The sequence below is a fragment of the Edaphobacter sp. genome, assembly GCF_035532915.1.
In the GTDB taxonomy this organism is placed as follows: domain Bacteria; phylum Acidobacteriota; class Terriglobia; order Terriglobales; family Acidobacteriaceae; genus Edaphobacter.
The window spans coordinates 1-40977 of sequence record NZ_DATKQC010000453.1 but is presented as its reverse complement, the minus strand read 5'-3'; the positions used below and the strand labels follow the sequence as shown (position 1 = coordinate 40977).

The following is a 40977-nucleotide window of genomic DNA, read 5'->3' as shown; positions in this document are numbered from 1 at the left end:
CTGCCAGCAGGGGGAGCCAGTCGCTACGCTCCCGGCTCCCCCTGCTGCCATACCCCGCATCGATCTGAACTCAGAGGTCAATGCGCTACACTAACTCTTCACTGGTACAAAACATCGGGCAATCCACTGCCAACTCGAGTCCTATATTTTCTGTGTTTGGACGTCGCCCTGTCGCCACAAGCAGGTGAGTGCCCACGAGAGTCTTTTCTCTTCCCCCTTGGTCAACAACAACTGTCACCGCAGTGCCCGATCTACCAGAGATATTCTTCACTCTTGCATTCAGAACTGTGTCAATGCCTTCGTGAATGAACAAACTGGCAAGACCACTGGTCACATCATCATCTTCCAGGTGGAGCAAGCGGTCATTTTGATCAATAACGGTAACCTTGCTACCGAACCGGCTCATCGCCTGCGACAGTTCCAGTCCTACATAGCCTCCACCAATCACAATGAGGTGCCTCGGGACCACATCCAGTTCGAGTGCCTCGATGTGTGTCAGTGGTTGTGCATCAGATAGGCCCGGAATTGGTTCCGAAGCAGCCCGCGTACCCGTGCTGACAATCACATTGGCCCCGCGGACTCGGCGAGTTACCCCGTCTGCAAGCGTGACTTCCAGAGTCTTGGACCCTACGAAGCGTCCTGATCCAAGAATGAACTCTGCCCCGGTCTGCCTGAAGTTCTCGAGATACATATCATTCAATCCCGATACCATCGTGCGCTTCCGGTCCCGCACCGCCAGCATGTCGATATGGGAGGTATCTGTCATGGCACCGAACTCTTTACCTCGGCGGAAGTAGGACGCAACTCTCGAACTCTGAACAATGTTCTTGCTTGGGGAGACAGGCGATGTTCGGGCATGAGCCGCCTATGTACTTTCGCTCAATTACAGCAACGCGCTGTCCTTGACCAGCGAATGTCCATGGGGCAAGCGTCGCTCCGGTCCCGTCGCCCAGGATGACAAGGTCATAATCTTAGGCTGCGTGGGGCGAGGGGTGCTGACGAGGGTGCTGGAGCGATCCGTACCTTTTTTATTGCCCATTTTTCCCCCACGAGGGTGCTGAAGGGGGTGCTGAAAATCTCTTCTTTCCCGCTTCAAACTCCATCTCCTTGACTCGATTGTTGGCCTCGCGCTTCGTCGCGGAGATCGCTCGCGTGTATACATCGAGGATGATCCGTGAGTTCGCGTGGCGCAGAAGTTCCTGTGCCGTTTTGAGGTCCACCCTTCGGACCGAACGCTTCCGTCATTGTTTGGCAACGAACCCTTGCTCAAAAAGATCATCTGCCCCGCACTCGAGAAAGTGGGGATCGAAGGTAAGACAATTGGCTGGCACAGCCTACATCCACGTACGAATCTCTGACAAATCAAGAGGCCCAATGTGATTTCTCGGATACCTCCAGCTATGCGCGAACTACCTGGCGGAACCATTCAATTAGAGCCAAATGAGATCGCTGTAATCACTGAATAGTAGACACGCGGGGGCGCGTAAGATGACCGAAGGAGATAGTTATCAATGGCGGATCGCCAATTACACGTGGGCTTATGCGGGATCGGATTGGAAGCATACTGGCCCCAGTTTGAAGGATTGCGTTCGCGCCTGGAGGGCTATGTCCGCCAAGTGGCTGAGCGGCTGGGAAAGATGGATGTGCAAGTCGAGGAGTTAGGGATGGTGGATTCGGCACAGCGCGGGCGGGAGGCAGGGAAGGCTTGTCGCCGTGCTGACGTCGACCTGCTGGTCATCTACGTCACCACCTATGCTCTCTCCAGCACTGTATTGCCAATGGTGCAGCGTGCCAAAACGCCTGTGTTAGTGCTGAACCTGCAACCGGAGGAGGCGATCGATTATGAGCGGTTCAACCGGCTGCCCAATCGAACCGCCATGACAGGCGAGTGGCTGGCCTTCTGTTCTGCCTGTCCGGTGCCGGAGATCGCCAACGTAATGCTGCGTGCCGGCTTGCCCTTTTACCAGGTAACTGGCGTACTTGGCGACGAGGCGACTTGGGCGGAGATCGGCGAGTGGATCGAGGCCGCCCGCGTCAAGAAGGCACTTGCCGAGAATCGGCTGGGACTGATGGGGCAATACTACAGCGGCATGCTCGATATCATGACCGATCTAACTCAGGTGTCGATTACTTTCGGTAGTCACATGGAACATCTGGAGGTGGACGAACTGACCGCGCTGTGTGCAGAGGTCGGCGAACGTGAAATTGCCTCGCGCATCGAGGATTTTCGAAACCACTTCGAAATACAATCCGATTGTGCCCAAACGGAACTGGCGCGTGCGGCACGCACCTCGGTTGGACTGGACCGCCTCGTTGAGACGCATGATCTACAATCGCTGGCCTACTATGCCTCTGGCAGAGGGGTACCGCAAAATGAAGACACCATGAGTTCGATCATCCTCGGTACGTCGCTGTTGACTGCTCGCGGCATTCCGGTGGCAGGCGAGTATGAGGTGAAGAACGTACTCGCGATGAAGATTTTGGATTGTCTGGGAGCAGGTGGATCGTTCTCCGAGTATTACGCCCTTGACCTCGAATTGGATCATGTCCTCATGGGCCATGATGGACCTGGTCACCTGGCGATTGCGGAGAATAAGACCAAAGTACGGCCCCTCGAGCAGTTTCACGGCAAAGCCGGCAGCGGACTATCGGTGGAGATGAGTGTGAAACTCGGTCCAGTAACTTTACTTTCCGTTGTGGAAGATGCAAAGTACGGCTTCAAGATGCTGGTTGCCGAGGGGGAGAGTGTTCCCGGCGAAGTGCTACGCATAGGCAACACAAACAGCCACTACCGCTTTCCGATCGGCGCACTTGGATTTGTGAAAGCGTGGAACGAGCAAGGCCCCGCGCACCACTGCGCCATTGGCCTTGGGCATCTCTCAACAAAACTTAGTAAACTAGCAAAGCTTCTTGCGATCCCGATGGAACGCGTGTGCTAAACCCCACTCGGTCTGTATCAAAGCTCGCTGGAAACGATGCTTAAGGTGGCCAGATCCGTTCATGCCAGAAACGATGAGTCAACAGGTTATGTCAACGAGGGCGTGATGCAAACATCTAATTGCGATTCCAAGGTTGTTAAATAAAACGTGACGCCGCAAAGCTGTGGTCAGATTTGGAAACCGTTCCGACGATGAAGTTTTACCGTATGGGGTATTTGATGAGTAGGGAATTCGATTCAATCATTATCGGAGCAGGACAAGCGGGGCCGCCACTCGCTGCGCGACTCACCCAGGCAGGCCAGCGAGTAGCGTTGTTAGAACGCAAGCTCTTCGGCGGTACCTGCGTCAATACAGGATGCATCCCCACCAAAACCATGATTGCCAGTGCTCAGGCCGCCCGCGTGGTACGAAGAGCCGCGGACTTCGGAGTTCGAGTAGGTAGTACGATCACGGTGGACATGCCTGCTGTGATGGCACGCAAGAACCTGATCTCCGGAAAATCACGATCTAGTGTAGAAGCGAATCTGAGAGGGATGGAACGATGTACGGTCTTTCACGAGCAGGCGCGATTTCTCTCTGCACGGGAGGTACAGGCGGGATCAGAGACCTTGACGGCTGAGCGCATTTTCATCAACGTAGGCGGGCGCGCTCGCATACCGCCGATGCCTGGCGTGGAAAATGTATCGTGTCTCACGAACTCCACTCTGCTTGAATTGGAGACACTGCCGCGTCATCTGGTCGTCGTGGGCGGAAGCTATATCGGTCTTGAATTTGCCCAGATGTACCGCCGCTTCGGCAGCGAGGTCACAGTAATTGAGAAAGGAGCCAGGTTGGTTGCGCACGAGGACGAAGACGTCTCAGATGCGATCAAGGGTGTTCTCGAGGCTGAAGGAATAGATTTTAGGCTTGATGCCGAATGTATTGCCTTTCGCAGATCCGGTGAAGACATTGCTGTCCATGTGAACTGCGAGTCTGGAGAGCCGGAGATTATTGGAACACATGTACTGCTCGCCGTTGGCCGAGAACCGAATACAGACGACCTTGGACTTGAGCAGGCGGGAGTATTGCTCGATAGGAACGGTTACATTGTCGTAGACGATCAGCTTCGGACGAATGTGCAGGGAATCTATGCACTCGGCGACTGCAATGGCAGAGGTGCATTCACGCATACGTCTTATAACGATTTTGAGATCGTTGCCGCTAATCTTTTAGATGGTGCGTCTCGACGGGTAACGGATCGCATCCAGGCGCACGCGCTTTATATTGATCCGCCGCTGGGCCAGATTGGCATGACCGAGAGGGAAGTGCGCCAGTCAGGCCGACCTGCGCTGATGGGAACTCGTCCGATGACGCAGGTGGGAAGGGCCATCGAGAAAGGCGAGACGTTCGGATTCATGAAAATTCTAGTCGATGCTGAAAGCAAAAAAATTGTAGGAGCTTCCATTCTCGGGACCGGCGGCGACGAAGCCATTCATTGCATTCTGGACACGATGTACGCGAACCAGGACTACACGACGCTGCAACACGCCATGCATATCCATCCGACAGTGTCTGAGTTGATTCCTACGGTTCTGGGCAACCTAAAGCCGCTGGCAAACTCTTAAGCGAGATAGCGGAGGAACGTTTCTCTCACGAGTGGTTGTTCGGTGAGAAGAACGGAATCAAAACCTGGCCTCCTGCTTCGGGCCGTGTGGGAATCGTGCTGTCAGACCCATAGGACGAAGAACGCAAAGCGCAAAAAAAATTATCCAGGTGGTTGACAAATCGGAATGTGGGTCCTATATTTCACCTATCGGTTATATAACCAATAGGTGAAATGTATCGAACATGGGCCGAACAATGAACGAAGCAAATTTAGACATGACATTTGCAGCACTGGCCGATCCGACGAGACGCGCCATTCTGGCGAGGCTCTCACTTGGCGAAACCTCGGTAACGGAGTTGGCCAGGCCGTTCGAGATGTCGATGCCCGCGATCTCCAAGCATCTCAAGGTGCTCGAAAAAGCCGGACTTATCGATCGTGGACGAGATGCCCAGACCAGACCGGCCCGTCTTAATCCGGCGGCGCTCAAGACAGCGGCTGCATGGATCGACGAGTACAGGAAATTCTGGGAAGAGAGCTTCGACCGCCTCGATGCGTATCTGCAACAGTTGCAAGCTGACGAGGCAGGCCGCAAACAGTCCAGGCGAAAAACTTCAGCGAAAAATGGAAAATCATAATGCATAACCTACTGGAAGTATTGCCGGAGCTACAGGAAGATGAGCGCACCATTGTGTCGACGCGAGTGTTCGACGCACCTCGCCCCTTGGTCTACCAGGCCTTCGCCGACCCGAAGCAGGTGGTTGAGTGGTGGGGCCCGCATGGCTTCAGCACCACCGTCCTCGAAATGGATCTGCGGCCGGGAGGTAAGTGGCGCATTGTGATGCATGGCCCGGATGGCAGCAACTATCCCAACGAGATGACGTTCACCGTCATCGTTCCCAACGAACGCGTCGAGCTTGATTTGGTCGGCAGCAAAGAAGGTGCCGAGCCGGTATACATGCACAAGACGATGACATGGCAGGACGAGGGCGACGGCACTCGTCTGACTCTCCGCAATCAGTTTGGCAGCCGCGAGCTGCGTGACGAGAACGTGCGCACCTATGGATCGGTTCAGGGTGCTCGCGACCTGTTTGAACGTCTAACGAAATTTCTTGCAACGAAAGGAGTAACAGCATGAGCACAGCAGCGATGACGCAGGGACAGAATGGATTGGAGCCTTTCAAGGACTACGAGTTGAAGATTACACGCGTCTTCGACGCACCCCGTGAGCTGGTATGGAAGGCATGGACTGATCCTGCGATGCAGATGCAATGGATGGGGCCTCGTGGCTTCACGACAACCGAGCTCGATATGCCGAAGACGCCCGGCGCAACATGGCGACGAACCATGGAGGGCTTTGTACCGGCAACGGGCGCTCCAGTTCAGTTGAAGCAGCATGGCATCATTCGCGAAGTGAAACCGCCAGAGCTGTTGGTGTTCTCCTTCGCGTGGGATGTACCTGCCGATCTGGGTTTGAGCAACATGGACTTTGAGGAAAACACGATTACGGTGCTGCTCGAAGAAAAAGGCGGCAAGACCGTGATGACATTCACACAAGGTCCATTCCTGAGCGCCAGCGCATGCGACGGACACACCGGCGGCTGGAATAGCGCATTTGATAAGTTCGCGGAGTTTCTGGCAGCTGAGCAGCCGGGGCGCGTACCCGATGCGAACGACGTGCCAACGGAGCTGCATCTGCGCCGGTTCTTTAAAGCGCCGCGCGATCTTGTATTCGCTGCGTGGACAAAGCCTGAGATGCTCTCTGAGTGGTGGGCACCCAAGGGTTTTACCATTCCACGCTGCGAGTTCGAAGGCAAAGGCGGCGGAAAAATCTACATCGAGATGAAGGCGCCCGACGGAACGGTCTATCCAATGTCAGGCCGGGTGGTCGAGTTTTATGCGCCATATCGCATGCACTTTACGGTAACGCCGCTCGACAAAGATGGCAACGCGATCTTTGAAAATTGGAACTCAGTGTTCCTCGAAGAGAAGGATGGAGGAACTGAGCTCACTCTGGACGTACATGTGATGAGCATGACGGATGTAGCTCCGATGTTCCTGAGGGGAATGAAGGAAGGTTGGAGCCAGAGCCTGGAGAAGCTTGCACAGTTGCTGAAGACACAGTAAGCCGTCCGACAGTTCACCCCAGTATGAGTTAGCACAAAAGGAGAAGAGCCATGAAGATGAACGTGCACTTGAATTTTCAAGGAAATTGCGCCGAAGCGTTTGATTTCTACAAGAAGGTCTTCGGTGCAAAGAATGCTTTCACGATGAAGTACAGCGAGGCACCCGTAGGAATGCCTGTTGATCCGGATTGGAAAGACAAAGTGATGCACACGTCGATTCCGCTGGGTGATGGATTGCTGATGGGCTGCGATGCACCAAAAGGACGCTCGACACCGATGGGTGGCTTTCAGGTTTCAGTAGAGTCGAAAGACGAAGCCGAAGTAAAGCACATCTATCACGCGCTCCAGGAGGGCGGCAGCGTTCAAATGCCTATGTCGCCGACGTTCTGGTCACCGCTGTTCGGCATGTGTACTGACAAGTTCGGCGTAGCGTGGATGGTCGGAATGCCGGGAGCTGAACGGGAATAACTCTGCCTGCATCAATTTCACCGATAAGGGAAGGGATGAAAGTCATGAAGCTCTACGCGCATCTGAATGTTGGCGGAAACTGCGAAGAGGCATTTCTGTTTTACGAGAAGCATCTTGGCGGAAAGATCACGGCGATGATGAAGCAGAATCAGCTGCCCCCACAATAGAAGGCACCGCCGGGCATGGAAGATGCAGTGATCCATGCCCGCATGGATATCGCAGGCGTGGAACTGATCGGCAACGATGTTCCGCCAAATTACTTCCAGCCCATCCGTAGCTCGTACTTGTATCTCACGCTCGACTCAACAGAGAGTGCAGACAAGACCTGGAAGATTCTTGCAGAGGGCGGCGAAGTTACGATGCCGATCTCAGAAACATTCTTCGCAGCGCGTTTCGGGCAGCTACGCGATAAGTTCGGTGTGCTGTGGTCGATCATTTATCCAAAACCAATGTAGGGGGAGGGAAGCGATGGCAGTAAATCATGCAGAAAAAAAAGACAATTCGCGGCCTGATCGACGCTTGGTATGCCGCGTTTGGCCGCGGCGACGCCGCGGGGCTGGCAGTTGCCTATGCGGACGACGTGGCTGTTGCAAGCCTTGCGCCTCCTCTATGGAACCATGGCAAGCAAGCTTATATCGCAGCCATGGCAGGATGGTTCACCACATTTAGTGGGCCACTGAAAAGCGAGCCGGAGAAGCTGTCGATCGTAGCAGGCGATTCGGTCGCGTTTGTAAATGGCTTCAGCCACATCGTCGGCAAGAAGAAAGACGGCACACCGGTGGATATGCGCATTCGGCTAACGATGTGTTTTGAAAAGCGCAACGAGAAATGGCTGACCGTGGCAGACCATACCTCCGTGCCGTTTGATATGCAGAACTTCATGCCGTTGATCAATCTGAAGGAATAATCGCCTGCTGCTGAGGCACTTGGTCAGGAAGACAGGTGCCTCAGCGGTAGACTGAATACATGGCCACTGGACGAGTTATGGCGCTCGATGTTGGGAAGGTTCGCGTTGGCGTAGCTCTCACGGATGAATTGGGCTACACCGCGCAGCCGTTGCTGACACTTTGGCGCAAGACCCGTGGCGAAGACTTTCGAAGCCTGTTGCGTCTGATCCGCAAGCATGAGGTCGTAGAGATCGTGGTTGGAAATCCTCTGCACATGTCGGGCGATGTCAGTCCTTGGGCGGCGAAGGTGCACGAGTTCGCCGACGAGTTGCGCAAACGCTCCGCGCTTCCGGTTCAACTTTGGGATGAGCGACTAAGTTCAGTTGCCGCGCATGAGATTCTCAACGAGGCGGAATATGGCCAGCGGGATCGTAAATATGTGATCGATCAAGTTGCGGCCGTCGTCATTCTACGAGGCTGGATGGATGCCAAAGAGCAAGCCGCGGCGCGGACGAAACCGGAATAGAACGTGATTGCTGCGCTATCCCGGTGCCAGCATTCGCAGTAAATAGAATCCCACCACGCCCGCAAAAAAGACCAGCGCCATCTTGATTCCCGGTTCGCGATTGACTTCTGGCACCAGATCGGTGGCCGCCACATAAATGGTTACTCCAGCCGAAAGCGGTAATCCGGCGCGCACCAGCGCGGGTTCCAGATTAATAACCAGAACGCCTAGCACGGTGGTTGCTCCCAGAAACAAAGCAGAGTTCAGCGCTGCCCGCCGCCCTTGTCCCCCCGCCATCATCACGCTGGCTACGGTGAACCCTTCAGGCAGCTTATGCAGAAACACCGCGAAGAAGAGCATCCAGCCCAGCCAATCCGACACGACGAAGCCCGATCCAATTGCCACCCCATCGAAGAACGTGTGCGTCGCAAGCCCCAACAGTACAGAGTAGCTGGTCTTCGCCGAAAGAAACTCGTGATGATGTGTCTCTTCACCAAAATGAAAATGTGGAACGAGCGAATGTTCCAGCAGGTGCACGCCACAGTAGCCGATCAAAATTAACGCAGGGGCCCACTTCGCGTTGACCGCCATTCCTTCCGGCACCATCTCCAGCAGCGCCGCGGCCAGCATAAAGCCCGCACCCAGCGCGACGAAATAGCGCAACGCTTTGGAAGAAGGGGAGCGCTGAACCAGCAGGATTCCGCCGAGATAGTCCGCTAACCCCGCCACCAACCCGAGCCCAAGGCTCAACCATAGCTTCGGCATCATGAGCGAGTAAGGCGAAGCTGCATCGCGTCGCCGTCCTTTGCCGAGTCGAAGGGGGTAATTTCAATTTTCATATCAGCTTGATTTTACCCGTCTCAGGCCACTGAGACTCTCGCGTGAGAAACAGCACCACGCCGAGCCCGCAAAGAAGCACAAAACCTTCAAGTCGTTCCGACAAACTATGGAGCCGCTCGAAGTCCTGTCGTGCTGGATCCGTCATCGCCGCAACTTCAATCTGACCGCCTGCCTGCACGCGGTCTACCTCCATCGCAGGAAGAATGCTGAACTGCGAGTAAGCCGTAATTGCGAGCATCACGATGGTCAGTGCCATCTCCACGGCAAATCCTGCTCGCGCCGGAACCTCGGCCCGCAGCCATAAAATCCCCGTCGACAGGCAGAAGACGACGCCGCCAATTATCCCAATCCAATGCAGGATGCGCAGCGTCCCCCCAACCACCAGGCCAGCCTCGTGCGCGCTCGCCAATCGCTCGAACGCTACCGGTGCAACCACGAAGGCGAAGAAAATAAGGCCGCCTACCCAGGCGACCATCGCCAACATTCGCAAAGCTCTTAGAATCTTCTCAATCATTAAACGTGGTCCCGTCCGATCAATCGGCGAATCCTCTCGGGGATAGGCGGATGCGTTGAAAAGAGTTGTCCGAATCCGCCACCACCCAGTAGCGGTGCCACGATAAACAGGTGCGCCGTCGAAGGCGAAGCCTGCATGGGAATCCGCTTCGAATAATCATCCAGCTTTTGCAGCGCTCGTGCCAGCGCATAAGGATTTCCCGTTACCTTGGCACCGGTAGCGTCAGCCTCGTACTCACGCGAGCGCGAGATCGCCAGTTGAATCAACGTAGCTGCAATCGGCGCGAGAATCAGCATAAACAGGCTGCTCAACCCACCGCTGCGTTCCCGGCTATCGCGGCCGCCACCGTAGCCGCCGAAGAGGGAAGCCCAATAGCCCATGCGCGCGATCATCGTAATCGCTCCCGCCAGCGTCGCTGCGATCGAGCTGGTGAGGATGTCGCGATTCTTCACATGGCCAAGCTCGTGCGCCAACACGCCTTCCAACTCTTCATCGTCCAGCAGCTCCAGAATGCCGTGCGTCACCGCCACTGATGCATGTTGCGGGTTCCGCCCGGTCGCAAACGCATTGGGCGATTCCGTGGGCAGCATATAGATCTTCGGCATAGGCAATCCCTGCTTCGCCGTCAACCGCTCTACCACTTCGTAAGCGCGGGGCAATTCGGCGCGCGTCACGGGCTGCGCTCGGTACATGGCCAGCGCCAGCTTGTCCGAGTAGAAATAGGTTCCAAAGTTAAAAGCGACCGATAGTACAAACGCCAGCACCATGCCATTGCGTCCGCCGATCCGCTCTCCCACAAACAGTAGAAACAGTGTAAGGACCACGAGCAGAAGCGTCGATTTGAACGTATTCATTGGTCAGCCCCCTACAAAACAGGCCCGTCAATCTTAGACGCAACGACAGCGGGTTCGCTTCGCTGCAGCGCACGGCGCAGCACGACCTCCAGAGCCGACTTCTGCTCAACATATTCAGCATCGGTGAGCCGCCCTTGCAACTTCTCCGTCTCGATCGCAAACAACTCTTCCTTCAATGCGGCAAGAGAGCCATTCGTCCCCGTAGGAGCAGCCGGAGCAGACCCTGCATAAGCAGGCTTTGCCGGCGTTCCCTTCAGCATGATGCCGGCACCAGCGGCCATCGCAAGTCCCAGGCCGCCGAGTACCCACCACTTGTACTTCGCCCAGGGATCGTCGTTTCCAGTGGGATCGAGCGGATTTCCCAAACCGCCGCCGGGCCGCGTGTCTGCCGCTGCGGCGGATTCGGTGCCGGAAGCCGGTTGGCCCGAGTCGCCGGATGTAGCCGCGGTGCCCGAATCTCTCGGAAGCTGGCCGCTGCCCGAGAGCGTAAAGTCGAGCACCTGCGAGGGAGCCACATTGCGCGCCACATACGTCTGCGCCGTCGTCTCCTCGGTCACAGGCGAGTACGCCGTCGACGGCCCCGCCGCGAAGGTCATGTTCTTCGGCATGATGATCGCGACGGTATCCGTCGGCATCGTCACTCGCGGCACGAACTTGAAGCTCCCGCTATACGGCAGGCTGTAGGTAATCTGAAACCGCGTCTCGCCCGGCCGCAGGGGAAAGATAAAGGCATAGTGGTTGGGGTCGCCCAGCGGCATGGGGGCCGCCTTGACCGGCATGCTTCCCGGAGCCAGCGCAGCCGAACTTTCCACCACTGCTCCCGCAGGCAGATAGAACTCGAACGATCGCGCACTGAACTGCGTCTTCGGCGGGTTCGATCCATTCTTGATGAAGAAGTTCTCGACCACGTCCAGCTTCTTTCCGCTGGCGTCGGTCTGCACGCGCATCACGTCGGCCTCGCCGGTCACTCCGGCCACCTTTGCCGCAGCGTTGTAGACCTCGACCTCGACCGACTGCGTGCCCGGAGGCGCAGGGCGAAAGTACGCCGCCTTGTCGTGCGTCACGCGGACGAGGTGCATTCCCGAGTCAGGAACATTCAGGGTAAATCGGCCATGCGCGTCGGACTTCGTCCGGGCCGCCTCCTGCATTCCCTGGGCGAGCTGGATCAGCACAACATCGTCGCCGACGGCAGGCTTGTTCGTCGTCTTGTTAATGACAGTCCCGGTGATGGACTCAGCGAAGGCAAAACCGGTAAACGCCACAAGCAGCGTAGCAATTCCCGCAACACGTCGTAAGTTTAATGAGGAAAGGATCACGCAACAAGTTTACGTCAAAGTGACCACAAGTGGCCGAGACCGCGTCGTTCCTTTCTATGCCCGGCTGCGGCGGCCAACTTCGCCTCGGGCGTTCAAGCGGTCGATCTCGGCGATCACGCGTGCCGCCTCGTCCTCAAGCCCCGTCCGTTGCTCGGTATAGTCCTGCTCCGGATACTTTCCGGCAAGATACTCGAAGTTCAAATCGCGAAGATTGTCATAGATCGCGTCCTTGCGCTCGCGCAGATAGTCGACCCGGGTCTTGTCGGCCTGAAAGAACGGGTTCCGTTCCGGCCAGAAGATAAACAAAAAGATTGCGACCGTCAGTACGAGACCAGCTATAGCGCCCATCAGTATTCCGTCTCCCGGCGAATGCGCTCGCGCATCGCCTCTTTGTCCTCATCGAAGCTGCCAGTGGCGCTCGCTGGTGGCGCATTGAGCAGCGACCGCCGCTTCCAAAAATAGATCAGAATTCCCGTACCCAGTATGGCGAGAATGAAGACGGCGTAGGGCATGATCCATGCCACATCGTCAAAACCTCCACGTAGAGGAGCAGCCAGTATGGTCGCGCCATACTTCGCCGCAAACCAGCTCATGATGGACTTGTCGTCGCCGCCACCCGCCAACTGCGCGTGCAGCTCTGTGATCATCGGACCCGAACTCGGGCAACTGACGTGGTTGCACTCAAGCAAAATTTGTCCACAGCTACAGGCGCACATCATGTTGTGGCCCAGCCGGTTGAAGCGCGCACCGCCATCGGCTGCCCCCAGCATAACCACTGCCAGAAAACATACCGCCAGACTCTGCATCCACCGCTTAAGCGACATGATGAACCTCAGCTTCGGCTACCGCCGCTTCCAAAGCCGCCTGTGACCGCGCACTCTTCTTCAAACTTGGCACCAGCGCGAGCAACGTACCGAAGACGACAATCGCCACGCCGATCCAGATCCAGTTCATCAGAGGATTGAGGAACACCTTGATAATGGGCCGGTCCGTATCGGGATTCTTTCCCTCGTAGATCACATAGAGATCGCTCTCAAGCGTCGAGTGCAGCGCGACCATCGTGGAAGAGGTCTGGCTCGCAAGATAAAAACGCTTCTCCGGTGCAAGCTGCGTGATCTTTTTGCCATGCTCATAAACATCGAGCAGGGCATACTCCGTGTCGTAGTTCGGCTTGCTCTCCTGAGTAAAGCTCTGGCACACCAGCTTGTACGGCCCCATCGTCACCGAGTCGCCAAAGCTCATCTCCTGCTCGTGATATTGGTTGAAGGCCCCGCCGGCAATTCCAATAAACAACACCACAATGCCGAAGTGAACCAGGTAGCCGCCATAACGGCGAGTATTCCGCCGCACCAGCAGAACGGTCGAAGCGGCCAAGTTTTTGCCCGTCTGCGTGCGCACCACGAAGGCCCCGCGCAGAAACTCGGAGGTGATCGCTGTGACCACGCCAGCCGCAAGCGAGAACGTGATCAGCGAGAAGATGGTCGCCTGCATCGCATCGCCCGCGTTCCAGGGACGCACACCGGCGGCCATCAGAACAACCAGCGCAACCACAAAGGCGACGCACGGCAGAATAAAATTACGCCGGATGGACCGCAGCGAAGTGGATCGCCAAGCCAGCAACGGACCGATCCCAGTAAGGAATAAGAGAAAGAGACCCACGGGAATGTTGACGCGGTTGTAGAACGGCGCGCTCACCGTGACCTTCGAGCCCGTCACATACTCCGACAGGATCGGGAAGAGCGTTCCCCACAGAACGGTAAAGCAGGCCGCCAGCAGCACCAGATTATTGAAGAGGAAGCTCGACTCGCGCGACACCAGCGATTCCAGCTTGTTCTCCGACTTGAGGTGGTCCTTCTGCTTGAAGAACGTAAACAGGCAGACGGCAAAGACAATCACGATGAAGCCGTAAAACCAGTTGCCGATATCCGACTGCGCGAACGCGTGTACCGAACTGACAATTCCTGACCGCGTCAGCAGTGTCCCCAGAATCGTCAGCATAAACGTCGAGAAGATGAGCCACACATTCCAGCTCTTCATCATGCCGCGCTTCTCCTGCATCATCACAGAATGCAAAAATGCGGTGCCGGTCAACCACGGCATCAGCGAAGCATTCTCGACCGGGTCCCATCCCCAGTAGCCGCCCCAGCCGAGCACGCTATAGGCCCAGTGCGCGCCCATAAAGATGCCGCAGGTCAGAAACAGCCACGTCACCATCGTCCATCGCCGCGTAATGTGAATCCACTTTTCACCCGGATACCGCATCATCAGCGCGCCCAAGGCAAACGCAAACGGAACCGAGAACCCGACGTACCCGAGATAGAGCAGCGGTGGATGCATCACCATCTCGGGATATTGCAGCAGCGGATTGAGTCCAAACCCATCCAGCGCCGTCGGTCCCGGCTGAATCGCAAACGGCGGCGCGGCAAAGTTCAACAGCAGCAGAAAGAAGACCTGGATCGCAGAAAGAATCGTCGAAGCAAACGCCGACAGCCGCACATCGACGCGATGCCGAATGCGCAGCACAAACCCATATGCCGAAAGCAGCCACGCCCATAGCAGCAGCGAGCCTTCCTGTCCCGACCACAGCGCTGAAAACTTATAAGCCGGATTCAGCGACCGGTTGGTGTGGTGCAGGATGTACGAGACAGAGTAGTCGTTGGTGAACGATGCCCAGACCAACGCAAATGCAGCGCAACTCAACGCAATAAAGCTGGCGATTCCGGCGCGGCGTGCTGTCTCGCCCAGTCGTCCGGAGCCGTCTTCTGCCTTGGTCGTCTTAAACCGCCAAAGGGCGAATGCGCCTGCCAGCAGCGTGTAGACGCTCAACGCCAGAGCCAGCAGCAACGTGAAACTACCAAACTGAGGCATTGGGTGCGGATGCATGAACCATTCTCTCAGGGAGAAGGACGCAACGGCAATCGCCGTCGTTTATCGCACTGTTTTTTAGCGGATCTCAGGCAGCCGGTAGAAGCCGGGCTACGCTGGCCAGAAGATGGTCCGGGGCCAGTGGTTTCAAACGAAATTGCACGTCCAACCCTTCGTACTCCGCCTCCGCGTCTTCCAGCCCGCTGATGACCATGACCGGCAGCGTGGGGTGCGTCCGGCGAAGCTGCCTGACAAACTCCGAGCCGTTCATGCCCGGCATGATGTGGTCGGTGATGACCAGATCAATCGTCCCGGCGAATCCGGTCCCTTGAAACTGTTCCAGCACCTGCTTGGGGTTCAGTGCCGCAATCGCAAAGTATCCTGCGCGCCGCAAAATCGCCTGCCGGGTAGCTGCCTGCACCGCATTGTCATCGATAAGAAGAATGGTTACCGTCATTCGGGGTCTGCTGCTCCAAGGAGAATAAGTCCAACAAAAGTCGATCAGGTCTTGCTCCGTTTTGCCGGGGCAAGAGAAAAGAAAGGTTCCGGATATCTGGCCGGTCTACTAACTCGCGGTGCATCCGCAAGATAGTCCTTCGATGCGAGGCAAAACCTAAAAGTTATCCGTGGCCTCCATATTATTAGAGCCGTTTTGTAGATGCGATGGAGCCCTCAAGAATCGTTGTCATTCTGAGCGCAGCGAGGAACCCCCGTATTTTGCCTTTGCTTTTGCTGTTGCCTGTTCTTTGATCCTCCACCCCTACTCCAAGACCGCGCTAACTCCACTCTTTGAACCAAAGCCGGTCAACCAAATCGTTTTACCTGCGCCCGCGCTGGACGCACCATGCCGCAACAATTTAGAGTTGGCCTGAACCTCCAATTCATTAAACAAGGGGCACCGTGTCCTTATCCATCATTGACTGGCTCATCATGCTGGTCTATTTCGTCTTCGTTCTGGGGATCGGCTTTGCCCTCAAGCGCTACATGCGCACCAGCAACGACTTTTTCCTCGCCGGACGCTCGATCCCGGCCTGGGTCTGCGGTCTCGCCTTCATCTCGGCGAACCTCGGAGCCCAGGAAGTCATCGGCATGGGCGCCTCGGGTGCCAAATACGGCATCATCACCAGCCAGTTCTATTGGATCGGCGCCATCCCCGCCATGGTCTTCGTCGGCGTCTTTATGATGCCGTTCTACTATGGCTCCAAGGCGCGGTCGGTGCCGGAGTACCTGCGCATGCGCTTCGACGAGAAGACCCGCGCCGTCAACGCCTTCTCCTTCGCCGTCATGACCATCTTCAGCTCCGGCATCTCGATGTACGCCATGGCGCTGCTCATCCAGACCCTCGGCCTCTTTCACGGCATCATCCCCGACCAATACGTCTTCCACGTCTCCGTCATTCTGTCCGCGATCATCGTTCTCGGCTATATCTTCCTCGGTGGCCTCACCAGCGCTATCTATAACGAAGTGCTGCAATTCTTCCTCATCGTCGCAGGCTTCGCGCCCCTGGTATGGATCGGCCTGCGCAACGTCGGCGGATGGGAGGGCATCAAGCGCACCCTGCCGTCCAACATGACCCACTCCTGGCAGGGCATGGCCCACGCCTCCACCAACACCCTCGGCGTCGAGTGGGTCGGCCTCGCCATGGGCCTCGGCTTTGTGCTCAGCTTCGGCTATTGGTGCACCGACTTCCTCGTCATCCAGCGCGCCATGGCCGCCGACTCCGAGGTCTCAGCCCGCCGCGTCCCGCTCATCGCATCCATCCCCAAGATGTTCTTCCCGTTCCTCGTCATCCTGCCCGGCCTCATCGCCATCACGGTGACCTCGCACATGGCCACACCTGCGGCCATCGTCACCCACGCACCCAACGGCCACGCCCTCCCGCTCGACGAGCAGCATCCCCACGGCATCATTCCCGAGAAGATGGACGCCATCACCGGCAAGCCCGTGCTCGACACCAACGGCAACCCGGTCTATAACTACGACCTCGCCATCCCGGTCATGCTGCTGCACTTCTTTCCCACCGGAATCCTTGGCCTCGGCCTCACCGCGCTGCTGGCCAGCTTCATGTCCGGCATGGCGGGTAACGTCACCGCCTTCAACACCGTCTGGACCTACGATATCTATCAGGCCTACATCAATAAGAAGGGAACAGACGCGCACTACCTCTGGATGGGTCGCATGGCAACCATAGGCGGGGTCGTCTTATCCATCGGTGCGGCCTACGCCGTCACCAACTTCAACAACATCATGGACGCGCTGCAGCTCGTCTTCTCCATCGTCAACGCGCCCCTCTTCGCCACCTTCCTGCTCGGCATGTTCTGGAAGCGCACCACCGGCCACGGAGCCTTCACCGGCCTGCTCGCAGGCACCGGCGCCGCGCTGCTGCATCATGGCCTCACCATCCCCACCGATGCTGTTCCCGGCATGCACGGCGGATGGATCGCCATCGTCCATCACTATCCCAGCGACATGGCGCAGAACTTCTGGACCGCCATCTTCGCCTTCTCCGTCAACCTCATCGTGACCATCGCCGTCAGTCTCGCCACGCGCCCGCGCGAAGAGGCGGAACTCGTCGGCCTGGTCTACTCTCTGACGCCCAAGCCCGAGGAGGGGCATCTCAGCTGGTATGAAAAACCCGCAACGCTGGCCGTCGGCGTCCTCGCTCTCCTCGTCGTCCTCAACCTCGTCTTCGCCTGATCTGAACGAGGGGAATTGTTGACGAGAAACAGCCAGCAGGTTTTGCAGTAGCTCGTTTTTGTTGTCCGTAGTTCGTTTTGTTGTCATCCTTCGCGAAGCGGAGGATCTGCATTTGCACTGCTTAAGGGCACGGCTTCAGCCGTGCCGCCACAACGTTTCACCATCGAAGGGGCTTAGCCCCTGAGGTACCCCCCAAGGAGCACACATGGGACTCGACATCCGCATCCCCCTCGGCCTCATCTTCCTGATCACAGGCGGCCTGATGAGCGTCTACGGATTCATCACCCGCGGCAACGCCGCCATCTACGAAAAGTCGATGGGCATCAACCTCAACCTCACCTGGGGCCTCATCATGTTCGTCTTCGGCCTCATCATGTTCCTCATCGGCCGCCGCAAAAAATGGCAGGATGACCCCGTCACCCCTCGTCCCTGGGAGCGCAGCTCTGGCCCGCAGCACTAATCCAGTACCAAATTGAATGCGGAAGATAAACTATCCGCTGGTATATCCGCACCGTAACGTTTCCCACGCCTGAGCTTGCGATAATAGAGGAATGAAGCGACGCGTCATCGAGCAATACGAATTCGTTCGCAAGATCGGTGCGGGCGGCAGTGGCGTCGTGTACCTGGCGAACGACACCCTCCTCCAGCGCCCTGTAGTCCTTAAACTACTGAAACGCGGCAACTTGACCGTCCAGCAGATGCGGACCACACAGCTTCGCGAAGCCCGCCTCGCCTCGGCCATCGACCACCCTAACGTCTGCGCTATCTATGAGGTAGGCGTCGCCCAGGAAGACTCCGGCGGTGGCGAAGAAGCCTACATCGTCATGCAGTACATCCCCGGCAAGTCGCTCGACAAGGTCATCGGCGAAGGCCCGGCCAGCCTCCAGCTTGCCCTCTCGGCAGGCATTCAGATCTCCGACGGTCTCTCCGCCGCGCACAATCTCGGCATCTTTCATCGCGACCTCAAGCCCGCCAACGTCATGCTCACCGATGGCGGCCTCATCAAGATCCTCGACTTCGGTCTCGCCCGTCGCCTCACGCCCGACAAAGCCGAGTTCGACCCCGCCGGTCCCGACAGCAAGCGCAACCCGCCCAACGCCGGAGCCACCTACACCGCTCGCGGCGGCACCATCGCCTACATGGCGCCCGAGCAGTTCGTCACCGGCCAGTCCAGCGTCCAGTCCGACATCTTCGCCCTCGGCCTCATCCTCTACGAGCTCGCCACCGGACGCCACCCCTTCCACCGCCCCGATGCGCCCGACTTCCAAAGCATCCGCGCCATCCAGTTCGCCGAGCCGCCATCGATCCGCGAGATCGCCCCGCATCTCCCCGTCGAGCTCGAGAGCGTCATCTTCCGCTGCCTCGAAAAGCAGCCCTCCGCCCGCTTCGCTTCATCCGCCGACGTGCGCGAGGCGCTCAAGACCATCATGATGGCCATGCAGCTCGACTCCGTCCTGCTCCACGGCGAGTCGGTCTCGCTGCTGCCCTCGCAGGGCGGAAAGAACCACAGCCAAAAGGAGACACCAGAAGAGGAGAAGCGCACCACCGGCCTCCTCTCCATGCTCGCCGAGCGCTTCCGCGAGTCCACCCCCGCCGAGGTCAGCACCCAGAACACCATCGTCGTTCTGCCCTTCATCAACTACGGCCCAGCCGATGTCGCGCCGCTCTACGGCTACGCTCTGGCCGACGCCATCGCCGCTCGCCTCGCGCGCATGCCCTCGCTCGTCGTTCGCCCGTCTAGTTCGCTGATGAACGTCTCGACCCAGCAGCTCGATCCGCTCAGCGTCGGCAAAAAGCTGCTCGTGCACTTTGTGCTGGCAGGCAACTTCCTCCGTTCCGACAAGGGCTTCGACCTCAACTGGCAGCTCCTCGACGTCCCCAGCCAGAGCGTCCGCGCCGGTGGCTCCATCAACGTGGGCTCCTTCGATCTTGTCTCCGTACAGTCGGAGATCTGCAACGAAGTCTTCAGCACCTTGCAGGGCTTCGGCGACCTTCAGCAGCAGGCGCACGAAAGCCATCGCGCCACCTCGCTCTCCGAAGACGTCTCGGAAGAATACCTGCAGGCCCGCGCCGTCCTCTCCTCCTTCATGACCCGCACCGGCAGCCGCGACGATCTCGACCGCTCCCGCACACTCTTCGAGTCGGTCGTAAAGCAGAACGAAAAGTACGCTCCCGGCTGGTCCGGCCTCGGCATCACCCATCTCCAATACGCCCGCAACGGACTCGGCGGCCAGATGCACGTCCTCGAGGCTCGCCGCGCCTTCGACAAGGCGCTCTCGCTCGACTCCGGCTCGGTCGAAGCCAACCTCTATCGCGTCTACATGCTGCTCTCCCGCGGAGAAAAAGAGTCGGCACGCCACGGCATCGAGCATCTCCTCCAGACTGCGGGCAACGACTGGAACGTCCGCCTCGTGGCCGGAATGACCTTGCGCATCGACGGCATGTACGAGGAGGCGCTCGACCAGTTCAACGCCTCGCTGCGGATGAATCCCTCCAACGCCGCCATGGTCTACAACCACCGCGCCCGCGTCTACCAGTACCAGAACCAGATGGAACTCGCAGCCGACGAAATCCAAAAAGGCCTCACGCTGGAGCCGAAACAGCCACTGCTGCGCATCTCCCTCGGCTACCAGCAGATGCGTACCGGCGACCTCCCGCGCGCCATCGAGACGCTTGAAAACGTCATCCGCGACGAGCAATCGCTGCGCATCGTCTTTCCCACCATCGCACTCTGCTACGTGCAACTAGGCGAACGCGAAAAGGCCGCCACTTTCATCGTCGACGAGACCCTCTCCGCCGCCGAGGCCGACAGCGAGATGGCCTACCGCCTCGCCACCTACTTCGCCGTCGAAGGCGACGAGTCCGAAGCGCTCCACTGGCTGCGCCGAGCCATCTATCTCGGCAACGAAAACTATCCCTGGTTCAGCATCAACCCCGCATGGCGCAAGCTAAGCGGCCATGCCGACTTCGAGCGCATCCTCGAAGACCTCAAGAAAAGCTACCGCCGCAACCAGAAAAACTGGAAGCGTCTCCTCGCCCAGGTTCGCAACTAGGGAAACTCAGCCTAGACCGAGCTATTGGCTTGCCATCATCTTGATTTGTCATTCTTCGCCGAAGGCGGGGGGATCTGCTGTTTTTTGCCGCCCTATAGCTTGCCCTCCCGAGCTATAGCTATTTCCTCTCAGGCGTGGCTTCCTTTTGTTTGTCATTCCCGAAGGGAATCTGCGTTTCTTCCGGGCATACATGACTACACCCGGAGGAGAACCGCTCTAATGGGCGCACCAGCCCCGATTACTGAACAGGAACGGTAGCCACCGCGGAATAAGGAACCACCTGCGGAGCGGCCACGCTGCTCGCAGGCTTCATGTTCATCGCGCTATTGCTCAGCTGCTTCAAAATCATCGGCGTCGTCAGGCTGAACACCAGTAGCGAGTCCTTGGGCAGCGCCTCCTGCCGGTCCTGCTTCAGCCACAGAATCGTGCTCGCGCTGGCGCCAATCCCCGCACCCACCAGAGCACCTACGCCTCCGCCCACCATCGCGCCCGCAGCCGCAGCGCCACCGGTAGCCACCGACATCGCTGCCAGAGTCTCCTTCGGATGGTCCCTGCGCAGCAGCGTACCCTCGTTGTTCACGGTGCTGTGGTCGGTCTGGTCGGTATCGATCAGTTGTGCGTGAATCACATAGTGCGAGCCATCCGGCAGCGTCACATCATGCGCCTCAAGGTGCAGCGCCGCCCGGCCCGAGATGCGCCGTCCGCTGCGTACCTCGGTCACGCGCCCCTCAACCATCGAGCCGATCGGCAAAATCACGCGCCCATCCTTCTCGACCGGCTGCGTCAGCGAAGCCGAAAACGGTGAACCCTCGAGCGTGTTGGTCGTCGAAAGCCCTTGGGTAATGCGCGCCTTCAGCAGGGTCCCTTCGCGAATCTCGCCCTCACGCTCCGGCACACTGGTCACAATCCCCGCATCGAGAGCGGGAGAGTCCGCCACTGTATCCGAATCAGGAACAGTCGTCGTCACGATATTTGCATCCGGATCGAAGGCAGCTGTGGTAGCAGATGTGTCAGCCGGTGCCGTCGTTGGCGCAGCCGTTCCAGCCGCACGATAAGGCACATACGGCCCATAGGTAATGGTGTTGGTGTTGGAGGAGGCCGCAGGCACAGCCGCCGAGGGCTTGGCCTCGGGCACGCGCGGCGTCAGCGCGGGGCTGTCGTCGGTCGTTGTAATCGCCGCTGGCGGAGGTGTCGAAACTCCGGTACGAGCATCCTGGGCAACGACGGGAATGCTGATTAATACAAGAGCGGCGGTCGCAATCGAAAGCTTCATGGCTGGTCCTCTTAACAATCAAGCAATTTCAAGGCCTGATTTTTAGACAGGCCATTAAAGAGAAGGTTAGAGCGAATCGCCGCCCCAGAGGAACAAATCTGGCGAAAGGGAATCGAACCTGCTACTCCCGTCTTCACCCGGTAAACAGCTCATTTCCCACGATTCACCCCACATTGAGCCCGCTTCTGAAATGCTTTGCTAAAATCCAGTGAGTGAGCTCTCCCGACGCAGGATTGGTGCAGACAATCGCCGCAACTGGCGGTGCTCCCGTTCGCGTCGATCGCCGCCCCAAATTGAATGAGCGCCTCATCCACCGCGTCGTCGCCCAGCACCACCAAACTTCAAACCATAGGAGCAACATGACCGAGATCGTCTCTATCCACGCCCGCGAAATCCTCGACTCCCGAGGAAACCCCACCGTCGAAGCCGACGTCATCCTCGACGGCGGAGCCAAGGGGCGCGCCGCAGTTCCCAGCGGAGCCTCCACCGGCGAGCACGAAGCCGTAGAGCTTCGCGACGGCGACAAGGACCACTATCTCGGCAAGGGCGTCCTCAACGCAGTCGAAAACGTAGAGTCGATCATCGCTCCCGAACTCACCGGCATGGACGCCAGCAACCAGCGCCTCATCGATGCCACCATGATCTCCATCGATGGCACCGAGAACAAGTCGAAGCTCGGTGCCAACGCCATCCTCGCCGTCTCCATGGCTTGCGCCCGCGCCTCCGCCGAAGCCCTCAAGCTGCCGCTCTATCGCTACCTCGGCGGCGTCAACGCCTGTCTTCTCCCTACCCCGATGATGAACATCCTCAACGGCGGCTCCCACGCCGACTCCAACGTCGACTTCCAGGAGTTCATGGTCATGCCCGTCGGCGCCGAGACCTTCTCCGACGCCCTCCGCTGGGGCACCGAGGTCTTCCACACCCTCAAGGGCGTGCTCAAGAAGAAGGGCTACAACACCGCCGTCGGTGACGAAGGCGGCTTCGCTCCCAACCTCAAGTCCAACGCCGAGGCCATCGAGCTCATCCTCGAAGCCATCCAACTCGCAGGCTACAAGCCCGGCGAAGAGATCGCCATCGCGCTCGACCCCGCCGCCAGCGAGTTCTACAACAAGGAGACGGGCAAGTACGTCTTCAAGAAGTCCGACAAGTCCGAGAAGACCTCCGCCGAGATGGCCGCCTTCTGGGAGTCCTGGGTGCGCCAGTACCCCATCGTCTCGCTCGAAGACGGCCTCGCCGAAGACGACTGGGACGGCTGGAAGCTGCTCACCGATCAGATTGGCGGCATCGTGCAGCTTGTAGGCGACGACCTCTTCGTCACCAACACGACGCGTCTGCAGCAGGGCATCGAGCAGAAGGTCGCCAACTCCATTCTCATTAAGGTCAACCAGATCGGCACCGTGACCGAGACCCTCGAGGCCATCGAGCTGGCCCGTCGCTTCGGCTACACCAGCATCATCAGCCACCGCTCCGGCGAGACCGAAGACACCTTCATCGCCGACCTCGCCGTAGGCACCGGCGCCGGACAGATCAAGACCGGCTCCGCCAGCCGCACCGACCGCATCGCCAAGTACAACCAGCTCCTCCGCATCGAAGAAGAGCTCGGCCAGTCCGCCGAATTCCTCGGCATCGAGTCCGTCAACTTCGGCCAGTAATCAACTCAACAAGATGAAAGGCCGTGCCCGCAGCAAAAGGGGGCACGGCTTTTTCAGCTCCTGGCAACCATTACCGCTCCTGCCAAATCGTCTTATCCGCATTCGCTTCGTTCAACTCCTCAGAAACCGTCATTCTGAGCGAAGCGAAGAACCCCCGCATTTGTCGTTGCCGTTGCACTTGCCGTTGCACTTGCCGTTGTCCTCTTTTGTTGTCATTCCCGCAGGGAATCTGTGTTCCTCCTCGGCTCGCACATCTACACCCGTAGGGAACCCTCTCCCGCGCTGCGGTATGACTTTTTATCCCCGCCCAGGCCGCCACAAAATCCCCCTGTGGAAAACTTGTCAAGTCTTAAATCGTATAAGTCGCTCAAAATCAACAACATAAATTTGCAAAAGAGTTATGCTCCATTCGTTATAATTAAAGACAGCAAGCAATCAGCCCGGCAAACCGCCGGGCTTTCGCATTTAACCGGGTCTGCCTCGAACTCCGAAGGCAGGCCCTTTCTTTTGAAGACTTTAGTACTTAAGTACAGGGGGTACCACCATGCCAGACCACATCACCGAGCCAACTGAGCAGTCATCCCGGCGCTACCGCTGCCGCCACATCTTCACCGACGGCCACCGTTGCGGCAGCCCCTGCCTGCGCCAGGAAGAGTTCTGCTACTACCACCACACCACTCGTCTCTCCGCCGAGCCCATGCGCGTCTATCGCGACGAGACCAACCACTTTTCGCTGCCTCCCCTCGAAGACCGAAGCGCCGTCCAAAGCGCCCTCACCGAGGTTCTGCAGCGGCTCGCCGGCGGCAACATCGACAACAAGTGTGCCGGCCTGCTCCTCTATGGCCTTCAGATCGCCATGAGCAACCTGCCCAGGGCCGCATCGGCCGAAGCCGCCGCCGCCCCGGTCGAGAAGGTGATGTCCCACCCCCAGTTCGGCTATCTTGCTCCGCGCACCCTCATCGACGACTCCGGACAGGTCCTCGAAGAGGCAGAAGATGAGGAGGCGGTTGAGACGACGGTAAAGATCGAAATAGAGAAAAAGCCGAGCTTTACCCAAGAAGAGATCGCGGAGATGTATCGCCGCGCCGAGGCCGGTCTCCCCCCTGTGCCTCCCAGGCCGAAACCAGACCCAAATGCACCGAGGGTTACCAAAGCCGACCCCAGGACGATAGGGAATCTCCAGGCCTGCGCCACGCTGGCTCCGTCGCCCGCGGAGATCAGCCAGACCCAGCCTTGCCGGAACGTTCTCTCGGCCGAAGCAGCACCCGGCGTCGTGTGCGCGGAGCAGCAAAGAGACCTCGCTCTCTTGCCTTTGTCCCCGCCCTCACCCCTCTCGAAGTCATCAAACAAACCCGCATCGCGCACGCCTCAGCGCACGGCGGCAGACTCTTGTTATCCTGACTTAAACCATGTCAAACAAACCGATCGTTCTTACCATCCTCGACGGCTGGGGCTACCGCGCCGAGACCAACGGCAACGCCATCGCCCTTGCCCGCAAGCCCGTCTACGACAAGCTGCTGGCCGAATTTCCCAACACCCTCATCCGCGCCAGCGAACACTTCGTCGGCCTTCCCGACGGCCAGATGGGCAACTCCGAGGTCGGCCATCTTAACCTCGGCGCAGGCCGCATCGTCCGCATGGACATGACCCGCATCGACACCGCCATCGCCGACGAGAGCCTCTTTCGCGACCCCGTGCTTACGCATGCTTTTAACCTCGCAGCCTCACGCGAAGCTGGCCTCCACTTCTTCGGCCTGCTCTCCGACGGCGGCGTCCACTCGCACCAGCGCCACCTCTACGCTCTGCTGCGCATGGCCGCCAGCCACGGCCTCACCCGCGTCTTCGTCCACGCCTTCATGGATGGCCGCGACACCATGCCCAATAGCGGCGTCGGTCATCTGGAGTCCTTGCAGCAGCAACTCCGCGAGATCGGCGTAGGCCAACTCGCCTCCGTCTCCGGCCGCTACTACGCGATGGACCGCGACCTGCGCTGGGAAAAAGAGTTGCAGGCCTTTGACGCCATGGTCACCGGCACCGCGCAGGGCGGCAGCTATCACGACGCCGTCGCACGAGTGCGCGAGCTTTATAACAACGACATCACCGACGAGTTCATCCCGCCGTTCACGGTTGTGAATGCAAGCGGCGACGCCGTCGGCCTCATCCGCGACAACGACGTCTGCATCAACTTCAACTACCGCGCCGACCGCGCCCGTCAGATCACCCGTGTCCTCGCCCGCAACAGCGACGTTCCCGGCGGTCTCACCGCGAGCGACGCCAACGATCTGCCCAAGGCAGTCGAACTCGACGCGGAAATTCCGCGCGCCCGCGCACCGAAGAACATTCACTATGTCTGCATGACGCAGTACGACAAGAACTTCAAGCTGCCCATCGTCATCCAGCCTGAGTCGATGGATAACCTGCTCGCCAACCTCATGGCCCAGGCCAACCTCCGCAACCTCCGCGTAGCCGAGACGGAGAAGTACGCGCACGTCACCTACTTCTTCAACGGCGGAATCGAAAAGCCATTTCCCGGCGAAGACCGCGCTCTCATCCCGTCGCAAAAGGTCGCGACCTACGACCTCGCTCCCGAGATGTCGGCATCAGGCATCGCCGACGCTGTGGTCAAAGCCGTCAACGACACCGCCTTCGACGTCATCATCGTCAACTTCGCCAACGCCGACATGGTCGGTCACTCCGGCAAGCTCGAACCCACCATTCGCGCCGTCGAGACGGTCGACACGCAACTCGGCCGCATCTATCAGGCCATCAAGCAACGCGGCGGATCGCTCCTCGTCACCGCCGACCACGGCAACGCCGAGATGCTCATCGACCCTGCGAGCGGCGGTCCGCACACCGCGCACACGACGAATCCGGTGCCGTTTATCCTCGTCAACGACGAGTTGAACACCAGCCATCACCGCATCCTTCGCCCAGGCGGAAGCCTGCGCGACATCTCGCCGACGATCCTGACACTACTCGGTCTCGAAAAACCGAAAGAGATGACAGGTGTGAACCTTAGCGACAAAGGCTAAACAACAGCGTGAAGATCGCTAGACGATCTTCACGCTGCCATCCTGCATCTTGTCGAAGGCATGAATCAGCTTTCCCGTCTCGTCGAGATGGCGCAGCGTCATCTTCTCCGGCGTAACTTCCAGATGACTGAAGCCGTAGACCTTCGCAGCATAAGGTCCACGTTGCGCCTCCTCAATCTTCAGCGGATACAGATCAGCGCCGCCTCCGCCTGACAGCACGAACGAAGTCGGATGACCGTCGAACTCCAGGTGCTGCATATCGTGATCGTGTCCGGCGAGATACAGATGCGCTTTATGCTTGCGCAGCAGAGGCTCCCAGTCACGTATCAGCACGGCGTTGTCTCCATGCGGCCCGTTGGAAAAGATTGGATGATGTCCCATCACAACGAGAAATGGCGTTGTGCGAGGCTTCAGCAGCTCAGCCTCAAGCCACGTTAGCTGCTCCGCCTGCTGTTCAGGCGTCAAGGTAAAATTTGCGGGCTTTGTCTTCTGTCCCTGAGGATGAGGCATATTGCTGTCAAGCGCGATTACGGTCATCAAAGGATTGACCGCAGGAAAATCGAAGCGATACCAGAGCGACGGCATCGTCCAGCGCGTTCCGCCCTTGCGCGCATACTCCAGTTCGGCTGCTACTTTACTCTCAGGCATCTTCTGATAGTCATGGTTGCCCGCAATCGCATACGCCGCACAGTTGAAGACGCTCTTCGGATACATGTCCTCGAACTGCGTCTTCCAGCGTTCCGATGCAGCGCCGTCTGGCAGTTTGCCGTACCAGTTGTCGCCAAGCATCAGCAGCGCATCTGTCGTCAGGCCATGCTCACGAACATATTGCTGCATCGCTCCAGCGACTCGGCTCTGCGCCGCAAAATTCTCATAGCCCCAATCGCCGACCATCAGAAGTTGAGTCGCCCCAGCATTGGGCTTATGACTTGGCCGCTTGGCAAAGGAAGGAAGGGAACTAAAGCCCGCAAGTGCACTAAACGCAAAACTCTGACGAAGAAATCCGCGACGACTCAGCATGATGATTGGCTCCAGATACTGGATTCGCTTATATCACCGTTATGCAAAACGTCAGTAAAAAGTCCGCGACTAAAACTCGCGGCGGCCTTCCATCGCCCGCGTCATCGTTACCTCGTCGGCATACTCGATGTCGCTGCCCGCTGGAACACCGGTTGCAATTCGAGTCACCCTTACCTCAGGTCGCGCACGGTGTATCTCTCCGGCAAGATAACCTGCGGTAGCTTCACCCTCGGTTGTCGGCGAAGTCGCAAGAATCACCTCATCGACCTCGGGCAATCGAACCAGCAGATTCGCAATCCGCAACTGCTCCGGCCCAACGCCGCCAATCGGCGAGAGCGTGCCGTGCAGAACGTGATAAACGCCGCTATAGCTGCGTGTCTTCTCGACGGTCGCGATATTGGTCGGCTCTTCCACGACGCAGATCAGCCGCTGGTCTCGCGAAGTGCTCGTGCAATAAACGCACGGGTCGACATCGGTAATGTTGTTGCAGATCGAGCAAAGCCGCAGATGCTGCTTCAACTCGCGAATCGCCGCCGACAGCTTGTCAGCATCTTCAGCCGAAGAGCGCAGCACATGAAACGCCAGCCGCTGCGCGCTCTTTGTGCCGATTCCCGGCAGCTTGCGCAGCTCCTCGATCAGACGCGTCATCGGCTCTGCGAACTGAGCCACTTAGGTCAACCCCGGCAGATTCAGGCCGCCCATCATTCCGGCCACGCTGGCCTTGATCGCTTCGTCGGCGCGTCTTCCGGCCTCGTTCACCGCAGCCGTAATCAGGTCTTCCAGCAGTTCAAGATCGCTGCCCGCGCTGCCGATGGCGGACTGCTCGATCTTCAGCCGCAGCACTTGTTTCTTGCCGTTCATGCGTACCGTCACCACGCCGCCGCCGGTCGAGGCCTCGACCACAGTCTCAGAGAGCTTGCGCTCCATCTGCTCCTGCATCTGCTTGGCCTGCCCCATCATCTCTTTCATCTTGCCCAGATCGGAAAAATCCATTAATCCCCCTCACGCAGATCGATCACATTGCGAATCTCGGCATCGAACAGCTTCTGCGCCTGCTGCACGATCGGATGTTCCATCGCCTTGGCCTGTGCGCTGCCGGACTTCGCCGCACGTGGTTTTTTCGCTGCGGCGACCTTTGCAGCTCCCGGCAAAAGCACAAGCTTCAGCGCGCCTGAACCAGCCTCGCGTAGCGCGGCACGAACAATCTTCTCCGCCTCGGCATTGATCACCATCGGCAGCATCGTCTTCGACAGCTCCGTCTGAACTCGCAGCTCACTGCCTTCGATCGTCCATTCCGCATCGGCCAGCGCATCGGCGGCCGAACCCTGACTCTTCGCGCTCGTCAGCGCCTCGGTCGCCACGCGCTGCAACTCAGAAGCCTCCTGCGAACTCCGCTCGGGCACTGCAGCAGAAGCCGCAATATCAACCGGCGCTGCTTCAACCTCAGGCTGCTCTGGCATAGCTTCGACGACAGCAGAAGGCGCAACTTCCTTCACGGGAAGCGGAACTTCTTTCATCGCAGGTGCAGCTACGGGAACCGCAGCAACCTCCAGCGGCTTGACCACAGCTGGCGCCGGTTCCGCTGGCTTAGGTGCAGCAGGCACAGAAGCGGCAGCAGCCAGAGCGGGTTTCTCCGTCTCGCCGCCTTCGAACCGCTTGCGGCCTTTGTCAATCTCGAACGGCGAGAACGCAGGCTTCGTGCTCACGGGAGCAGCGGGCGCGCTCATCACACGATTTGCAACCGGGCTCGGAGCCGCGACTCTCGCCTGTGCTGACGTACTTTGCACTCGCGGCTGGCCGGCATTTCCGCCAACAGGGAACTGGCTCAACACTTCTTCCACCGGCAGCAATCGCCGCAGATGTACCAGCTTCAACAGTCCTAACTCAAAATGAAAACGCTGCTCCTGCCGATAGCCCAGCTCGTCAAAAGTACGCAGCATTACCTGTAGAAACCGCGTCAGCTCCTCTTCGCCAAACAGTGCAGCCGACCTTCCTGCGCGTCGCTGTTCGTCTGCGGAGATCTGCAATAGCTCGCCAGAAACACCATTGGCATCGGCCCCATCCGAGCCGATCCCGGCTATCTTCGCAATCACGCAATTCCGCAGATAGCGTACAAACTGTCGTGCCAGTTGCGCCGGGCTATTTCCGGCATCGAGCAACTGGTTCGCAACCGTAATCACCTCGGCGCTGCGGTTTCCATCGACGGCTTCAAGAATCTTTTCAAACACCGCATTTGGAACCGTCCCCATCAACTCGCGAATCTGCGAGGCGTCGAGCACCGGTCTTCCGTCCTGCACGGGAGCGCTGGCAATCGCCTGGTCCATGATGCTGAGCGCATCGCGCATCGAGCCATCGCCAGCCTCGGCCAACAACGACAGCGCAGCTTCATCGGCATCGACTCCTTCGCGATCCGCGATGCCACGCAGTTCGCCGAGAATGTCCACCAGCTTCACCGCGTGAAAGCTGAAGTGCTGGCATCGCGACCGCACCGTCTGCGGAATGTCCTCAGGCTGTGTAGTAGCCATCATGAAAATCATGTGGTCGGGCGGCTCTTCCAGCGTCTTCAGCAGCGCATTGAACGCCGCGTCGGTAATCTGATGGGCTTCGTCGAGGATGTAGATCTTGTACTTGTCCCTTGCGGGCCGATACCGCGCCGCATCGCGCAGCTCGCGAATCTCGTCGATGCCGCGATTGGTGGCGGCGTCGATCTCGATGACGTCGACGGCATTTCCGTTGCGAATCTCGGTGCAGCTCTCGCACACCTCGCAAGGCTCCGCGGTCGGCCTCTGCGCGCTGCCGATGACATTGCGACAGTTCAGAGCCATGGCCAGAATGCGCGCAATCGTTGTCTTGCCGATGCCGCGATGGCCGCTGAAGATGTAGCCATGGGCGATCCGCTCCTGGGTCAGCGCGTTCATCAGCGTGACGGTCACATGGTCCTGTCCCGCAACATCCGCGAAACGCTGTGGCCGGTATTTCCTTGCAAGAACCTGATATGCCATAAATGATGAGTGCGCTCTCGTCGCCGCAGGTCTTCTCGTCCCGATTGCCGCTGGTTTTATTGTATCGTCCGCAACGGGCTTACCTCTTCTTTGCTGCTCGTCTGGCCCGCCGTGCCCGGCGCTTCACTTCGTCGTCGCTGAACATCGTTCCGCGGCACTTCGCCGAGCCGCAGTAGCAGTCGGCATCACTGTCGTCGCTGTCGCACAGGTTGTACTCGTAGGTCAGCTCTTCCCCGGCGTCGATGTCGCGAATGGCGACGATATAGATGCGTCCCTTTTCATCTTCGGTCTCGCAGTTTGGGTCGCAGGAGTGGTTGATGAACATCGCCGTGCCGAAGCCGTCGATTACCATGCCATTGTCGCCACAACTGAACAGGTAGGTAATGAAGCGGTCTTTATAGCGCTCGTCGGCAACCTCTTTGGTAAACCGCGGTCCTTCGTACTCGCAGACCTTTGCGCCTTTTTTGAAGCTCCGAGTCGTGTAGCAGCCCGCAGCATGGATGGACGAAGAACGAATGATGAGGCCTTTAGACATAAATTAGAGAGAATCCATCGATCAAAGGTTGGAATATTCATGCATTGGAAAAACAAGCGGGACAATCACCCGATGCTGACTATAACAAACCTGCCCAGCCTATCGTCAAAGTATCAGGAGAAGTAATCTATAAAGCATCAAGAGCAGTAATCTGTTAACTCATGCCTGTGTGCACCTCAATCCGGCTTTTGTTGGCTGCTGCCGCTTTTTCCGCTGTGGCTTGCCTGGCGCAGACGACCACGGCGCCGTGTCCGGCCGACCAGCCTGCGGCCAAGCCCTGCACCGCTGCGCCCTCGACACAGCCTCCTGCCGCTGCTCCTGCGCCAACGCAGCAATTTCCTTTCCCCGGCGAGAGCAGCGCTCCTGCGGCTCCAGTTGACAATGCTCCGAATCCCGCTGCCTCAGCGGCACACCCATTCCCCACAGGGGCTTCTCCTGACATGCCTGGTGAAGCGCCCAGCAGCAGCTCAAGTTCTGATAGCAGTTCAAGCTCGAACTCAAGTTCCAGCGATAGTTCAAGCACCGGCGATACGCCGGATACGCCGACGCCGACACCCACCCGTCGCAGGCTGCCCAAGGTCAAGAATCTCCAGACTCCCGACGAGCGCGTGGACGAGGACATCACTGTCGCCAAGTTCTACTACAGCCGGGAAAACTATATGGCGGCGTATCTGCGCAGCAAAGACGCAGTCAAAATGGAACCCGACTACGCCGAGACTCACTTTTCGCTGGCTCGTGCGGCGGAGAAGATGAAGAAGGTGGACGAGGCGAAGGCAGAGTATCAAACCTACCTCAAGCTCTCTCCCGGCGGCGACAACGCCAAGGCTGCCCGCACGGCGCTCAAGTCGCTGCACTAGATCAAAGAGCGCGGAGCACGACTACGGTCTCATCGTCGAAGTGCTCGACGCCTGACTGAAAGTCCGACACCGCTTTGAGGATTGCCTCTACGGTCGAAGCGGCTGTCGGCTCAACTTGTGACTCCAACACCTGCCGCAGGCGGTCGGTGCCGAACATCTCACCGTCTGCGTTCTCGGCATCGGGAATGCCGTCGGAGAAGAAGACGATCATGTCGCCCGGCTGTGTCGACAGCGTGAACTCTTCGTACGTGACGTTGGGAAAGAGGCCCAGCGGGAAGCCCTCGGCCTTGATCGTCTTCACCGTTACGCCTTCCGACGTGCGCGAGACGAAGACGGGCTGCACCGATCCCGCGTTGGCGATCTGTAAGGTCTGGTTGGAGTCGTCCCACACCGCCATCAGCATGGTGACGTACTGCGAGGCCAGCTTGCGCTCCTGTAGCTGGTCGTTCAGCGCGGCCAGCATTGCGGCAGGCGAGAGTTGCTGCGGTGCCAGCGAGCGCAGAATTCCGCTTACCAGCGCGGCGTACAGTGCCGCCGGAGCAGCCTTACCGCTGACGTCTCCTACTGCCAGAGCGATCCGCGCGGGCATGCCCGGCGAGCCGTAGTCGAGAAAGTCGTAGACGTCGCCGCCGATGGACCGCGCCGCGAGGAACTGCACCGCAATTTCAGCTCGCGCCAGCTTCGGCGGACGCGAGGGCATCAGCCTTAGTTGCACCTTGCGCGCCATCTCCAGGTCGCGCTCCATGCGCTGCTCTTCCTCGTGGATACGCTGGTAGAGCCGCGCATTGGCAATCGAGATGGCCACCTGCGCCCCCAGCGTCGAGAGGGTGCGCAGGTGGTCTTCGTTGTAGTAGTTGACGCGCGTATGCTCCAGGTCGAGCACGCCGATGACCTGCCCTTTGTTCAGCAGCGGTACGGCCAGCTCCGAGCGTGTCTCCGGGTTCTCTGCGAAGTAGCGTGGATCTTTACGGGTGTCGGGCGACAGCACCGGTTCGCGCTGCTGCGCGGCGATGCCGATGATGCCTTGTCCCAGCACGATGGTGCGCTCGCGAATTACGCGTTCGCCATAGCGAGACGAGAAACGGTGCTCGAACTGCTGGGTGCGCTCATTCCACAGCAGGATGCTGAACATCTGGAAGTCGATGACGCGCTTGAGCAGTTGGCCGATGCGCTCCAGCAGGTCGTCGAGGTCGAGAATGCTGGTAATCTCGCGCGAGATCTCGTTCAGTACGGTCAGCGTCTGCGCCTGCCGCGAGACCCGCGTGTACAGCCGGGCATTTTCGATCGCGATGGACATGCGCGAGGCCACCAGCTCCAGCAGGCGCTGGTGCTCCGGCGTGAAGTAGCCCAGCGCCTCCGATTCGATATCGAGGACGCCGATGACCTTGTTCTTGACCAGCAGCGGCACGGCCAGTTCGGACTTCACGTTCGGGTTGGCGCTGATGTAGTGCTCGTCTTTGGAGACGTCTTCGACCAAAAGCGACTTTCGCTGCAACGCCGCCTGCCCGATGATGCCGCGTCCGATCTTGATGCGCAGGCGCTCCACCTCGGGAGCGTGGCCGGTCTGGAAGCGCATCCAGAGCTCGTTGGTGCGGTCGTTGACCAGAAGGATGGCGAAGATGCGGTAGTCGATGACGGCGCGAACCAGGTCGGCGACGCGGTGCATCAGGGTGTTCAGGTCGAGCGTGGAGTTCAGCGCATCGGCGATATTGTGGAGGAAGTCGACCTGCAGGGGTTCGACCCGGATGTTTGTCGGCTTGACGACCGGAGCGCCCTCCTGGGCAGGCGGGCGGTAGTCTCCTTCGAACTGGTGCTGCGAGGCCTCAGCCGGCGCTGGCGCAGCGGGGGGAGTGGTTCGGCGCGGCTTGTCAGCGGTTGGCATGGGAAGAGGCGATGATACTACGGTGAAGGTGGGGGAGTGGAGTCACAACTTTGATGCGGGACTCCAATTCTGTTTTTCATCGGCGTCACCGGTGCAGACCGATGTAAAGACTTTGTTTTGCCGGACTATGCTGCTCCGCCGGCGAGCTCGGCCACAATTCTGACACTGGCGCTGGCCCCGATCCGCGACGCACCTGCCTTGAGCATGGCGGTTGCGTCGGCCAGTGAGCGGATGCCGCCCGAGGCCTTCACGCCTGCCCGCCGTCCGGCCTGGCCGCGCAGCAGGGCAATGTCGTCTACCGTGGCTCCGCCGGTCGAAAAGCCGGTGCTGGTCTTCAAAAAGTCGGCCCCTGCGCTCAATGCCAGCTCGGCGGCGCGCAGCTTCTCTTCGAAGCTGAGCAGGCAGGTCTCGAGGATGACTTTCACGACAGCTCCAGCGGCATGGGCCAGTTCGACGACACCGCGAATATCCTGCCTGACGGCTTCGTAGTCGGCAGCCTGTCCTGACTTCAGAAGCCCTATATTGAGCACCATGTCCACATCATGCGCGCCATGCTTGATGACGCGGGTGGTCTCGTCGCGTTTAGAACTCGACAGCGTGGCTCCCAGGGGAAATCCGACGACAACACCGACCGGAATCCCTGTACCGCTCAGAGCGGCCGAAGCGAGCGAGACCCAGGTTGGGTTGACCATGGCGCAGGCGAAGCGATATTCGGCAGCCTCATGGCAGAGCTGCAGCACCTGGCTGCGCGTTGCGTCCGGCTTCAGAAGGGTATGGTCCAGCACTGCGGCGAGGTTCTGCGGAGAAGATAGGGTATGGGCGGCAAACGCTGCCGCGTCGAAGTGCTCAGGTCCCGTGGGGAGGGGTTCAACGATAGACAAAGTACTCAAGCATGCTCCTTCGGCAAGGGAAGTTCTCCCTGCCGCGTACTTTCTATCATACCGGGATAGAAGCTGGCAGAAGAGGCGGCTGTGTAAGGAGTAGACGGATCAGACAGGAAAAAGCGTCTATCTCTCTCTTCTCGACTTGCGGTTATGGGTCGTTCGAGCAACCTGAACCATCTAATTTCCATGGCAAAGGAACTTCAGCTCTCCGTATTGGACCAATCACCGGTCTCCACCGGAAGCACTCCGGCGCAGTCGCTGCAGAACTCGATTGCGCTGGCGCGTAAGGTCGATCAGCTGGGCTACCGCCGTTTCTGGATGTCGGAGCACCATGCCATGGACACGCTCGCGTGTACGGCCCCGGAGATTCTGCTGGCGCGTATCGGCGCGGAGACGAAGCAGATCAGGCTTGGCTCCGGCGGCATCATGCTGCCGCACTACACCCCGCTCAAGGTGGCGGAGGTCTTCCGTACTTTGCACGCGCTTTATCCGGGGCGCATCGACCTCGGCATAGGCCGCGCCCCGGGCGGCGGTCCTATGGAAGCCCTCGCCCTGAAGCGCGACCGCAATACCAGGATGCTCGACGACTTTCCCGATCAGGTCACCGAATTGCTCGCTTTTCTCGATAGCGATTTTCCTCAACAGCACCCCTTCGCCCGCATCCGCGTATCGCCGCACATGCCGGGCGTCCCGGACGTCTGGATGCTTGGTTCGAGCCTGTGGAGCGCGTCTTCCGCGGCAGAGTTCGGTCTGCCCTACGCCTTTGCCCACTTCTTCAGCGGTGAATCCTCGCGTGCTGCCATTGAGACCTACCAGCATCGCTTTACCCCAAGCCGCTATCGATCTGGGCCGGAGGCGATGGTGGCCGTCGGAGTCATCTGTGCGCCCACGCAGGAAGAGGCAGACTATCTCGCCACCAGCGTCCGCCTGTTGCAATGGCGGATTCGACAGGGCGACCGCAGCCCCATCGCCTCCCCTGAAGCTGCTCAGCGCGAACTGAGCCTGTTGGGAAACCCTGCGAGTGAGTCTGGCGAGTGGCCACGCTACTTTGTCGGCACACCGGAAAAGGTGAGGGGAGAGCTTGAACAGATGGCTGCTGCCCTTGGGATTTCAGAGATTGTGGTGAATACGATTGTCTGGGACCACGCTACGCGGTTGCGAAGCTACGAGTTGCTGGCAGGAGAATTCGATCTTAAAGCTTCGACCGATGAGAGCTTCGAGCCTCAGATCAGTGCTGTTTAGGACTGTCGTGCAGGGGAGAGATGAGGCTTAGTGTCCCGTCGCCTCTTGCGGGAAGAGTCGAATATCTTCAAGATTTCGATAGTGCTCGGCGTAATCCATGCCGTAACCCACAACAAAACGATTCGGGATTTTAAATCCCACGTAATCGGCCTCAATCGGCACCAGCCGCCGCTCCGGCTTATCGAGGCAGGTCGCGATCTTCAGGGAAGCAAGCTTGTGCTGCAGCATCATGCCGCGCAGATAGCTCAGCGTAAGTCCTGTATCGAGAATATCTTCGACGAGAATCACATGCTTTCCTTCAATTGGGTTGTCGATGTCCTTGATAAGACGGACGACTCCGCTTGAAATCTTGGCAGGCCCGTAGCTCGAGACCGCTACAAAATCGAAGGTGTTATTCACCTTGATGGCTCGTGCCAGGTCGGACAGAAAGATGGCCGCGCCCTTGAGGACGCCGATCAGGACGATGGAGGTGTTGGCATAGTCAGCAGAGATCTGCTCACCGATTTCGTGGACGCGATCGGCGATCTGGGATTTCGAGAAGAGAACTTCCATTCCGGAGGCATGGGGAAAGGCAGGAGAACTGTTGGCCATAATCGTCAGGGTAGCGCGAATAGGGCATTAGGGAAAGCGTCGATATACTTGAACCAGCGAGGCGTATGTATCCCTATATCGATATAGGCCCAGTGCACCTGGGCACGTTTGGATTGTTGTTGTGGCTAGCTGCGGTTGTGGCGACAGTGGTGTTGCACAAGAACTTCGTTCGGAATCAAGTTGATGCCGATGCGTTGACGGTCGTAGCCTTCGTCGTGATCGCCGGTATCCTCGGTGCTAAAAGCTGGCACGAGTTGGAGAATGTCTCCGAGCTTCGCGCGGCCATGGCACAGATTGTGGCTCCCGGCTGGGGCCACCCGCTGGATATCCTGGTCGATTTTTTGCACTGGTTTCAGGCTGGGTTCGCATGGTTCGGCGGCCTCGTCGCCGGAATCGGCATGCTGATGTGGCAGGGCTGGGAGGCGAAGCCGGGCGGTGCGAAGAAGTGGTTTGCCGCGGTGCGGATGCTCGATCTGGCGACTCCCGCGGCGGCCATCGGCTACGGTGTAGGCCGCATCGGCTGCCTCACCTCGGGCGACGGCGACTACGGGATCAACACGACGCTGCCCTGGGGCGTTCACATGGCGAAGAATGCGCTGGTGCCTCCTACTCCGGCGAATGCGCTGGTGCAGCCGACTCCTGTTTACGAGCTTTTGTTTGGCTTGGCTCTGGCGTGGCTGCTGTGGCAGCTCGGACGGAAGCTTCGCCCCATCGGCTGGCTGACCGGGCTGTATCTCATTCTGAGTGGACTGGGCCGTTTTCTGGTCGAGTTTGTGCGCATCAATCCAAAGCTGTACTGGGGCATGAGCAACGCCCAGATGGCGGCGATTGGATCGATGGTCGTGGGTGTGGTGGTGATGCTGATTGCCTGGCGCAGCGCTGTGAGCACTACTCCGGTTGTCGAGGTAAGTTCGTAGAGGAGTTTTACGAACTTACCTCTTCAAGCGTGGCTATTTTGCCATCTCTTCGCGGATCGGCACTTGCGGAGCAGCGAAGAAGAAGTTTGAGATAAGACCGCCAATAATAGCCCCAAGAATGGGCGCTACCCAGAACAGCCACAGCTGGCTGGTCGCCCATCCGCCGACAAAGAGGGCAGGGCCGGTGCTGCGGGCCGGGTTGACTGAGGTGTTGGTGATGGGGATGCTGATCAGGTGGATCAGCGTCAGGCACAGGCCGATCGCGATGGGAGCGAAGCCCTTGGGGGCGCGCTCGTCGGTCGAGCCGAGGATGACCAGAAGGAAGAATGCGGTGAGCACGACCTCCGCGATGAAGCAGGCGGTCAGAGAGTAGTGGTCGGGCGAGTGAGCGCCGTATCCGTTCGAGGCAAAGCCGCCGGCGAGGCTGAAGCCCTCTTTGCCGCTGGCGATCAGGTAGAGAACACCGGATGCGGCGATTCCTCCCGCCACTTGTGCAACGACGTAAGCCCACAGATCGCCGATGGCGAAACGCTTGCCGACAACCAAACCTATGGAGACCGCAGGGTTGAGATGGCAGCCTGAGATATGACCGATGGCGAAGGCCATGGTCAGCAGGGTGAGACCGAAGGCCAGCGCGACTCCGACAAAGCCGATGCCGAGCTGGGGATAGGCTGCCGCGATGACTGCGCTGCCGCAGCCTCCGAAGACCAGCCAGAATGTACCGAAGAACTCTGCTGCTGCGCGTTTCGAGAGGGGCATGTTCCGATACCTCGCTTTAATTTGAGCGGCTCGACCCGATGTCTAAATGCTTGAGTCGAGGCACTTTGAAGTTCGGGGAATCGTAGCACGATGAGATGAGCTGTTGATAAAAATTATGGCTGTCTCCCAAGGATGCCTATTTGGAAAAAAAGGGACAGGGTACTCGATGTATCCTCGGCTAAACCTCGTGTGGAGATATCGATGCGTTTGAACCTTTTGAGACTCGCCGCTCTTCTGTTGTTCGTCCCTGTTGTTCAGGCGCAGACCATCTTCCACTTCACGGAAAAGCCTGGCCCGCACTCCGTCGGGCTCAAGGTTGTCGAGCAGTACGACTACTCGCGCATCTATCGCCCCGCCACCGACGAGCTTGGTAAGCCAGTCACCGGGGAGCGCGCCCGTCCTCTCCAGACCCTCATCTGGTACCCTTCGCAAGCATCCTCCGAGAAGCCGATGACCGTGGGCGACTACGGCCAGCTCGCCGCCACCGAGACCAGCTTCGGCAAACCGGACATGTCTGCCGACTGGAAGCAGTGGAACACCGCTATGACGCCCACGCTCAAGGACGCCATGTGGGCCCGGCGTGACGCACCCTTCGACACTGGCCGCTTTCCGGTTGTCATCTATGCCCCCGGCTTCTCCGGCGCGTCATGGGAGAACGCCGATCTCTGCGAGTACCTCGCCAGCTATGGATACGTCGTTATCGCCAGTCCAGATATGGGTGCAACCACGCGCGATATGACGAGCGATCTCGCCGGTGTCAACGCCCAGGCTCGTGATATCTCGTTCCTCATCGGGTACGCTCAGACCTTGCCCAACACGGATATGTCCGAGCTTGCCGTAGCAGGCTTCTCCTGGGGTGGGCTCTCGAACCTCTTCGCCGCCGCCCGCGATTCTCGTATCGATGCTCTGGTCGCACTCGATGGCTCCATGCGCTACTGGCCGGGTCTCATTAAACAGGCAGGAGACGTCCATCCCGACCAGATGACCATCCCGCTGCTCTTTTTCACCGAGGGAGCGATCTCGCTCGAAGACGCCGAACGCATGCAGTCTTCCCCCGAGCACATCGGCCCCAGCCCTCTGAACGCCTGGACCCATGGCGACCTCATCACCGTGCATGATCTCGCTCTCACCCATACCGAACACAGCTCTATGTATCAGCGCAACGAAGAGATATGGAAGAATTATCCCGAGATGCAGAAGGCGGATTACACCCGCGAAGATGGGATCATCGGCTACGCCTGGATTGCCCGTTACACCCTCAACTTTCTGAACGCCTACCTGAAGCACGACACCACGGCGATGGCGTTTCTCAAAAAGACTCCGGCTGAAAACGGCGTCCCGCAGCACTTCCTTGCGGTAAGCTTCCGGGCCGCCAAGGGTGCCCCGACATCGCTCGAAGCCTTCCGCGCACAACTCGGGCGGCAGGGCTTCGACCACGCGGCTGAGATTTATGCTGCGATGAAGAAGGAGAGTCCCGACTTCAAACTCGAGGAGGGCGCGATGAACGACTGGAGCGATCGCCTTCTGCAGGAAGACCACCTTCCGGAGGCCACCGCACTCGCCAAGCTTAACCTCCAGATCTACCCCGGCTCGAGCAATGCCTACACCGTTCTTGGTGAGATCTACGCCAAATCCGGTAACAAACAGCTTGCCCGCGACAACTACAACATGGCATTGGAGAAAGACCCAGCGAACTCCGAGGCCAGGAGTAAGCTGAAAGAGCTCGATGCTGCTACCCCCCTATCGAAGTGACAAGAACGCACATGTTTCGCTCGCCGAACTCGACGACATGCTGACGCAGCTGGGAAGTCCAGCCATCATGTACCGGAGAACTACCCAGCTTAGTCAAAGATTCCGTCAGGCCGAGTGAACTCGGCAGGAGTGATCATTTCTTTTGGCTGGCGAGTTTCTTCTGCGCTTCGAGGAAGCGGCGGACGCGGTCGAGCGAGCGGGCCTTGCCGAAGACGACGAGGCTTTCGAGCAGCGGGGGAGACATGGTGCTGCCGGTGAGGATGGCTCGCAGCAGCATGAAGTTCTCTTTGACCGACCAACCTTTTTCTTCGCCTAGTTTTTTTAGCGCTGGCTCCATGGCTTCGTGGGTCCAGTCGGTGGCTTCGAGGACGATGAGCTGCTCGACAACGAAGGCGACGGTCTCTTCGAGGGTGCGCTTTTTGGGCAGGAAGACCTCTTGCGTGGGGAGAACGTCGTCGCGGAAGAAGAAGCTGGTGAGGTCGCCGAACTGGCCGAGCGTCTCGACGCGCTGCTGGATGAGCGGGGCGATCTCGCGGAGGTAGGCGTCGGAGAGGATGGTGCTGCGCAGGGCGGCGTAGAAGGCTTCGGGACTGAGGGCGCGAATGTACTCGCTGTTGAGCCAGCGCAGTTTGGTGAGGTCGAAGACGGGGCCGCCAAGGCGGATGTTGGGAACCTCGAAGCGCTCGATCATCTCGTTGAGGGAAAAGATTTCGCTTTCTTTGGCTCCGTTGACGATCTCGATGGGGGTGGGTGAGGGCATGCCGCCGCCCATGAGGCCGAGGAAGTTGATCAGAGCTTCGGGGAGAAAGCCGGCCTGGCGATAGTAGATGAGCGAGACGGGATTTTTGCGCTTGGAGATTTTTGACTTGTCGATGTTGCGTAGGAGCGGCATGTGCCAGAAGCGCGGTAGCTGCCAGCCGAATGCGTTATAGA

The 40977-nt window shown here is 58.8% G+C and carries 40 protein-coding genes; 19 read left to right on the top strand and 21 right to left on the bottom strand.

Annotation, left to right across the window (positions count from 1 at the left end):
- Window positions 1-85: 85 nt before the first annotated feature.
- Complete coding sequence (locus VMU57_RS21295) at window positions 86-766, bottom strand: FAD-dependent oxidoreductase (protein WP_325387122.1); 681 nt, start codon at window positions 764-766, stop codon at window positions 86-88.
- A 745-nt stretch (window positions 767-1511) separates the two neighbouring features.
- Between VMU57_RS21295 and VMU57_RS21290 the strand changes: the two genes are divergently transcribed.
- The 10 genes from VMU57_RS21290 (at window position 1512) to ruvX (ending at window position 8528) form a co-directional block, all read left to right on the top strand.
- Entirely contained in the window at window positions 1512-2939 is a 1428-nt protein-coding gene (locus tag VMU57_RS21290) for an L-arabinose isomerase family protein (protein WP_325387120.1), read from the top strand.
- Between the two features lie 218 nt (window positions 2940-3157).
- Window positions 3158-4543 carry an FAD-containing oxidoreductase gene (locus VMU57_RS21285; protein ID WP_325387119.1) on the top strand — a complete coding sequence of 462 codons (1386 nt, stop codon included), beginning with the start codon at window positions 3158-3160 and terminating at the stop codon, window positions 4541-4543.
- Window positions 4544-4799: 256 nt separating this feature from the next.
- Entirely contained in the window at window positions 4800-5159 is a 360-nt protein-coding gene (locus tag VMU57_RS21280; RefSeq protein WP_325387117.1) for a metalloregulator ArsR/SmtB family transcription factor, read from the top strand.
- Window positions 5159-5659 carry an SRPBCC domain-containing protein gene (locus VMU57_RS21275; protein ID WP_325387116.1) on the top strand — a complete coding sequence of 167 codons (501 nt, stop codon included), beginning with the start codon at window positions 5159-5161 and terminating at the stop codon, window positions 5657-5659. The genes VMU57_RS21280 and VMU57_RS21275 overlap by 1 nt, the downstream gene beginning before the upstream one ends.
- On the top strand, window positions 5656-6648 hold the full coding sequence (locus tag VMU57_RS21270) for an SRPBCC domain-containing protein (RefSeq protein ID WP_325387115.1): 993 nt from the start codon (window positions 5656-5658) through the stop codon (window positions 6646-6648). Before VMU57_RS21275 ends, VMU57_RS21270 begins: the two co-directional genes overlap by 4 nt.
- A gap of 50 nt (window positions 6649-6698) precedes the next feature.
- Window positions 6699-7115 (top strand): VOC family protein, encoded by a 417-nt coding sequence (locus tag VMU57_RS21265; RefSeq protein WP_325387113.1) that lies wholly within the window; start codon window positions 6699-6701, stop codon window positions 7113-7115.
- Window positions 7116-7150: 35 nt separating this feature from the next.
- Window positions 7151-7282, top strand: a complete 132-nt coding sequence (locus VMU57_RS21260) for a hypothetical protein (protein ID WP_325387111.1) — start codon at window positions 7151-7153, stop codon at window positions 7280-7282.
- Between the two features lie 15 nt (window positions 7283-7297).
- On the top strand, window positions 7298-7570 hold the full coding sequence (locus VMU57_RS21255) for a VOC family protein (protein ID WP_325387109.1): 273 nt from the start codon (window positions 7298-7300) through the stop codon (window positions 7568-7570).
- A gap of 26 nt (window positions 7571-7596) precedes the next feature.
- A complete protein-coding gene (locus tag VMU57_RS21250) occupies window positions 7597-8022 on the top strand; it encodes an SgcJ/EcaC family oxidoreductase (RefSeq protein WP_325387108.1) in 426 nt (141 codons plus the stop codon).
- A 59-nt stretch (window positions 8023-8081) separates the two neighbouring features.
- On the top strand, window positions 8082-8528 hold the full coding sequence (ruvX, locus tag VMU57_RS21245; RefSeq protein ID WP_325387106.1) for a Holliday junction resolvase RuvX: 447 nt from the start codon (window positions 8082-8084) through the stop codon (window positions 8526-8528).
- A 15-nt stretch (window positions 8529-8543) separates the two neighbouring features.
- Here the strand turns inward: ruvX and VMU57_RS21240 are convergent, their stop codons facing one another.
- From VMU57_RS21240 to VMU57_RS21205, 8 genes are all read right to left on the bottom strand, one after another.
- Entirely contained in the window at window positions 8544-9257 is a 714-nt protein-coding gene (locus VMU57_RS21240; protein ID WP_325387104.1) for a ZIP family metal transporter, read from the bottom strand.
- A gap of 85 nt (window positions 9258-9342) precedes the next feature.
- Window positions 9343-9831: a DUF4149 domain-containing protein gene (locus VMU57_RS21235; RefSeq protein ID WP_325387102.1), complete on the bottom strand. Its 489-nt coding sequence runs from the start codon at window positions 9829-9831 to the stop codon at window positions 9343-9345.
- Between the two features lie 29 nt (window positions 9832-9860).
- Window positions 9861-10715 (bottom strand): zinc metalloprotease HtpX, encoded by an 855-nt coding sequence (locus VMU57_RS21230; RefSeq protein WP_325387100.1) that lies wholly within the window; start codon window positions 10713-10715, stop codon window positions 9861-9863.
- 11 nt (window positions 10716-10726) lie between these two features.
- Window positions 10727-11977: a carboxypeptidase regulatory-like domain-containing protein gene (locus tag VMU57_RS21225; protein WP_325387098.1), complete on the bottom strand. Its 1251-nt coding sequence runs from the start codon at window positions 11975-11977 to the stop codon at window positions 10727-10729.
- 108 nt (window positions 11978-12085) lie between these two features.
- Window positions 12086-12379 carry a hypothetical protein gene (locus VMU57_RS21220; RefSeq protein WP_325387096.1) on the bottom strand — a complete coding sequence of 98 codons (294 nt, stop codon included), beginning with the start codon at window positions 12377-12379 and terminating at the stop codon, window positions 12086-12088.
- Entirely contained in the window at window positions 12379-12855 is a 477-nt protein-coding gene (locus tag VMU57_RS21215; RefSeq protein ID WP_325387094.1) for a cytochrome c-type biogenesis protein, read from the bottom strand. The genes VMU57_RS21220 and VMU57_RS21215 overlap by 1 nt, the downstream gene beginning before the upstream one ends.
- Window positions 12845-14914 (bottom strand): heme lyase CcmF/NrfE family subunit, encoded by a 2070-nt coding sequence (locus VMU57_RS21210; RefSeq protein ID WP_325387092.1) that lies wholly within the window; start codon window positions 14912-14914, stop codon window positions 12845-12847. Before VMU57_RS21210 ends, VMU57_RS21215 begins: the two co-directional genes overlap by 11 nt.
- Window positions 14915-14984: 70 nt before the next feature.
- The gene (locus VMU57_RS21205) at window positions 14985-15353 is read right to left on the bottom strand and encodes a response regulator (RefSeq protein WP_325387090.1); all 369 of its coding nucleotides are present in this window, start codon (window positions 15351-15353) and stop codon (window positions 14985-14987) included.
- A gap of 443 nt (window positions 15354-15796) precedes the next feature.
- Between VMU57_RS21205 and VMU57_RS21200 the strand changes: the two genes are divergently transcribed.
- The 3 genes from VMU57_RS21200 (at window position 15797) to VMU57_RS21190 (ending at window position 20646) form a co-directional block, all read left to right on the top strand.
- Entirely contained in the window at window positions 15797-17593 is a 1797-nt protein-coding gene (locus VMU57_RS21200) for a sodium:solute symporter family protein (protein ID WP_325387088.1), read from the top strand.
- 205 nt (window positions 17594-17798) lie between these two features.
- Entirely contained in the window at window positions 17799-18053 is a 255-nt protein-coding gene (locus VMU57_RS21195; RefSeq protein ID WP_325387086.1) for a hypothetical protein, read from the top strand.
- 91 nt (window positions 18054-18144) lie between these two features.
- Entirely contained in the window at window positions 18145-20646 is a 2502-nt protein-coding gene (locus tag VMU57_RS21190; protein ID WP_325387084.1) for a protein kinase domain-containing protein, read from the top strand.
- 238 nt (window positions 20647-20884) lie between these two features.
- Here the strand turns inward: VMU57_RS21190 and VMU57_RS21185 are convergent, their stop codons facing one another.
- Window positions 20885-21919, bottom strand: a complete 1035-nt coding sequence (locus tag VMU57_RS21185; protein WP_325387082.1) for a hypothetical protein — start codon at window positions 21917-21919, stop codon at window positions 20885-20887.
- 359 nt (window positions 21920-22278) lie between these two features.
- Here VMU57_RS21185 and eno point away from each other — a divergent pair, with 359 nt between their 5' ends.
- Complete coding sequence (gene eno / locus VMU57_RS21180; RefSeq protein ID WP_325387124.1) at window positions 22279-23571, top strand: phosphopyruvate hydratase; 1293 nt, start codon at window positions 22279-22281, stop codon at window positions 23569-23571.
- Between the two features lie 577 nt (window positions 23572-24148).
- Here eno and VMU57_RS21175 read toward each other — a convergent pair.
- Window positions 24149-24862, bottom strand: a complete 714-nt coding sequence (locus tag VMU57_RS21175) for a hypothetical protein (protein ID WP_325387080.1) — start codon at window positions 24860-24862, stop codon at window positions 24149-24151.
- A gap of 118 nt (window positions 24863-24980) precedes the next feature.
- Between VMU57_RS21175 and gpmI the strand changes: the two genes are divergently transcribed.
- Complete coding sequence (gene gpmI, locus VMU57_RS21170) at window positions 24981-26603, top strand: 2,3-bisphosphoglycerate-independent phosphoglycerate mutase (protein ID WP_325387078.1); 1623 nt, start codon at window positions 24981-24983, stop codon at window positions 26601-26603.
- Window positions 26604-26621: 18 nt separating this feature from the next.
- Here the strand turns inward: gpmI and VMU57_RS21165 are convergent, their stop codons facing one another.
- From VMU57_RS21165 to VMU57_RS21145, 5 genes are all read right to left on the bottom strand, one after another.
- On the bottom strand, window positions 26622-27623 hold the full coding sequence (locus VMU57_RS21165) for a metallophosphoesterase (RefSeq protein ID WP_325387077.1): 1002 nt from the start codon (window positions 27621-27623) through the stop codon (window positions 26622-26624).
- Window positions 27624-27692: 69 nt separating this feature from the next.
- On the bottom strand, window positions 27693-28292 hold the full coding sequence (recR, locus tag VMU57_RS21160; RefSeq protein ID WP_325387075.1) for a recombination mediator RecR: 600 nt from the start codon (window positions 28290-28292) through the stop codon (window positions 27693-27695).
- A complete protein-coding gene (locus VMU57_RS21155; protein ID WP_325387074.1) occupies window positions 28293-28616 on the bottom strand; it encodes a YbaB/EbfC family nucleoid-associated protein in 324 nt (107 codons plus the stop codon).
- Window positions 28616-30625: a DNA polymerase III subunit gamma/tau gene (gene dnaX / locus VMU57_RS21150; RefSeq protein WP_325387072.1), complete on the bottom strand. Its 2010-nt coding sequence runs from the start codon at window positions 30623-30625 to the stop codon at window positions 28616-28618. Before dnaX ends, VMU57_RS21155 begins: the two co-directional genes overlap by 1 nt.
- Window positions 30626-30704: 79 nt before the next feature.
- Entirely contained in the window at window positions 30705-31160 is a 456-nt protein-coding gene (locus tag VMU57_RS21145; RefSeq protein ID WP_325387070.1) for an SET domain-containing protein, read from the bottom strand.
- Window positions 31161-31321: 161 nt separating this feature from the next.
- On the opposite strand from VMU57_RS21145, the gene VMU57_RS21140 reads away from it, so the two are divergent.
- A complete protein-coding gene (locus VMU57_RS21140) occupies window positions 31322-32017 on the top strand; it encodes a tetratricopeptide repeat protein (protein ID WP_325387068.1) in 696 nt (231 codons plus the stop codon).
- Window position 32018: 1 nt separating this feature from the next.
- Here the strand turns inward: VMU57_RS21140 and VMU57_RS21135 are convergent, their stop codons facing one another.
- Both VMU57_RS21135 and deoC read right to left on the bottom strand, forming a co-directional pair.
- Window positions 32019-33899 carry a SpoIIE family protein phosphatase gene (locus tag VMU57_RS21135; protein WP_325387067.1) on the bottom strand — a complete coding sequence of 627 codons (1881 nt, stop codon included), beginning with the start codon at window positions 33897-33899 and terminating at the stop codon, window positions 32019-32021.
- 125 nt (window positions 33900-34024) lie between these two features.
- Entirely contained in the window at window positions 34025-34789 is a 765-nt protein-coding gene (gene deoC, locus VMU57_RS21130; protein ID WP_325387065.1) for a deoxyribose-phosphate aldolase, read from the bottom strand.
- Window positions 34790-34969: 180 nt separating this feature from the next.
- Here deoC and VMU57_RS21125 point away from each other — a divergent pair, with 180 nt between their 5' ends.
- Window positions 34970-36025 (top strand): LLM class flavin-dependent oxidoreductase, encoded by a 1056-nt coding sequence (locus tag VMU57_RS21125; protein WP_325387063.1) that lies wholly within the window; start codon window positions 34970-34972, stop codon window positions 36023-36025.
- A 27-nt stretch (window positions 36026-36052) separates the two neighbouring features.
- Here VMU57_RS21125 and hpt read toward each other — a convergent pair whose 3' ends face one another.
- Window positions 36053-36616 carry a hypoxanthine phosphoribosyltransferase gene (gene hpt / locus VMU57_RS21120; RefSeq protein WP_325387061.1) on the bottom strand — a complete coding sequence of 188 codons (564 nt, stop codon included), beginning with the start codon at window positions 36614-36616 and terminating at the stop codon, window positions 36053-36055.
- 65 nt (window positions 36617-36681) lie between these two features.
- On the opposite strand from hpt, the gene VMU57_RS21115 reads away from it, so the two are divergent.
- Window positions 36682-37533 (top strand): prolipoprotein diacylglyceryl transferase, encoded by an 852-nt coding sequence (locus VMU57_RS21115; RefSeq protein ID WP_325387059.1) that lies wholly within the window; start codon window positions 36682-36684, stop codon window positions 37531-37533.
- Between the two features lie 33 nt (window positions 37534-37566).
- Here VMU57_RS21115 and aqpZ read toward each other — a convergent pair whose 3' ends face one another.
- Complete coding sequence (gene aqpZ / locus VMU57_RS21110; protein ID WP_325387057.1) at window positions 37567-38292, bottom strand: aquaporin Z; 726 nt, start codon at window positions 38290-38292, stop codon at window positions 37567-37569.
- 201 nt (window positions 38293-38493) lie between these two features.
- Here aqpZ and VMU57_RS21105 point away from each other — a divergent pair, with 201 nt between their 5' ends.
- On the top strand, window positions 38494-40044 hold the full coding sequence (locus VMU57_RS21105) for a dienelactone hydrolase family protein (RefSeq protein ID WP_325387055.1): 1551 nt from the start codon (window positions 38494-38496) through the stop codon (window positions 40042-40044).
- A gap of 133 nt (window positions 40045-40177) precedes the next feature.
- On the opposite strand, the gene VMU57_RS21100 is transcribed toward VMU57_RS21105, so the two are convergent.
- Window positions 40178-40977 (bottom strand): glutamate--tRNA ligase family protein (locus VMU57_RS21100; protein WP_325387053.1); only part of this gene is annotated, 800 nt, incomplete at its 5' end.

Coding starts and splice junctions, on each gene's coding strand:
- VMU57_RS21295 (WP_325387122.1), bottom strand. CDS start 766: ATGACAGATACCTCCCATATCGACATGCTGGCGGTGCGGGACCGGAAG.
- VMU57_RS21290 (WP_325387120.1), top strand. CDS start 1,512: ATGGCGGATCGCCAATTACACGTGGGCTTATGCGGGATCGGATTGGAA.
- VMU57_RS21285 (WP_325387119.1), top strand. CDS start 3,158: ATGAGTAGGGAATTCGATTCAATCATTATCGGAGCAGGACAAGCGGGG.
- VMU57_RS21280 (WP_325387117.1), top strand. CDS start 4,800: ATGACATTTGCAGCACTGGCCGATCCGACGAGACGCGCCATTCTGGCG.
- VMU57_RS21275 (WP_325387116.1), top strand. CDS start 5,159: ATGCATAACCTACTGGAAGTATTGCCGGAGCTACAGGAAGATGAGCGC.
- VMU57_RS21270 (WP_325387115.1), top strand. CDS start 5,656: ATGAGCACAGCAGCGATGACGCAGGGACAGAATGGATTGGAGCCTTTC.
- VMU57_RS21265 (WP_325387113.1), top strand. CDS start 6,699: ATGAAGATGAACGTGCACTTGAATTTTCAAGGAAATTGCGCCGAAGCG.
- VMU57_RS21260 (WP_325387111.1), top strand. CDS start 7,151: ATGAAAGTCATGAAGCTCTACGCGCATCTGAATGTTGGCGGAAACTGC.
- VMU57_RS21255 (WP_325387109.1), top strand. CDS start 7,298: ATGGAAGATGCAGTGATCCATGCCCGCATGGATATCGCAGGCGTGGAA.
- VMU57_RS21250 (WP_325387108.1), top strand. CDS start 7,597: ATGCAGAAAAAAAAGACAATTCGCGGCCTGATCGACGCTTGGTATGCC.
- ruvX (WP_325387106.1), top strand. CDS start 8,082: ATGGCCACTGGACGAGTTATGGCGCTCGATGTTGGGAAGGTTCGCGTT.
- VMU57_RS21235 (WP_325387102.1), bottom strand. CDS start 9,831: ATGTTGGCGATGGTCGCCTGGGTAGGCGGCCTTATTTTCTTCGCCTTC.
- VMU57_RS21230 (WP_325387100.1), bottom strand. CDS start 10,715: ATGAATACGTTCAAATCGACGCTTCTGCTCGTGGTCCTTACACTGTTT.
- VMU57_RS21220 (WP_325387096.1), bottom strand. CDS start 12,379: ATGGGCGCTATAGCTGGTCTCGTACTGACGGTCGCAATCTTTTTGTTT.
- VMU57_RS21215 (WP_325387094.1), bottom strand. CDS start 12,855: ATGTCGCTTAAGCGGTGGATGCAGAGTCTGGCGGTATGTTTTCTGGCA.
- VMU57_RS21210 (WP_325387092.1), bottom strand. CDS start 14,914: ATGCATCCGCACCCAATGCCTCAGTTTGGTAGTTTCACGTTGCTGCTG.
- VMU57_RS21205 (WP_325387090.1), bottom strand. CDS start 15,353: ATGACGGTAACCATTCTTCTTATCGATGACAATGCGGTGCAGGCAGCT.
- VMU57_RS21195 (WP_325387086.1), top strand. CDS start 17,799: ATGGGACTCGACATCCGCATCCCCCTCGGCCTCATCTTCCTGATCACA.
- VMU57_RS21190 (WP_325387084.1), top strand. CDS start 18,145: ATGAAGCGACGCGTCATCGAGCAATACGAATTCGTTCGCAAGATCGGT.
- VMU57_RS21185 (WP_325387082.1), bottom strand. CDS start 21,919: ATGAAGCTTTCGATTGCGACCGCCGCTCTTGTATTAATCAGCATTCCC.
- eno (WP_325387124.1), top strand. CDS start 22,279: ATGACCGAGATCGTCTCTATCCACGCCCGCGAAATCCTCGACTCCCGA.
- gpmI (WP_325387078.1), top strand. CDS start 24,981: ATGTCAAACAAACCGATCGTTCTTACCATCCTCGACGGCTGGGGCTAC.
- VMU57_RS21165 (WP_325387077.1), bottom strand. CDS start 27,623: ATGCTGAGTCGTCGCGGATTTCTTCGTCAGAGTTTTGCGTTTAGTGCA.
- VMU57_RS21155 (WP_325387074.1), bottom strand. CDS start 28,616: ATGGATTTTTCCGATCTGGGCAAGATGAAAGAGATGATGGGGCAGGCC.
- dnaX (WP_325387072.1), bottom strand. CDS start 30,625: ATGGCATATCAGGTTCTTGCAAGGAAATACCGGCCACAGCGTTTCGCG.
- VMU57_RS21145 (WP_325387070.1), bottom strand. CDS start 31,160: ATGTCTAAAGGCCTCATCATTCGTTCTTCGTCCATCCATGCTGCGGGC.
- VMU57_RS21140 (WP_325387068.1), top strand. CDS start 31,322: ATGCCTGTGTGCACCTCAATCCGGCTTTTGTTGGCTGCTGCCGCTTTT.
- VMU57_RS21135 (WP_325387067.1), bottom strand. CDS start 33,899: ATGCCAACCGCTGACAAGCCGCGCCGAACCACTCCCCCCGCTGCGCCA.
- VMU57_RS21125 (WP_325387063.1), top strand. CDS start 34,970: ATGGCAAAGGAACTTCAGCTCTCCGTATTGGACCAATCACCGGTCTCC.
- hpt (WP_325387061.1), bottom strand. CDS start 36,616: ATGGCCAACAGTTCTCCTGCCTTTCCCCATGCCTCCGGAATGGAAGTT.
- VMU57_RS21115 (WP_325387059.1), top strand. CDS start 36,682: ATGTATCCCTATATCGATATAGGCCCAGTGCACCTGGGCACGTTTGGA.
- aqpZ (WP_325387057.1), bottom strand. CDS start 38,292: ATGCCCCTCTCGAAACGCGCAGCAGCAGAGTTCTTCGGTACATTCTGG.
- VMU57_RS21105 (WP_325387055.1), top strand. CDS start 38,494: ATGCGTTTGAACCTTTTGAGACTCGCCGCTCTTCTGTTGTTCGTCCCT.